The sequence below is a fragment of the Desulfoluna sp. genome, from assembly GCF_030145185.1.
In the GTDB taxonomy this organism is placed as follows: Bacteria; Desulfobacterota; Desulfobacteria; order Desulfobacterales; family Desulfolunaceae; genus Desulfoluna.
In genome coordinates this window covers 1-57,671 of the sequence record NZ_JAQYWB010000004.1, presented here as the reverse complement: position 1 = coordinate 57,671, position 57,671 = coordinate 1, and the positions used below count along the sequence as shown (strand labels likewise).

Genomic DNA, 57,671 nt, shown 5'->3' with positions numbered 1-57,671 from the left:
TGAAAAGACGTGACATGTTGGCATTTGAATCTTTCTGTCATTTGCCTCGAACCGATCTGACGAAGGCAAGCTGAATGGTTACAACTTTTTAAAAGTTTAGCCCCCGGCAGGGCCGCCGGAGGCATAAGCTGAATAGTTCCCCCCCTTTGCCGCCGGCACGTTCTTTTGAAAAACTAAATTGGGGAAGGCAACACCTGGGCAGGTGCTTAAGGAACGGACGTTCAAACGGGCACACAGAAAGGGCTAAGAACCGAGCGGTTTTTCAACCGCACGGCCCCGCTTGGGTGACATCAGACAATGGAGACGAGAAAATCGATACCGTCGGTGGTTTCAAGGCGATAATTGAACATGACAATGGTCGTGGAAAGTGGACGCCCGAAGAGAAAATCGAGAATCACCGGCTTAACCCGGCCACTTTCGATCAGGGTCTCCCGAAGGCTTCGGTCGTAAGCGATCATCTCGCACACCTTATCCATGGCGTCCCGGTCGCTGCTGGCGTCAACCTTTCGGATCAGCTCACCTAACAGCGCGTAACTGCAACGCTCATGATGATCGGTCACCAGATCCCACAGCCCCTTGATGCCCCCGATAATATCCTCACGGCACAAGGGGACATCAGAGGCGTAAACCGCTTGAATCTCCCGTTCGTCCCAGCACTTGAAAGACCGGCACTCAAAGGGCCTGTGAGCGTAGATTTCGCAACGATTTTCCGGGCTCAGAAACTGGCAGCGCAGGGTCTCGGGCTCGACCTTTAGCTTCACATGATCCGTGTCAAGGGACTCCATTTTCAAGGAGTCCTTATTAAACATCAGCTCTCCGGCTCTCTGGGTATAAAGTTGAGAGAGATCCAGCTTGCCCGTCTTAATCAGACGCTCATCCTGGGTTCTCAAAACAGGGCCACCCCCTATACAGCAGGCCCCACAATGGTTGCAAGATGTCTGGGGAGCGCCGCACTCGCTGCAGCCTTCATTCCCACCGGTTATGAACTCCATAAATCCCTTCCTTTATGTCCTGTTGCGTCCGCCTATGCATCGCCAAAAAAAGCCATCCTTAGAAAGGCCTTCACCGGGTGACGCCTTTTAAGCTTGTGGAGCACCCCATTTGCGAAATCATCTGCGCACGAAATCAACTAAAAAATCAAAATCACCCAACACATCAAAAGACCTGGCATGCCAACACAGCCCAAGCCCTAACTTTTTTACGAACGTTATCAAACACCAAACCCAAAAAAAAGGCAAGGGCCAACTGCGCATCGCGCAAGAGACCCCTGCCTGTTTTTTACACTTATTTTTCAGGATGTTTCATCCAGAAAAAGGGTGTCATCCACCCCTTGCCCAATCGGACTATTCAGAGAGCCGCGTGTAATGTTCGTGACGCTTGGCGAACTCCATCTCAATCTGCCCGCGCAACCTCTTGGACTCTTCGGGAAACATCTTTTCCAGGCTGGCAAAACGGTTCTCACCGGCCAGGAATTCCTGAAGGGTGCCGTCAGGCTCTTTGGATTCGAAGACAAAGGGGTTCTTGCCCTCTTCAGCCAATGCCGGATTGTAACGATACAGGGGCCAGTACCCGGAAGCCACGGCCAACTTCATCTCTTCCTGGGTCTTGCCCATCCCTTTCTTGATCCCCTGGTTGATACAGGGAGCGTAGCAGATCACCACGGAGGGTCCCGGATGACTCTCCGCCTCGACAAAAGCTTTTATCAGCTGCTGCTTGTTGGCCCCCATGGAGACAGATGCCACGTAAACATACCCATAACTCATGGCGATCAGGCCCAGATCCTTTTTGCCGATCTTCTTGCCAGAGGCCGCAAATTTCGCGACCGCACCGGTGGGGGTGGCCTTGGAGGCCTGCCCGCCGGTGTTGGAATACACCTCGGTATCCATCACCAGGATGTTCACGTCTTCGCCGGAAGCGATCACGTGGTCCAGCCCCCCGAAACCAATGTCGTAGGCCCACCCGTCACCACCGAAAATCCAGTGGGACTTCTTGGTGAACAGATCATTCATGGCATCGATCTCATCGAGGATGGAATCCCCCATCTCCGTCATCAAACGTGCCTTGATCTCATCTCCATACTGCCGTGAAAGCCCGGCGTCGTTCATGTTCTCACACCAGCTCTTCATGGCCGCTTTCATCTCAATAGACAGGTCCCGATTCTGAGCCTCTCCCATGAGATCGGCAAGCTTTTTCCGGCGCTGACTCGTGGCCAGGGCCATGCCGTACCCGAACTCGGCGGCATCCTCAAAAAGAGAGTTGCCCCAGGCAGGACCGAAGCCATCACTGTTCGTGCAATAGGGAAATGACGGGGCGGAACCGGCCCAGATCGAAGAACACCCGGTGGCGTTGGCAATGGTCATGCGCTCCCCGAAGAGCTGCGTCAGGACCTTTACATACGGCGTCTCACCACATCCGGCACAGGCGCCCGAGAACTCCAGCAGAGGCTGCATGAGCTGGCTGCCCTTAACGGACTCACGCTTCAGCAACCCTTCCTTGAACTCGATGGACTGCGCAAATTCATAATTATCGGCCTGCAGATCCACCTGGGTCTCAATGGGCTTCATCACCAGGGCCGGAGTCTTGGCCGGGCAAATGTCAGCACAGTTCCCGCAACCCAGGCAATCCATGACATTCACCTGGATGCGGAAATGATACTCCTTGAGCTCTTTTCCGGTGGCGGGCAGGGCCGTGAACCCTTCGGGCGCATTGGCCATCTCCGCCTCACTTGCGATGATGGGAATAATCGCGGCATGGGGACAGACAAAGGCGCACTGGTTGCACTGGATACAGTTCTCAGGCACCCATTCAGGCACCTCGATGGCCACCCCACGCTTCTCGTAGCGAGAGGTCTCCACGGGATAAATCCCGTCCACAGGAAAGGTCGAGACCGGCAGCAAATCCCCTTTCTGAGCGCTCATGGGACGAAGCACGTCGGAAATAAATTCCGGCACCGCATCGGCCACGGTGGCCGCATCACGACCTCCGGCCCACGCTTCTGGCACGGGAATTTCGATGAGCCCTTCAAGGGCCTGGTCCACGGCGGCGATGTTCATCTCCACAATGGCATCGCCCTTTTTCATGTAGGTCTTCTGGATATCTTTTTTAAGAAGGGCGATGGCCTCCTCAAAGGGCATGACATTGGCCAACTTGAAAAAGGCGGTCTGCATGATCATGTTGATTCGGCCGCCCAGCCCCACGTTGGAAGCAACCTTCACCGCATCAATGGCATAAAACCGAATCTTCTTTTGAGCCAGGGTATTCTTAAGGGACGCGGGAAGCTCGGTTTCCATCTCATCAGCAGTCCAATGGGAGTTGAGGAGAAAGTTCCCCCCCTCTTTAATCCCGGCCACCACGTCATAGAGATGGACATAATTGGACTTATGGCACGCGACGAAATCGGGCTTGTCCACCAGATAGGTACTCTTAATGGGCTGATCGCCGAAGCGCAGGTGAGACACGGTGACACCACCCGACTTCTTGGAGTCATACGCGAAATACCCCTGGGCGTACAGATCGGTGTTGTCACCGATAATTTTAATGGCGCTCTTGTTGGCCCCCACGGTTCCGTCGGAGCCCAGGCCCCAGAACTTACAATTCACGGTGCCGTCAATACTGGCATCAAAGCTGTCGTCCACGTCCAGGGAGCTGTACGAGACGTCATCCTTGATTCCCACGGTGAAGTGGTTTTTGGGCTTGGCCACCTTCATGTTATCAAACACGGCCTTGGCCATGGCTGGAGTAAACTCCTTGGACCCTAAGCCATAACGCCCGGAGACGATCTGGGGCATCTCCCCCATCTCCATATACGAAGCCATCACATCCAGGTAGAGAGGTTCGCCCATGCTGCCGGGCTCTTTGGTACGATCCAGAACCGTCACAGACCCCGCAGTGGCCGGAATGGCCTGCAAGAAATGTTCGGCGCTGAAGGGTCGGTAGAGGCGCACCTTGATCAGACCCACTTTTTCGCCCATATCGTTCAATTTAACGACGGCTTCTTCCAGGGCTTCACACCCGGACCCCATGGCAATGACCACCCGCTCGGCCTCGGGATGTCCCACGTAATCAAAGAGACGATAAGGACGCCCGGTGAGCTTGGTCACCTTCTCCATATACTCGGCCACGACGTTGGGCACATCTTCATAATAAAGATTGGCGGCCTCACACCCCTGAAAATAAATATCAGGGTTCTGGGCGGTGCCACGGATATCGGGATGCTCGGGGTTCATGGCGCAGGAACGGAACTCTTCCAGTGCGTCCATGTTCACAAGCTCTTTCATATCCTCGTAATCGATCATCTCAATCTTCTGAATCTCGCTGGAGGTCCGGAACCCGTCAAAAAAGTGCACAAAGGGGACGCGGCTCTCAATAGTCGCCAGATGCGCGACCAGAGCCATATCCTGAACTTCCTGCACGTTCCCGGAACAGAGCTGGGCAAAACCGGTCTGACGAACAGCCATGACGTCCTGATGATCTCCAAAGATCGAGAGGGCATGGGCGGCGATGGCCCGGGCTGACACGTGAAAAACGCAAGGCAGAAGCTCGCCTGCGATTTTATACATGTTCGGAATCATCAGCAGGAGGCCCTGGGAGGCCGTGAACGTGGTGGTTAAAGCCCCCGCAGCCAGAGACCCGTGGACGGCACCTGCGGCACCGGCCTCGGACTGAAGCTGTCGGACCAGCACTTCCTGGCCAAAGATGTTTTTGCGGGATCCAGCAGCCCACGCATCGGCGGTTTCGCCCATGGACGTTGAAGGCGTAATCGGATACAGCGCCGCCACGTCACTGAAGGCGTAGGCGACATGGACGGCAGCGGTGTTGCCATCGATGGTCTTCATTGTCTTCCCCATAGTTCACTCCTTTAAATCGTTAGGAAGGATCTCACGCGCCCGCCGATTCTGCTGCAGGAATTCCCCATGGCCGCCTGTTCGACGGTTCCTGCAGTGTGAAAGGGGGACTTTGCTATGGTTACGGCGCACAAGGGTGAAATCCGAACCGGAAATGGTGAGGGCCCGCAGGTCGGCGTTGACACAAGCCATGACCGAACATCACTGCGGACACGGATTCCTTTATACTCTTCCGCCTGACGAGGCGGTTTGTCTCACGTAATGAAAGTTGTAAATAAAATTAAATACATGAATAATTTTTTAAAGTAAAGCAGAATAATCCTCATTTCTCCAGGGGAATACACCCTGTTGATAGCTTTCTTCGCACCGACTCGAACCATGAAAAAATAAAATAAAAAAAGGGCCAAAGCCATGAGATTTGCCTCACCGCCCTGACCCTTTCCTGTTTTACAAATCCCTTTATAGAGGAACGTTCTCTTTGCTATATTGACTTCGCCCCAATCCGAAAAACAAGGGCACCCGCGTCTTCATCCACCTCAATGATATCCCCGTCGACGAACCGCCCTTTCAAAATATCCATAGCCAGAGGATTCTCCACCTCACGCTGAACAGCTCGTTTTAAAGGCCTCGCCCCAAACCCCGGGTCATACCCCACCTCCGCCAGGTGAGCCACCGCGGCTTTTGAGACCGTGAACCCAAGCCCCCGATCGGCAAGCCGAGCCGCCACTCGCTTGACCTGAAGCGTCACAATCCGGGCCAGCTCTTCTTGGGTCAGACGATCAAAAATCACCGTCTCGTCAATCCGGTTAAGAAATTCAGGCCGGAACGAAGCCCGCAGCAGCGCGTCCACCTTCGCCTCCATCTCAAGGCGGTTTTCCGCCCCGTACTCCTGAATGACCTGGCTGCCGATGTTTGACGTCATGATAATCAGGGTGTTCCTGAAATCAACGGTTCTCCCCTGGCTATCCGTCATCCTCCCGTCGTCGAGGACCTGAAGCAGCAGGTTAAACACATCGGGATGGGCCTTTTCAATCTCATCAAAAAGCACCACCGCATAGGGCCTTCGCCGAATCGCCTCGGTAAGATAGCCCCCCTCGTCATACCCCACATACCCCGGAGGTGCGCCAATCAGCCGCGCCACGGCGTGCCTCTCCATGTATTCACTCATGTCGATACGCACCAGCGCCCTCTCATCGTCGAAAAGAAACTCGGCCAATGCCTTGGCAAGCTCCGTCTTGCCCACCCCGGTCGGCCCCATGAAGATAAAGGAACCCATGGGCCGGTTGGGGTCCTGAAGACCCGACCGCGCCCGCCTGACCGCATCGGAGATGGCGGTAACGGCCTTCTTCTGACCGATGACGCGTTCTCCCAGCCCCGCTTCCATGGTCAAAAGTCGCTCCATCTCCCCGCCCATCATCTTCACCACCGGGATCCCGGTCCAGTGAGAGATCACTTCGGCCACATCCTCGTCGCCCACCTCCTCCTTGAGCATTTTTCGGTCTTTCTGGAGTTCAGCAAGGGTCTCTTTGGCATCCTTCACCCCTTTTTTGAGCTCATCACTTCGCCCGTAACGAATCTCCGCGACCCTGGCCAGATCACCTTCCCGCTCGGCCCGCGCCTCATCGATACCCAACTGCTCCTGGGCTTCCTTGAGCTTGCGGATCTCATCAATAATGGATTTTTCATTGACCCAGTGGGCTTTCTTGCTATTGGCCTCCTCGCGAAGTTGACCCAGCTCCCGCTCCAGAAGGTCCAGGCGATCCATGGAGCCCCGATCGTTCTCCTTCGCCAGTGCCTGTTTCTCCACCTCCATCTGGGTGATACGCCGCATCATCTCATCAATCTCAGCCGGCATGCTGTCAATCTCGATACGCAGCCGTGAGGCACACTCATCGATCAGGTCGATGGCTTTATCGGGAAGAAAACGCCCGGATATGTAACGATTGGAGAGCGTGGCCGCCGCCACAATGGCCGAATCCTTGATGCGCACCCCGTGGTGCACTTCGTATTTTTCCTTCAGACCCCGCAAAATGGAGATGGTATCCTCCACGCTGGGCTCGGCCGTAAAGACAGGCTGAAACCGGCGCTCCAGGGCGGCGTCTTTTTCAATGGACTTGCGGTACTCATCCAGGGTTGTGGCCCCCACACAGCGAAGCACTCCCCGGGCCAGGGCGGGTTTCAAGAGGTTGGAGGCGTCCATGGCCCCTTCAGCAGCCCCGGCGCCCACCACCGTATGCAATTCGTCAATAAACAGAACAATCTCGCCGTCTGCGTCTTCCACCTCTTTAAGGACGGCTTTCAGCCGCTCCTCAAACTCCCCCCGAAACTTCGCCCCTGCCACCAAAGCCCCCATGTCAAGGGCTGCCAGACGCCGGTTTTTCAAGTTCTCCGGGACATCGCCTTCCACAATACGGATAGCCAACCCTTCCACAATGGCGGTCTTGCCCACGCCGGGCTCTCCGATAAGAACCGGGTTGTTCTTGCGACGCCTGGCGAGCACCTGCACCACCCGACGAATCTCCTCATCCCGCCCGATCACCGGATCCAATTTTCCAGCTCGGGCCAGGGCCGTCAAATCCCGAGAATATTTTTCCAGGGCCTGGTAGGTTGCCTCCGGGTTCGGATCGGTCACCCGCTGACTGCCCCGGATCTCCATAAACACCTTTAAAAGGGCCTCACGGGTAAGACCAAGCCGAGAAAAAAGGCCCTTTACCCCCGTTCTTCCGCAAGCGGCCAGAGACAAGAGGAGATGCTCCACGCTGACGTATTCGTCCTTCATGGCCTCTGCCTCTTGAAAGGCCTTATTTAATATCTGCTTGGATTCTGTAGAGAGGTACACATCACTGACGGTCCCGCTCACCTGGGGCAAACGCCCGATCAAATCGGTCAACTGCTGGGCAGCCCCCTCAAGAGAAACACCCAACTTACGAAAAATGGAGAGAACAATCCCCTCCCGATCCCCTAACATGGCCCCTAAAAAATGCTCCGGTTCAATCTGAGGGTTGCCTTTCTGTGAGGCCAGCTCATGGGCCTCTTGAATCATCTCCTGGGACTTTACCGTCAATCGGTCAAATCGCATCATCGACTCCTTTTACGTCTTCAAAAGCCATTCCCCCACGGTCAGGCCTTCACAGCTTATCATCACGCTCATCGCAGAAGCTCTGTCATCATTGCCGATGCGTTTAACGAAAAGTTAACCACCCCAGCGAAGGTGTCAAGCAGGCGGAAAAGGCAAAAGCCTGCCTCCGGCGGCAAGGTGAGCCACCTTGAAAGCGGGTTGGCGAATGCGCATCGGATGTCGTCACTCCAGGCTGAAATGCGTCCGCATTCGCGTGAAGCGCAAGGAAAGGCACAGTGCGTCGCAAGTGCATAAGCTGCAGATGGGCAGAATCAAACTCAGCCGTTGACGTTAACCGGAATAACTCCGGAGGCGAGGATATTACAACAATTTTTCAGCCAGAAATTCGATGGATTCAAAGCAGGGGGCAGCCTTAAAGACTTCCAGGGAGAGGGTATGGGTGTAGGTGGAGAGGAAGGGGAGGAGCCGCGAGAAGAGGGCCGGGTCCATGAGAGGAAGGGCGCGATGATCTTTTCCACCGGCCACGCCGTGGAGGTGAACCATGCGGCAAGCGGGGGCAAAGCGTTCAATGGTCTCTTCGATGGGCAGGTTGAAATGAATGAGATGACCCAGGTCGAGGCAAATTTTAAAGCCCAGGGTGTCCAGGAGATCGGCCAGGGGAAGAAGAGAGATATCGAGGGTTTCCACGGTGATGAGGGCGGGATCCATCGTCTTTGAAAGGGCCACCAGGCTCTCTTCGGCGGCCTGCATCCAGAGCGCGGGAGCGACCCCCTCGGGATATTCCAGGTGGATGGTGTGGGTGACGGGAGCCAAGGGCGCCGCAAGATCAAAGAGGCGTTTGTGGGCTTCCAGAGCCCGATGTCGCTCTCCGCGATGTTCAGAGGCGAGGTTCTCGTCCGTGGGCATATGAATATTGTAAGACAAAAGATAGCGCTCCTGCAATGCCAGCAGCGAATGCCAGACCTCCTTGTCCGGGAGACAGGAGGGTTTCCCTTCGAAAAAAAGCAGCTCCACGCCGTCGACAAAAGGAGCCACCCGCTCCACATTTTCAGCGTACCCCGCCGGATAGAGCCAGGAGGGCACCGACAGCGAGAAAGGAAATCGATCTTTGTAACTCATCTTCAACAAAGGCTCCATACGGTTCAAACTCTTTCTTCCAGGCAGTCGGTCGAGGTCTCTTGCCCTCCACGCTTTGCCAGATACATGGCGCTGTCCGCCACCCGAATCAAATCATTGGCCGTCACAGCGTCCTCGGGAAAACTCGCCACACCCACGCTGCCCGAGACATAATCCACGATGCGGTCGCCCACCTGATAGGGTTGAGCGAGCATGGACACGACTTTGCGAAACACGACATCCACCTCACAACCCCCGGCATTGTCAAGGACCACGGCAAATTCGTCGCCCCCGACCCGTGCCACGCAATCACACTGACGCAGGTTCTCGACTAGCCGGCGGGTAATCTCCTGAAGAACCTCATCTCCGGCCTCGTGCCCCAGGGTGTCGTTCACTTTTTTAAACCGGTCTATGTCAATATAAAATAGAACCACCTGCCCGCCATAACGCTTGGCCCTCAGGATATCGTGCTCCAGGCGTTCATAGAATGCTTTGCGATTTTTCAGTCCTGTCAGGGGATCGTGATAAGCCATGTAGATCAGCTCTTCCTCGTAGCGCTTTCGCGCTTCCACATCCCGGACAATGGTCCGATAACCGACGCGTTCCCAGGAGGCATCTCGAATCAGGGACACCGACACCCCAATATGACGTCTGCGCCCGTCCTTTCGAAGAATGGGATAATCAAACTCCGCCACATCCTCTCCCCCGTCGAACAACCTCTCAAAAGCCAGAAGGACCTGTTCACGACTCTCTTCAAGAATAAAGTGCCCCCGGTGCATCCCCTTCATCTCATCAAGGCCATACCCGGTAATTTCACACATGGCTTTGTTCACAAAGGTGACATGCCCCTCCCGATCCACCTCACAATAGCCTTCCTTCATGTTCTCCACGATGGTCCGGTACTTCTCTTCACTGGACCGTAAGGCTTCTTCAGCCTGACGTCGCTGAACCACCTCATGCTCCAGTTCATAGCTGCGAATTTCCGCCTCGGAGGTCATCTGATTGGCCTGAAAAATGGCGCGTTCGAGTTCCCGGTTGGAAGCCCCCAGTTCTTTGCCCTTATCCACCAGCGCCTGGTTCTGAAATTCGGACTCGCGAAGCGTCTCAGCAATGGACCGCCGCATCCGATTGATGCTGTGAGACAAAGAGACAAATTCTGCACTGCCACTGAACTGGACCCCTTCATCAAGATTGCCTTCGGCGATCTTCTCCGAGACATCCCGCAGCAACTCAATGGGCCGAATCAAATACCAGGAATAGAGGAAGCCCCCCGCCATGACGACCAGAAAAAGGCAGATCACCGCCAGCGCAAAACGTACGCTTAGCTCCTCGGTCCCCTGGGGATGCGCACTCACTGGCGCAAAGACCATGGAGCCTGTCCCACCTGTACCCAACGGGGGCAAAGCCATGAGGCGGAACGTACCGCTGCCCAGCACCACTGTCTCAGCGACAGGCCGCCCCTTGCGCCGAGCCACGCCCAGAAGATCCCGGTGCGCCCTCAACTCTGCCTCCAAAGCACCCGAGGCTGCCCAGAAGCGATCGGCTCCTGAAGCCCCCCCCGCCCCTTCCAGAAAAAGCCCCAAAGAGAGGTGTGGCACCCCTGAAAACCGGGAGGAAGCATCAACGCCTTGATGTAAAGAGAGCCCCCCTGCCCCCACCGCCTCCTGGGTCACCTGCTCTCCCCATGTAACAAGGGCAGCGTCCAGACATCCGAGATAAACGGACCGGGATTGATGATGAACAAAGGCATAAAAGAAAAGGGACATGACCACAAGCACGCCCGTAATCCATGCAGTAATACGAGAACGTAACCCCATGATTTTAATCCCTTTATATCCCATCAACTGCTCCTGCTTCGCGTAATCAAAATAGACCACTCAACTTATAGCCCGGATGGCTGACATGAAGCAACCCCACTCTCCCCTGATCACTCCATACGCCGACAAGAAAAAACAAAAAAAAGGGTCGCCCTCCGTTCACCCGGTGGCCGACCCTTGCATAACACACGTGTTCAATCAAGATGGGATTAAAACGTCAACACAACGCCAAATGCCGTCTCATTGATGTATCTCGTCCATGTCGACCCGGTATCGAATTTTGCTTCGATATAGGTCTGGGTTAATTCTAAGTAAGCATTTTCCAGCAAATAGAATCGCAGCCCTGCCGAGAAATCAAGATACCCTTCGGTCTCGTCAAAGGTGATAGACTCTGGAGCAAGGGTCGTATTGAGTACAAGCTCAATGGGAATGCTGAGAGGATTAATCGTTGCCGGAAATTCATACCCCAGACCAAAATTGAAGCCAAGGGCGCTGAGGTCCCCTCGCTGACTCTGGTCCTTGTTTTTTATTGTTCCCATCAGGTACTTAAACCCCAACCCATAGCGAAGTCCCGGGCTTAAATCGTCGCTCTTAACGCTGAGAAGGGCATTGCCGATGGTATACCGGTCTTTATTGTATGTCATCCCCCCGCCCACTTCCACCGTGCCATAAGGGCTGGAGGTCAAAAGGGAGAGGTTGGCGCCCACAACACGGTTATTCGCAGAGATCCCAACACTGAGCCCCTCAGCATAAACCGAGGCGGAGGTGAGCAGAAAAAAGGAGGCAACGAGGATCGATAATCTTTTCATCATGGAGATTTCCTGTTCGAATTGAATTTGGTTGGCGACGCCGCCCGGCCCCACCGGAGCAGGGAGAGAGAAAATTCCCTGTCTCGCAGAAAAGCCAAGCAGGACTTCGGACATTTCCGGCACCGGCTTTTCCAGTCCCCCTCCAATGTGGTACACTTCTTCCAGGTGGAAAAACACCACACGTGCGGTCACCCAAAGCAATGGGGCAGCAGAATGCTCACTAAATGCCTTAATGTCAACTGGAAAACACCCTGCCACACTTAGGGCAAAAGATCAACAATCCCGCGCAGCGATAAAGGCAGGATGCCCACGCTGACGGGCCACTTTCAAAGGGATAAAATCAATGCTTAAAGTTTACAGTGCCTTCTGGTGCCCCCATTGCATCAAAACAGAAACCTACCTTAAAGAGAAAAAAATTCCCTTCGAATCCATCAACATTGAAACCGCCCCCCAAAAAATCGTCGATGAGGTTTCGCAGATTAACGGCGGTGAGTGGGTGGTCCCCACCCTCGAATTTAAAGGCACCTGGCGAAAAGGAAAGGTGTTTATCGAATCCGAACTCGAAGCCGACCTCAAAAAGATGGGGGTCCTGTAAAAAAGGAACGGCCCCCGAAGGAGCCGTATTTTTTTATCACAGATCGAACGTCTCTCGAGGGATTAGAAAGAGAAACCCACCTCGGCAAAGGGTCCGGCAAAGGTGATGTCGACGTCGAAGTCGTCCTCATCCACAGCCACCTCTTCATGACGGTAACCGGCCGCCACAAACAAGGGCCCCAGGGTGTTGTACTTAACGCGACCGATGGCGCTGATCACACGGGCGTAGCCCACATCCAGACCACGAACCTCCGCCTCAAGGGCAAAGCCCCCGAGCAAATTCAACTGAGCCGCCACAAAGAGCAGGGGAACAGGCACGGTGGTGCTCTCGCGGTGTGAATCGCTGTCGCTTGTCATCTCGGCGGCCAGATCAATCATCCGCAGGTTAAGGCCAACGTCTATGCCCACGCGTCCCAGGGTCGCCAGGCCAAGCAAGGGCACGCCGTAGAAGAGGGCGGCGTCATACTGGTTGATGGTCAACTTGGTATCGGCACCGGCGCCAAATGAATGATCCGGACCAAAGTCAAAGTCACCGGAAAGATTCCCTTCAAACTTCATGGGGGTGGCCATGAGGTAGACATTGGGAATCACCAGGGGCAGCTCCACCCGAAGACGGGCCGCTGGGAAAACCTCCCGATCCAGACCGAGAAGGGAGTCCACATCCCCCGTCGTTTTCCCATCGTACTGAAAATCTCCTGACGGAGTCGGCACAAACCCTCCCACAGCGCCTTCCACACTGATAAGGCCAAGAAGCGCATAGGACCGTCCAGGGGCCATGACTGCGACCACTGCGAGCAAAATAAAAATCCATCGTTTCATACGTATTTTTCCTCCATCGTTCAGGCTGATCATTAATAACGGGGCATACCCGGTGTCCCTCTTATCGTCCAGCCACGACATTCCTTAAGATATTTTGTTTATAAAACAATGAGATGACACTATTAACACTGGTCAAAATATCTGAATATATCATAAATAACAAGCTTTCATCCCACCCAACTCTCAAGGTAAAAAAAGAGCTGAAGTCATAGGTTCATCGCTTGAAGCCCTTGACCCCGAAGGATGAATCAGATATTTTAGACCGTTGACCTCACTCTGACAGGCTCATTCGCTAATGATCAACAGAACGAAATGATACGGATCCCTGCCCCCCGCAAAGGCACCTCACCGGGACGAACCCAAGGGCAGAAAATCTGAGCAGACATGCGCTGCCATCACACGTATGCCGGGGCGTCACCCACACTCTATGGGGATAGTGGCTGTGGAGGAATGATCCGGCATTGAAACCTATCGATACGGTGTCTTGACCTGAATAGTGCAGACACCCCGAACAATGCCACCCCGCAATCTCTGTCAGAGCGTCATAAGTGAACCATCGCCTGAGACTGTATCTGCCTGCAAACCGTGCCGATAAGGCCGGTATCTTTCCGAAGCTGTATCCAGACAGCCCCGCAGGGCAACCGCAAAAAGGAGGAATACCATGTCCGAAGTGGTAAAAGTAATCATTGAGGGAAAGACCTACGAATGTCCCGTCATTGTCGGGTCTGAAGGCGAAAAAGCCTTCGACATTACAACATTGCGTCAGAAAACCGGTTACATCACCATGGACCCGGGATTTGGAAATACCGGCAGCTGCACATCCGCCATCACCTTTATGGATGGCGAAAAAGGAATCCTTCGCTATCGGGGCATTCCGGTGGAACAGCTGGCCGACCACTCCAGCTTTGTCGAGACCTCCTACCTTCTGATCAACGGCAGGCTGCCCAACAGGCAGGAGCTGACCCGGACCAGTGTCCAGCTCAACGACGACTCCCTCATTCACGAAGACATGCAGATCTTCTACCAGAATTTCCCCCGACGAGCGCACCCCATGGGGATCCTTTCGGCCATGCTCAACGCCCTGAAAAGTTTCTACCCGGAACTTGAGGACACCGAAGAGGGGATCAACCGCACCTTCCTGCGGCTGCTGTCTAAAATCCGTACCATGGCGGCCATGAGTTATCGAATCTCTCGGGGCCACAAAGTCGTCTATCCCAGAGCCGATTATTCCTACTGCGCCAACTTTTTAAACATGATGTTTGACTCTCCGGTCAGGCCCTATGAACTTGACCCCGACCTTGTGGAAGCGCTCAACGTCTTTTGGATCCTCCACGCCGACCACGAGCAGAACTGCTCCACAGCCGCTGTTCGCGTGGTGGGCAGCGGACGCGTTAACCTGTATGCGGCCATCTCCGCCGGAATCGCAGCCCTCTGGGGGCCTCTGCATGGCGGTGCCAACCAGGCGGTGATCGAAATGCTCACCAACATTCATCAGAGCGGTGCCGACATAGGCGATGTGGTCAAACGCGCCAAAGACAAGGACGATCCCTTCCGCCTCATGGGCTTCGGTCACAGGGTTTACAAGACGTACGACCCCCGGGCCAGAATCATGAAGAAGATGTGCGACACCGTCCTGCCCAAACTCAGGGTGGAGGACCCCCTCCTGGAGATCGCACGACGACTCGAAGAGGTCGCCCTGACCGATCCCTATTTCGTCGATAAAAACCTCTACCCCAATGTCGACTTCTACAGCGGCATCGTCTTAAGGGCCATGGGCATCCCCACCGAAATGTTCACCGTCATGTTCGCCATCGGTCGCCTGCCCGGCTGGATCTCCCAATGGAAAGAGGGGGCCGACGACCCCAACTGGAAAATCAGCAGACCCCGTCAGGTTTACACAGGCAACACCTCCACTGACTACGTTCCCATGAACCAGCGATAAAAAAAGGCCCCTGCCGTCGCGGCAGGGGCCTTTTTTCTCTCATCCCCGACCGCTCTGCCAACCCTGTACCTCAATTAAAAATGCTGCGGCATGTTCCCATTAAGGGGTTGACCCCTCCCCTGACAATCCGATATACAGCCGTCTTGATTCAATTTTTACAGTTTCATTCCTGAGAAGCCGTGCCACGCCTGCCTAAACCCAGGCCACCTTTTTTAACGCCGGCGGATAGACAGGCTTTATTTCATATTGACCCGACCAAGGAAGCCCCCGTGTACTTTAAAAACTACAGCGCCACCACCCACTTTGAGCTCATGGTCCGCCTCATCCGGGCCTTTGATTCCACTGATTTTTCAAAGGGAGTCGACCGCATTCCCGTGGAGATGCGGCCCCGGGGAGGCAGCCACACCCGCTGTTGCGTTTACCGGGATCGAGCCATCTTGAAATACCGTCTCATGGCCCTTTTGGGCTTCGGCATTGAAGAAGAAGAGGACGAGTTGGTTCCCCTCTCCCACTATGCCGAGATGAGCCTGAAACGAGAGAGCGCCCCCAACCCGGTGCTCACCGTCATTGATGAGGCCTGCAACGGCTGCGTACGCACCCGATATGAAGCCACCAACGCCTGCAGAGGATGCCTGACCCATGCCTGTGTGGAAGTCTGTCCGAAGGATGCCGTAACACTGATCAACGGAAAATCCGTCATCGACCCGGACCGATGCATCCAGTGCGGCAAATGCATGGAGGTCTGCCCCTACCACGCCATTGTGCACATCCCCATCCCCTGTGAGGAGTCCTGCCCCACGGGGGCCATCTCCAAGATGAGCAACAGCAAGGAGACCATCGACTACGAAAAGTGCATCTTTTGTGGAAAATGCCTGGCCGCCTGCCCGTTTAATGCCATCCTTGAACGCTCCCAGCTGGTGGAGGTCATCCAGGAGATGGCCAGAGGCAAACGCGTAACAGCCCTGGTGGCCCCCGCCATTGTGGGAGAGACCCCTTCCACCATGGGACAGCTGGTGGGAGCCTTGAAAACCGCTGGATTCTCCCATGTCTTTGAGGTGGCCTCCGGGGCCGACAAAACCGCGGCCATCGAAGCCGATGAGTTCGTAGAACGTATGGAAGAAGGCGCCCCCTTCATGACCTCCTCCTGCTGCCCCGCCTACACCGAATTTGTGGAAAAGCACCTGCCGGAGATGAAACGCTTTGTCTCAGACACCCGAACCCCCATGCACTACACGGCAAAGGCTGCCAAAGAAGAGACCCCGGATGCCATCACCGTGTTCATCGGCCCCTGCGTGGCCAAACGCAAAGAGGCCTCCGACGATCCCTTCGTAGACCACGTCCTCACCTTTCGCGAGCTGCGAGCTCTCCTGGCGGCACGCAACATTGAAATCCTTCAGTGCGACGAGACCGCCTTTGATCTCGCCGGGCGGGCCGAAGGACGGGGGTTCCCTGTGTCCGGTGGAGTCACCGAGGGCGTCAAGGCTTATATCGGTGAGCGCGCACCGATAGAGCCCGTCACCATCGATGGTCTCGACAAGCGATCGGTCAAAAAACTGCGCGCCTATGTCAAACGATGTCCCGGAAACTTTGTGGAGATCATGGGGTGTGAGGGGGGCTGCATCGCCGGCCCCTCAGGCGTGGAACCGGGCAAAAAAGCGGGGAGAAAGCTTCAGGCGTTTTTAAAAGAGAGCCCCAGGGGGATTGAGGGATAATCACAACGCAAAGCGCCTCCGGCGGCCCTGCCGGGGGCTAAACTTTTGAAAAGTTTAACAAACAGGTTTCAAGGTGACTCACCTTGCCGCCGGAGGCGTTTTTTTTAGAGCTGAATAGTGACCGATTTAAAAAGATAAAACTGGCAGGAGCCCCCTGGCGATGAACCAGAGCAGGGGGAGAAAGATGGCGGGGAGCATGTTGCCCACGCGGATTTTGGTGACGTTCAGCATGTTGAGGCCGATGGTGAGGATGAGAAGCCCGCCGACGGAGGTCATCTGGGCCACCACCTCGGGGGTGAGGAACTGCTTCATCACCGTGGCGGTGAGGGTAATGCTCCCCTGATAGAGAAAAACGGCCACAGCGGAAAAAATCACGCCGATCCCCATGGTGGAGGTAAAAATCACAGAGATAATCCCATCCAAAACGGCTTTTGCGTAAAGGGTCTGGTGGTTTCCGGTGAGCCCGCTCTCCAGGGAACCCACAATGGCCATGGACCCCACACAAAAGACAAGGCTCGCGGTCACAAACCCTTTGGCCAGCGACCCCTCCCCTCCGGGGATTTTCGTCTCCAGCCACTCCCCCATCCTTTGGAGCGCCCCTTCTATATTCAACCACTCCCCCAGAAGCGCGCCGGCCACGATGGAAAGAATCACCACAAGAAGGGCTTCCGAGGCAAAGGCGGCCTTGAGCCCCACCAGGATCACGGCCAGGGCAACAGCATGAATCACCGTCTCTTTGTATTTTTCAGCAATGCCACCCTTAAATACAAGCCCGGTCAGGCTTCCGGCAATAATTGCGCATGCATTGACCACAGTTCCCAGCATCGTCACGTCCCCTTCATTCCATGGAATTTAAAAAACCCGTCTCTCATACCACAGAAGGAAGGGGACGCCCAAGGGCCAATTGATGCGAAATCCGATTGTGTCCTTATTCCGCACGACACGCGGCCAACCTGAGGCCTTCACGATAAAAGCGTTGACATCCCTGCGGGAACTCCATTAACTATACTGTGTTACTATGAAACACAGAGGCAAGGAACCCCATGAAACTCTCCACCAAAAGCCGATACGGTGCCCGCATTCTTGTTGAGCTGGCCAAAAATCACCCCACGGGAATCCCCATTCAAGTCAGTGAGATCTCCCGCCGTCAGGGTATTCCCATGAAGTATCTTGAGCAGCTGGTCCGGTTGTTGCGACTGGCGGGTATCGTCAGAAGCGTCCGGGGCCCCAAAGGGGGGCATGTCCTCAACGTCCCCCCGGATGACATCTCCCTCGGACGCGTGGTACGCCTCTTCGAGGGGCAGAGTGAGCTGGTGGAATGTATCAGCTCACCGGACACCTGCATCAAAGCGACGGGGTGTCGATTTCGGCAGGCATGGAAAGAGGCCACAGACGCCCTTTATGCCAACCTTGACAAGGTCAAAATAGCCGACCTCATGGAACCCCTCGACCACTCGGATTAAAAAAAGGGCGGTCCCCACAGCCCCCACCACTTAAACATCCTCTTGCCCCAATCGTTTATGTGGAAGTCCCCAGGTCAAAGGATCCCAGGGCCGGGAAGGGATCATGGGCTCGGTTTCTTGACGAACCCGTCACCTTTCAGTACATTGTCATAAATTGATTTGGGGATGGAGTTCCCCTGACCCCGGCAAGCCCAATGCCGGAACAAACCGCCTTTGAGCTGATGACTCCTGCCAGCGGCGACCCTATTGCGTCCTGTGGCGGGGAGCCACAAGACAAACCCGCCGTGCAGCGGGTTTTTTTATGTGTTTGAAAACCGGCACCCGCCGGTCATCATCGGAGATTTCACCTTATGTTCCTTTACCAGAAACTGCTCTGCATCGCGGGGGCAGGCGCCCTCGGCACCCTGTCCCGATACGGCCTGGCAGGCTTTGTTCAGCGACTGGCCGGAAGCGGTTTTCCCTGGGGCACCGCCACCGTCAACGCCATCGGCTGTTTTCTTTTCGGCCTGGTCTGGACTCTGGGGGCCGAACGCATGGCCATCAGCGCAGAAGCACGCACCATCCTCCTCACCGGCTTCATGGGTGCCTTCACCACCTTTTCCACCTTTATCTCAGAAACCGGTCAACTGGCGGGGGGAGCCCAGTGGTGGATGGCCTTGGGAAACGTCACCCTTCAAGTCACAGCAGGACTCGCCCTCTTTTTTGTGGGAGCCAGCCTGGCCCGCTGCCTGTAAGAGAGCCACCGCGGTTTATCGTTCTTCAGTAAGGAAGAGACATGCCCATTAAAAATGAAGCACAACGGCTGAGAATTTACATTGGCGACCAGTCCCGTCACAAAGGATCGCCCCTGTACCAATGGATTGTCGAAAAAGCAAAAAAGAGAAAAATGGCCGGCGCCACGGTATTCCGGGGTCACATGGGATTTGGGGCCAGCAGCTGCATCCACACCGACAAAATTCTCCGGCTTTCGGAGGACCTCCCCGTGGTGGTGGAGATCGTGGATCGCCCAGAACGCATTGAGGCCCTCCTCTTAGAACTCGATGCCGTTCTGACCAAGGGAATGATCACCCTGGAGACCGTTCAAGTCAGAGCCTATCGGGACGGCACCACCCCATAAAAGGGGCGCCTGCCATAAGGACAACACGGATCAAAGCGAGGCGTCATCACCTCGACTCACCGCGATAAATCACCCCGATCCCCTTTGCGGCGGGCAAGATCCAGGTCCGCCTCCCGAATCAGAATCTCCGATGTCACCCCCTGGCCTGGAAACAGACTCACCCCCACATAGGCATCCAGGGACACCGGGTTGTTTGCCCCCAGGGAATAGGGTTTCACCAGGGCCTGGACCATCTCTTCTGCCCTTGCCTCGGCCTCCTCCCGCTCCTGGACGGTCTCAAGGACCACCACAAACTCATCCCCCGCCATACGGCACACCTGGGCCCTCTCTGGAACCACGGCCGCCAGACGCTTGGCCGCATCACTTAAAACCCGGTCGCCTGCTTTGTGGCCAAACACCTCATTGATGGATTTAAAACGATCCAGGCCGACATAAATCAAGGCAAAGGGTTCGTCTTTATACAGTTTCACCGTAATCAACTGCTTAATATACGCCTCAAAATAACGAATATTGGGAAGCTCTGTGATGGGATCGTGAAGGGCGAGATAACGAATCCGACGCAGGGAACCCAAAAGGGCAAAGAGCATACCACTGATCACCACGGCGAGCCCAAATCCCGCCGCTCGCAAGATCGCCACCGATTTATTAAAGGCCATGCGTCTGTGTGATTTTGCCGCAAGAACCCAGGAGCCCACCGGCAGGGTAATGGGAAGCCGCACCGCCGCCTCGTCGGAGAAGAGAGTGGGATCTCCATAGAAGACCTCTCCTTGCGTCCCCGCGCCATCCTTCCCCTTCAAAGCGTAACGAAGAGAGCCGGCATCCATCAACCCGCTGGCCGCGTAGAGGGAGTCCACATCCATAACCATGCTGGCAAGTCCCCAGTAGGAACGGCCCCCCTCACTGAAAAAAATGGGGCTCCGGCTGATAAAACCCCGGCCTCCCTGAACCAGGTCCACCGGTCCGGCCACCACGGTCCGCCGGGTTTCAATGGCGCGATACACCATGGGCCATTGAAGCGGATTCTCCTGATACCGAAGTCCCAGGGCGGCTTCGTTGCCTTCAAGGGGATACATGTGGGTAATCACGTTGTCTTTTGCCAGGGCGATATTACGAATATGCGGGGTTCGCCGAATCAGCAGTTGGGCAATGGATTCAAAGGCGTCACGGTCCACATCCGGCTTGGAGGCCACATAAATCACCAACCCGAGGATCAGGTTAAGCGTCGTGTTGACCTCAGACTCCAGCAGGTTTCGCACCCGTCCGGCCTCCTTGATCACCGCCTCTTTTTCACGCGCCTGCAACCGCCCTTTATCCAGGCTGACCAGATACTCCGTACCACCGACCAACATCAGAAAAAAAAGGATCGAAACGCCCGCGATAAAAATACGACTATCGGTGATTTGTTTCACAGCATCTCCCATGACGATGGGTGGGAAGAAGGGATCCTGATGCCATCCATTAAAAGGATCATGGAGACAAAGCATCGGGGACGAGGCATCCGGAGTGGGGGGCCGCCTCGAAAAAAACGCGGCAAATCGTAAGGCGAGATCACCCGCGCCATATGGGCTTGATTTCTTAATATATCTTTTTGGCAGGGACATGACAAGGAAAGGAGATAGGGACAGGAGATGAAGATCCCTTTGCGGAAGCCGGATCTGTCCGGGGAAGAAGGGACAGCGGCTCGAAATCAACGCCAGGGGCAAAAAAAAGCCTGGCGTAACTATGGCTACGTCAGGAACTCGCCTGATAAAACGCCTCCCTCTACCGGGAAGGCAAAAGCTGAAAAACCGAAATAAACCACCTGCTGAATGCCCCTGGCATTCACGACAAGAGGCCTGTTACTTAGGCACTTGCCCTACACCGCTTCGGCACAAAGACATGCGGAACGGATGTAAGAAGCCAGAGCATCGATCGCCATGACCTCCGCATGGCAATAAAGTGTCCGACTGTCCCGCTCCTGCCGGAGAAGCCCGGCCGAAACAAGGCGGGAGATGTGGTGGGACAACGTCGACGGTGGAACGCCCAGGGCTTTCTGAACCTGCCCCACGGGAACCCCTTCGGGGCCTTCATTCACGAGGTAACGAATAATGGCAAGGCGTGTTCCATTACCCAACTCAGCCAACCGTTTCACCGCCACGTCATGATCTGTACTCACGTTGTATATCATACCAGTCCCCTCAAAATTTTCTTCCTCGAATAGTCATGCAATTTAGCCCGGCTATGGTCTTTTTCACCGGTAGAAATGATGAAACATCCAACCCGGAAAATGCCTCATATCCAGCCCCCCTCACTCCGTCATCAACGGCACCAAAGGGATTTGTTCGTCAATGGCAAACAGCGTTCATAACCATGTTACCAGCAAGCGACCAATGTTCACATACGATCCCAAAAAAAACTACAGAATGAAAAATACAGTAGGTTAGGCAATAAATGGTAAAGCAGTAAGCACTGCTTCAGGCAGTCTTCGGTGGCTGGCAACACGGCCCATAAAGTTTTTTTACCACTCAGTCAATTATAGATCAATGAACTTTTTATTCAACAATTCATTTAAAAAATAACCCGGACGGCGACGATTTGCTCTGAACCACAGAGGAAAATCGCCGCGCAACCTGTCATTAAACGCTTCCATCTCGCTTTTCAACCATGGACCGCCAGGCATGCCCTGCCGAGTTTGATTTGTTTGACCTTCGCGATATGGGCGGCAATACCGGCGGATGCGGCCAGATCGTCCATGACGGATCGGCTGGGATCATCCAGAGAAACCCCGGCGTCTTCCAGGGATGCCACAAGCAGCCGACAGGTTCCGACCACCTGCCTGAAATGAAGCAGAAGAGCCGTCGATTCATCCACGGCCCCGGCAGAATCATCTGCGATCAAACACGCACTCTCTTTCGCCACCCATTCAAGGGCCGTAATATGGGAGGACAGCGCCCCCAGAATCTCGCACACCGAATCATCAGGAGCCCCCGCCGACGCACCCAGCGCTGTTAGAACAAAACGCAGAGCGCCGGTGACGCACCCCATCATCATTGCATCCTCGAAGCGCCGAAAAGGCAGCACAAGCTCGGTGTAGGCCGCTCCCGGTCGCCCCAGAACCGAGTCGGCGTCCAGAGTCACCCCGTCAAACAGCATATTGCCATGAAGGGCGGGCCTAAAAAAAGGCAGCGCGATGGCATCCGACCGATCCAACCCTTCTGTCTCTCCGTCCAGGAGAAATGCACTGAACTGTTTGAATCCATCGACTTCCCCGACCACAGCCACCGCCACCACAATGCCTGCCTGGGGGCCATTGGAGATGTAGGCCTTCTTGCCGTTGAGTTGCCAGCGACCTTGAATTTGTTCTGCACGTGTACGCAGCTTTTTGGGATGCGCTCCCACCTTGGGCTCCGAAACGGCAAAGGCCGAAGGAGATCGTCCCTCGGCCATCCGGGGAAGCCACTTCGCCTTCTGGTCTTCGCTTCCCAAGACTCCCACCATAAAATGAGCCACCATCTGAGAAAGCATCAGCGCCAGAGGAAGTCCCAGGTTGCCGGTATTCAGGGCAAGAAGCCGCATCATCTCTGAGATTTCCGGCCCGCCCCCGCCCACGCCCCCGTAAATTTCAGGAATCCCCAGGCGGCAGAGTCCCGTCTCTCCGGCCAGGGCCCAGAGACGACCAAACAGGATCTCGTCCTCCCATGTTTCTGACCCAGCCCACACCCCCGCCGCTTTTTCTGAAAAACACAGAACTCTCTCATTCATCCATCGATCCATGGTTCCCCCTAACCTGAGATGGTGGCTCCCCTCCCAATCCGAAAGCCATCATTTGCGATTGCACAGCACATTCATTCCACACCATTCATTCCACATATGAAGCAAATACAGAGTAACCACAATCGCCTGGCCTTAGCAAGGCTCATCCCCGGCAGAGGTTCTCCGAATTCTCATAAAAAAACACCCCTCACACTCCCCTTCCACACCCGGCACAAGAGGCCAGGCTCAATATGAGAAACCCTTCAGCCCCCCACGAGCTTTCTCTTTGACGTAAAGTTCTGTTCAGGATAGAATTAGGGGCATTTCATTGAGTGATTTAGCTTTAAATTAAGCTATTTTCAGCCCTATCCTTATTTTCAATCCGTGCATTGTGTCCCACCCGTCTTTGAAACCGTCATCTTCTTGTCATCCCATCTCACGGCCTCCTGAGTATCCCGGTCGACCGTGAAGCATGGCTTCAAACCGCGCTCTCCGGCCATGGCCGAAATCATGAAGTTCAAGGGCAACCCATGGGTATCCGTACAAAAACAAGCCTTTCCATTTTAACGGCCGTGGCGATCTCCATCGGTCTCTTTTATCAGGTCGCCAATCAGACCCTCAACACACGCTTCACTGCCCTTGAAAAGGACCAGGCGCAAAGCCGCCTGATCTTTACCCTTCGCCTTCTGGACCATGGACGAAACGGACTGAATCTGCTCGTTAAAGACTGGAGCGTCTGGAATGACGTCTACGCATTCATCAACAAACCGAACCCGGATTTTATTGAAAGCAATCTGGTGGATGCCACCTTTTCAGACGCAAACCTGACCTACATCGGGTTCTATCCCCTCGAAGGCCAAGCGGTGTGGGAAGGCTTCTACGACCCCTCCACACAGAAAATGGGCCGCCCCCTGCCTGAGCTCACCCGGACCTTAAATAAGTGGGTGGCCCGTTTCAGAAAAGGCGACGCCGAACAGGAAATAGAGCCTGGTTTTTTTGTCAGCGAAGGCGCCCTCCATTTCATGGCCGCAAATCCCATTTTAAAAAGCGATGAATCAGGCCCTTCCCGGGGATGGCTCATCATGGTCCAACACCTTGAACAAAATTTTTTCCATGAACTGTTCAAGGACCCCGAGACCCGAATCACCGTATGCACCCACGCCCTGCCCGCCCAGACAGATATCATTCACTTTCAATTCACCGACGACCGGAAACACTACACCTGCACCGAAACCCTCTCAAATATCATGGGAGACGCCAGCATTGAGATCAACCTCAGTGGCCCCTCGCGTATTTCCCAGGCCGGCAAACGCCTGCTGGCCCTCACCGGTGCCGGCATCAGCCTCACAGGCCTCCTGCTTGCCTTGATAACTTACCTCCTGATTCAACGCACCCTGCTCAAACGGATTCTCCACCTGAGGCATCAGGTGGCCCCTGTGGCAACGCCGGGAGCACCCGTTGAAAACGTTCGCATCCAGGGCAGGGACGAACTTTCGGAGCTGGCTGCTGATATCAACCTTGTTTTTACACGAATTTTTGAAGAGGAGTGCCTCAACCACAGCATCCTCACGGCCCTTAATGTCGGGATTCTCATGATCGATGCTCAATCGGGAAGGATTCAGGAAACAAACGTCTGCATGGAAGAAATGATGGGGATCAAACGAGAGGAGCTGGTGGGGCAACCGGCAGGCGACCTGTTTCACCCCGTGGAAACGAGTCGGGAAACCCACCACACACCGCATCAGGAGAAAGGCACGCTTCGAGGAAACACGTCACGGCACGTCATCCGAATCACCACGACAACGCGTTACCACGACACCCCCATTCGAATTGAAACCTTCACCGATGTGCAGGCACTGGAAGCCGCGGTGGAAGATGCCAAGCGCTCCGAATCCCACTATCGCACCCTGTTTAAAAACTCGGCCACCCCCAGCGTAATCTTTGACAAGAGGGGAACCATCGTCAAACTCAACCGCGAATTCCTGCGCTACGCTGGCACCCAGGATCCCAAAGACCTTTTGGGGCGTAACTGGATCTCTTTTCTCAACAATGAAGATGAGGCAAAACTGAGGACCTGCCTGAGACATAAAAAAAGCGCGGCCATCTCTTTTGACGACAACATGGAGATCAAATTCCACGACCTTCTGGGGGCGATCCACACAGCGAAAATTCATGTGGCGCGGCTGCCGGGGACCCAAAAACGGGTTGTCTCCATGCTCGATATGACCCGCCAGAAAAAGGCGGAAGAGCTGCTCAGACACCAGGCCTTCTATGACAGCCTCACCGGCCTCGCCAATCGGCGTCTCTTCATGGAGACCTTGGATCATGCCATGGATATGGCCCGACGCAGAAAAGCCGGGATCACTCTGCTGCTCATCGATCTTGACGGATTTAAACACGTCAACGATACCCTGGGGCATCAAAGCGGCGACCGGCTCCTCACCATGGTCGCCAACCGCTTCACCAACACCCTGCGAAAAAGTGACACCACAGCCCGTCTGGGCGGAGATGAGTTCACCATTCTCGCGGAGGAAAACTACAACGCCCGGGAGCTGGTACTGCTTATCCAGCGCATTCAGGAGGCATTCAAACCGGCCTTTAAAATCGGCACCACCCAGCTCCACATCACCCTGAGCATCGGCGTGGCACGTTTCCCGGATGATGCCAGGGACCCGGAGACACTGATCCGTAATGCAGACCTGGCCATGTATCGCGCAAAAAAGACCGGGAACACCTACAGCTTTTTCACCCACAGCCTCGACAAGGAGGCCAGGGTCCGGTTTGAGATGGAACAAGACCTTCGGCAGGCCATGGAAAAGACCCAGTTTCTCATGTACCTGCAACCCCGCATCGGCATCCATGGCCATCGTCTGTTGGGCATGGAAGGGCTCATACGATGGGTCCACCCCATCAAAGGACTCTGCTCGCCATCGGAGTTTATCCCCTGTGCTGAATCAAATGGCCTCATCGTTCCCATGGACCTCTGGATCATGGAAACAGGCTGCCGCCTCATCACCGAATGGAACCAGGGCAGAGGCACACCCCTGATGATTTCCCTCAATATTTCAGCCTGGCATTTCCGAAATCATCTTCTTCCGGAGCGGGTGGCCAACGTCCTGAAAGAAACAGGCTGCCACCCCCAATGGCTGGAGCTGGAGGTGACGGAAACCGCCCTCATGGAAAACCTGGCCGCGGCAGCGCCCCACCTGAAAAAACTGAGACAAATGGGCGTATCCATCGCCCTGGACGATTTTGGGACCGGCTACTCCTCCCTCAACTATCTGAGGTCGATGCCCCTGGACACCCTGAAAATTGACCGCTCCTTTATATCGACCCTGAACGAAGAGGATGAAAAAGGGCTTTTCCTCATAAAAACCATTATAAACCTGGGAAACGAATTTGGCATCCAGGTGGTGGCCGAAGGGGTGGAAACACCGGAACAAATGCGACTTCTTCAAGCCATGGGCTGCCCTGTCGCCCAGGGTTTCCTCTGGGCGCCGCCGGTGCCCCCGGCAGACTTTCCCCACCACCTCACCGTGTATCCGCCCTCAAAAACATAAGGTTTGAATCCCGACGCACACCCCGACAGGTAAGAAATTTTTGTATGCGCTGCCAACCCATCAGGCAATCTTTCTCACCATGTCCCGAATTCTCCCCGAGGCCACGGCCTCAAGGAACTGATCTCCCAGTCTGCGCCCCATCACCACGCTCTTCTCCCAAAACGCCACACGTTCGTCGTCCCGCCCGACAAGCCGATCAAAATCCCGGCGGTCGGGGATCCGCCCCAGGGGCAGCTCTGCCACAAAGGAAGGGGAGGGGGCCAAAAGAAGCACATCGGACAAAAGCGAGCCATTGGCAATACGCCCCGGCCTCTTTTTGTCAAACCATCCCAGAGTCACCTCACTGTAGAAGTGTGGATAAAGAACAATGCCCTCCTCCCCTTTCAAAAAATCAAAAGCGGGGTGATAATGAAACAGCCCGCCGTCGCGATAAACCCCGTCCGGTGCACCGGGAATATCCTGCCTGCCTTCCATGACATAGGGAATCGACCCGCTGGCCAGAAGCGCTGGCCTCAGGTTCTCACCCGTTAAGGGGACCCTGCCCCCCGGGAACTCGCCATTTTTTGAAAAAGGGGGCACCTTTCTGGGGTCATAAAAAAGGGTGGGCTGGCACTGCCTTCGAAAGAGCTCCCGAGAAATCAAATTGGCACCCCAGGCCCCTATAAGACCGGCCGCCAGGGCCACGGGCTTGTCCGAGGCTAAGGGCCCTTTGCACCGCACCGTCGACAGGTGCAGTCGGCAGTAGGGATGCGTTAAAATCTCCTCGACTTTTCCCGGTTCAAGGCAGGTGTCCATAATCCGGTGGGCCTCGTCGGTCACCTGCCGGGGCGTGGCCTTGCCCTTATAATACTGATGAATATACGCATGAGCCAGGCGGTCAAAGGCCGCCTCTGGATCCTTCTGGGCCGCAGCCGCAGACTTCCAGGCCCCGATGGAGGTTCCGAACAGATGAAGGGGCTTCTCCCGTCCCACAAACCACCGGCCGAACAGCGCCGAATCCAACCCGTGCAGCACCAGCCACTTGGCCGCCCCGGAGGCCCCCACCACCATGGAGACATCATCGGGAGCAAGCCCCCCGGATTGAATCCGCTCATACGCCCTGTGACCCGCCAGAAACATCAAATCCCCTGACATGGAAACTCCTTATACGTGATTATCCGTTGAAAAAATCGCCTCCGGCGGCCCTGCCGGGGGCCAAACTTTTGAAACGTTTGACATTTGCTACCGTGGCTTCGCCACCTTGTTAACCCATGGCCGAAGCCATCACCGTGAGTTCCTCTTCCGACATAATCCCCATGGAGCCGAACTCTTCCAGCGTAAAGAGGATAAATTCCCCTTCCGATGCAGCGCAGATCTCCCCGTCCTCGTCGCGAATTTCAGCCACCACGCGGGCTTTTCGCTCGCTGATCCGCTCCTTGATGATGCCGGTCATGGAAAGAGTGGTCCCCACGCGCACCGGCTTTTTAAAGGACACGGTCATCCCCTTGGTCAGGATAAACCGCTCCGTCAAATGAATGGCCGTCCAGCTCATGGTCTCATCCAGCATGGTGGAGAGAATCCCGCCATGCACCAGATTGCTCCACCCACGAAATCGGGGTTTCACGATCAGGGTGGAGCGAAGCTGCTCCCCGTTGGATTCAAAGGTCATCTGAAGCCCGTGGGAATTCTCCGTCCCGCAGGCAAAACAGTCCCGATCGACGCTGGGAAGGGGTTTCCATTTTGGTTCTGTCATTGGTATTACCTCTGTCATTGTCTCTCTCCCATCACATGTGCAGAATAATCAATAATTCATCGTTCCAGCCGCTTTACAGGGGAAATACCCCTGGCTGCCAGATGCATTTTTTTTTAACGGTTCAGTTCACTCAGTGGCTCACTCCGAGAACCTGACGGGCCGCCTGGATCATATGGCGGCAGTGGGCATCAAAGGTCCCGGCCTCAATGTGGTAACGGCAGAAGTAGTGTGACCCTTCGGACAGTGAGATCAAGGCTTCTGCCGCGGCCTCGGGGTCCTCCACATGAATCACCCCGGCCTCTGAGAGGAGCACCATCTGTTCACGGAGGTACCGCCGATAATGCCCGTACAGGTTTCTCACACGAGCCATGACCTCGGCATCACGCGCGCTCAAGGCCAGAAAAGAAAAAACCACCGAAAAACCAGAGGCATCGTACCACTCCCGGCTCCAGATCATGGCCAGCAGTCCCTCCAGCCGCTCATGGGGCTCCCCCCCTTCGGGGAGTTTCCGGAACATGTCGGCATAAGTCTGAAGCACATCGTCCACCAGGGCCATCACCATCGTCTCCTTGGAGCCGAAATAATGAATGATCAGACTTGCGTGAACCCCTGCCTGCTTCGCCACTTTGGCCACCGAGGCGTGTTCAAAACCTTCGGCCTCGATCACCTGATAAAACGCTTTTAAGATGGCCGGTTTTCTCTCTTCTGCGCTCTGTCTTTTTCGCCCTGCCATACCCATCCTTTATGGTAAATGACCCATACGTGCCGCACGCTATTAATTGAACATTCATTTAATAAGAACAACAAAACCGTCTGTCAAGTTGAATCAACAGACGGTTTTCATGGAATTTGAGGCGACATCCTGTGTCACCAATCAGCCGTCAATACCTAATCCATTGCTGGTATTGTTTTCAAAATGAACAAAATCAATTAAAAAAACCGCCCCCAGAAGCACGGCTTTCTGATCCGCGGGGAGATCCTTTTCGAGCTTCAGGCCGAAATTGTCCGCATCTGTCATGGCCTCTTTAAACAGGCCACTCCATTTCTTGGTGATCACCCCCACGTTCCCCAGGGCATTTTCAATGCGAAAGGTCCAGGGCTTGAAAAGAGGCCCCTTCAGCTCAAACAAGGTACGATCATCGGCGTCTTTGACATCGTAGAGACGATTAAGAAAGGTAAACCTTTTCACCACCCGACCCAGAACCATACCATGGCTGTTCGATACCGTAATCTCGTGAAACATGAACCGGAAGTGCCGATTCACCCGCAGGCGAATATTCCGCTGTTCGTCTGCGATCACCAGCTCAAAAGGCCTGAGCTGCTTAAGAAAATTCCGGGATAGAAACCCGGTGTTCACCTCAGCTGCGTAAAGGGTCTGCCCGTTTTGAAGTCGTACCACATAATTATTCTGGGTTTCAAACCCGGTAAACGCCTCAAACATCTCTTTTTTCTGGGTGACCAGAACCTCTCTGGACGACTCAAGCTCTTTCACGTCTTCATTCCCCTTCTCATCCGGCGGTATGCTCACCGCTCAAGCGTTCTTAGCCAGCTGACCACCGCCCAGATGACGGACGAATCCGCGTCTCTTTCCAGGCGGGCATGCTTCCCTGCCCCTCTTCAATCATCCATGCAAACTCCCCGTCATTATGGATCGTTCCCATGGCGATGAGATCCGGCGGGGCAGGCTCCAGGCCGATCCCTGCGGGCCCGCTCCCGCGGGCCACTGCCCATGGCAGCTGGCACAATAGGTTCGATAGACAAGGCGCCCCTCGGTCATCAGGGCCACACAGGGGGCGTTGGGATTCACCCGTGTCTGTTGCACCTTCGGTGCATGGAAATGAGTGGGTCCCTCCCCGGCAACCACGGGTCCTGAGACTGAAAAAACACCCATCATCATAAAATAGAGCCAGGCGCACCCTCTAAAATAGGCCATGCCATCCCCCATAGAGATCCAACAGGCAACCGTTATCCGGCAATTTCCCTGGCACACCCCGAAGTCCGACCCGCCACAGAGACAACCAGAACAACATAAAATCATCTATTTATAACATTTTCCTTCGACCTTTTCCACAGACCCTTCAACCAAAATGAACGGCCACCCAGATCGTCTCACGGTCATCCGGAGTCCAAACCACCCGATGCCTTGCATGGGCCGGAATCAGGAGATGATCCCCCTCCCGCAAGGGGCGTTCCTCCTCTCCTTCGAATTGAAGGCGGGCCTCCCCCTTGACCACCAGCACCCACTCATGGGTCTCCTGATCGTACCAGTCTCCCTCGGCTGAGGCATGCCCCATCGAGATGATCCGTTCGATGGTGACCCCCCGGCCTTTGGCAAGGATCGTAAAGAGCTCTTCGGGAAGCTCGGTGGGAATGCTCTCAAACAATGAGGACGTTTTCATAGCCTCTCTTCCTCTCGTTTCCGGTAAACTGTTTTCAGTAACGACGCCCTGTGTTATGACCCCATCGGATATGATATCATGCCCGGCGGTTCTTCACAGGATCGCGGGCCTTTACAACACCTTTTGACATTGAGTAGGCGAGTGACACAAACCAGACGCAACACCCAAACCGACATGCTCTTTCTCTACCCCCCCGCAGCCAAGATCAGCGAGCCCCCGGCGGGTATCGCCCGGCTTGCCGGGGCACTGCGCCACCACGGCATCACCACGAAATCCGTGGACATGAGCCTGGAAGGGTTCACATACCTTTTTGAAAAAGAGGTGACGGCCGAAGACCGCTGGAGCACTCGGGCGATCCATCGAAAAGCGCACAACCTCGACCTGCTCACCACCTCGGCCGGATACGGAAACATCGACCGGTACCGCAACGCCGTACTGGACACCAACCGGGTGTTGAAAGTGGCCTCCGAAGGGTACAGCGCCATCGCCTCCATTGCCAACTACAAAAGCGATGCCCTCTCGTCGGTAAAAAGCGCAGACCTCATGGAGGCCGCGAACACCCCGGAAGCCAACGTCTACTTTCCGTATTTTAAATCGCGACTCAAAGAACTGGAGACAGAGTGCGGAGGCCTCACCACCGTGGGCCTCTCCATGAACTACCTCAACCAGGCCCTCAGCACCTTTGCCCTCATCGGCCACCTGAAAGCCAGCTATCCCCATGTCCGCATTGTCCTGGGAGGGGGGCTCGTCACCTCGTGGATGCGCATGCCGGAATGGGAAAACCCCTTTACAGGCCTTGTGGACCACATGATCCCCGGAGAAGGGGAGCACGCACTCCTGAGCCTCTTTCACGTAGAACCGGACCGGAAACATTACCTCCCGGACTACGATGATTTCAAGGATCTCCCCTACCTGTCACCGGGCTTTATTCTCCCTTTCTGTGCCGCCGGGGGCTGCTGGTGGCGCAAGTGCACCTTCTGCCCGGAACGGGCGGAGAAAAACCCCTACACCCCGGTACAGACCGACACCGCCGTGGAACAGCTATGCACCCTGGTGGAAACCTTGAAGCCCACTCTGGTCCACATCGTAGACAACTCCGTGGGACCGGCCTTCTTACGAAAACTCTTTGCCAGCGGATTCAACACCCCCTGGTACGCCTTTGCCCGAGTAACACCCCACCTCACCGATGAAAACTTCTGCCGGGCCTTGAAAGCGTCGGGATGCCGGATGCTCAAACTCGGCATCGAATCCGGGGACGCCGACGTCCTGACCGAGATGAACAAAGGGGTCGAGTTAAGCCTCGTGTCCCGCGCCCTTGAGGCCCTGCACAGGGTGGGCATCCAGACCTACGTTTACCTCCTCTTCGGCACCCCGTCCGAGACCGAAGCCGCCGCCCGGAAAACCATGGACTTCGTGGTGACCCACCACGAGAAGATCGGTTTCTTGAACCTCTCCGTCTTCAACCTCCCCTACTTCGCCCCCGAGGCCAAGACCCTGGACACCAGCTCCTTCTATGACGGAGACCTCACCCTCTACAGCGAATTCAAACACCCCCTGGGGTGGAACCGCTCTCTTATCCGCCACTTTCTGGAAAAAGAGTTCAAGAAACACCCCCTCATCGCCCCCATCGTCCACGGAGACCCCCCGGTCTTCAACTCCAACCACGCGGCTTTTTTTCAAATAAACGCGTCGTAACAACTCCATGTGTGCCTCCGGCGGCAAGGTGGTGCCACCTTGAAAGCGGGTTTGCGAATGCTCTACGGCTGGCGGTACTCTGGGCACCTCGCGTCCGCATTCGCGTGACGGGTGAGGGGGGACAACGGATGTCGCAAGTGCATGACCTGTCGGTGCTTCCGTGTCAATTCACGGGTTGACTTTAACCGGAATAACTCCGGGGGCCAAAGCTTTGAAAAGTTGTAACTATTCAGCTTGCCTTCGCCAGGTCGTTCGAGGCAAATGACAGAAAGATTCAAATGCCAATACGTCACGTCTTTTCATCACCGCGTAGGGTGCGGCTCCCGCACCTTCTACCGTAGAGAGGACCATCGGCCTCCCAAATTAACGATGACCACGAGTCTTATTTCAAAATGCGGTGTTTCCGGTTTACGATACGCCTGACGGTGCGCACGGCGCACCCTACGCATCCACCCGGTACGTCATTACAAAAATGAGGGCCATACGGATTTTCATACATGGATTCCCGCCTGCGCGGGAAAGACGAAAAGCGTAGGGTGCTGTCAGACCGGAGCCATAAATGGATAGCTGAATAGTTACGAAACGTTTAACAAACAGGTTTTACAAAATAACCTTGATTAAATTTCATCTTAAAAGCGGATGTGATTTGACCCTTCGCCTCCGGCTACGCCGTGACAAGGGGGCAAAACGCATTCGCAACCTGCTTTCAAGGTGTTTTGCCTAAGTGGCTTCGCCACCCTTGCCGCCAGAGGCTTTTTAGGAGCCGAATAGTTATACTTTTTTAAGCATTGCCCTCGGCCCTGGGTTTTCAATAAGCGAATAAAAAACAGCCGGTGAAAAGCAGCCCACTGTGGTATGCATAGACCTCAACCCGGTAACATAGGAGACCCCATGCCGCAAAATGACCACGCCCCTTCAAGCCTTCTTAAGACCCGGCGTTTCGCCCCCTTTTTCTGGACCCAGTTCGCAGGGGCCTTTAACGACAACATCTTTAAAAACGTCCTCATGCTGCTCCTGGCCTTTCGGGCCACCCAGCCCGGCCAGACCGATATCCTGATGAACCTGGCCGCCGGGCTCTTTATCCTCCCCTTCTTTCTTTTTTCCTCCCTGGCCGGTCAGATCGCCGACAAATACGAAAAGGGATTCCTGATCCGCCGGATCAAGCTGGCGGAGATCGGTATCATGAGCGCTGGAGCCGCCGCCCTGATGATGGGCAGCACCCCCGCGCTTCTATCCCTGCTCTTCCTGATGGGGACCCAGTCCGCCTTTTTCGGCCCGGTGAAGTACAGCATCATGCCCCAGCACCTGGACAGCACTGAAATCATCGGCGGCAACGCCCTCGTGGAGATGGGCACCTTTGTGGCCATCCTCGCCGGCACCATCGCCGGAGGCATCCTGATCCAATTGCCCACCCTGTGTTCCGCCACGGCCGTCGTCGTCACCGCCCTGGCCGGGTGGCTGATCAGCCGCAAAATTCCTGTGGCTCCGGCCGCCAGCCCGGACCTTGTCATCGGCTGGAACATCTTCAGCCAGACCCTGCGCACCCTGGGCTACGCAAAAAAAGAAAAGACCGTCTTCCTCTCCGTCCTCGGCATCTCCTGGTTCTGGTTTCTGGGTGCCTGCTATGTGACCCAGATCCCCGCCTACACAAAAAATGTCCTGCACAGCACCGAAGGGGTGGCCACCCTGCTCCTGGCGATGTTCTCCATCGGCATCGGCGCTGGCTCCATGCTCTGCGAGTATCTCTCCGGCAAAAAAGTGGAGTACGGCCTCGTCCCCATCGGTTCCATCGGCCTCAGCCTCTTCGGCATTCACCTGGCCCTCATGGGCAGCCTGCCCGTCCCGGAAGTACCCCACACGCTCCTGTCATTTCTGGGCACCCGGGGCAGCCTCCCGATTCTCGTGGATCTTGTGCTCATCGGGATCTTCGGTGGTCTTTACATCGTCCCCCTCTTTGCCATCGTTCAGACCCGCAGCGAAGCGAGCCACCGATCCCGGGTCATCGCGGCCAACAACATCTTAAACGCCCTCTTCATGGTCGGCGCGGCCATCCTGGGAGCCCTCTTTCTCGGTCCCTTCGGCCTCTCCATTCCGACCCTGTTTCTTACCATCACCCTCATGAACATCGCTGTGGCCGTGTACATCTACACCCTCGTCCCTGAATTCACCATGCGCTGCCTCGTCTGGGTCATCACCCACCTTTTTTATCGCATCCACCACGAAAACCTGGAAAAAATCCCCAGCGAAGGGGCGGCTGTCATCGTCTGCAACCACGTCAGCTACATGGACGCCCTGATCATCGGGAGCTGCTGCAGACGACCCGTCCGGTTCGTCATGGACAAGGGCATCTTCGGCATCCCCGTCCTCAACTTTATCTTCCGCACGGGCAAAACCATCCCCATCACCTCCCGACGCAAGGACCCGGAGACGTATGAAAATGCCTTTCACCGCATCGCAGAAGAGCTGGAAGCCGGCGAGGTAATCTGCATCTTCCCCGAAGGCAAACTAACCCGCACCGGAGAGATCGACGTCTTTAAGAGCGGCATCGAAAAAATCATCGAGCGCACCCCGGTCCCTGTCGTTCCCACGGCTTTGAAAGGACTTTGGGGGAGTTTTTTCAGTCACAAGGACGGAACAGCCCTTGCGAAACGCCCCCGACGTCTCTACTCAAAAATCCACTTTACCGTGGGCGATCCCGTCGCCCCGGAGCAGGCCACCGCCGAGGGCTTGCACAATCGGGTCCTCAGCCTGAGGGGCGATCACGCATAAATGTTAAATCCTCTGGAAGAAACGGTTAAAATATGATTATCTTGTAAGGTCGGGCCGATGAAGACCTCGGTCCGACGCTTCCTGGCAGGCACTTTTTCCGCCTGCTTAACCCATCACCCCACAAAAGTAACCTCACATGATAGATGGTATAATTTGGGCGGGCATCGCGTTCTGTATCACGCAGTCCGCCGTCTTTTCAGGGCTCAATCTGGCCTTTTTCAGTATCAGCAAACTCCGTCTGGAAATCGAAGCATCCCAGGGCAACAAGCACGCCCTGCGAGTCTTGAAACTTCGCAAAGATTCCAATTTTCTTCTCACCACCATCCTCTGGGGCAACGTGGGCATCAACGTGCTGCTGGCCCTTCTGGCCAACTCCGTGATGGCGGGCCTCACAGCCTTTCTCTTCTCAACGGTGCTTATCACCTTTCTGGGCGAGATTATCCCCCAGGCTTATTTCTCCAGGCACGCCCTCAAGATGGCCTACTGGTTCTCCCCCCTCCTGCGTGTCTACCAATGCCTCCTCTTTCTGGTGGCCAAGCCCTGCGCCTTACTCCTGGACCAGTGGCTCGGCAAAGAATCCATCCATTATCTGGGTGAGCGTGACATGCAGAAGCTCATCACCATGCACATGAAATCGGACCAGTCCGACATCGACCCCGTCGAAGGCAAAGGCGCCTTGAATTTTCTGGCCTTAGACGATATCCCCCTCGCCCAGGAGGGAGAACTCATCGACCCCAAGAGCATCATTCCACTGCCTTTTCAAGACGGCATGCCCGTTTTCCCGGCCTCCGGGACCCCGGCATTCGAGGATTTTATTGATCAGATCGAGTCTTCAGGGAAAAAATGGATCATCCTCATTGATGACAGCGGGTATCCCAAGCTGGCCCTTAATTCCGACAGCTTTCTCCGGAGCGCCCTGTTTCACACGAGACCCATTCAACCCATGGTCCACTGCCACCGTCCTATCCTCACCTCAGACGGCACCACGGCCCTGGGATCGGTACTCACCAAACTGAAAGTCCACCCCGAACGATCCGACGACGATGTCATTGACGATGATCTCATCCTTTTATGGGGCGAGACAAAAAAGGTCATCACCGGTGCGGACATTCTCGGACGGCTTCTGCGCGGCATCGCGGATCGGCCCACCACATAGCCCCAACGCCGTGACCCTCTGCATAAAACAGGTCAAACACCTTTCACATGAGCCTAAAATTTGGAGCCGCCATCCATGCAAATATACGGATTTCACGATGCAAAGCGAGTCATCAACGCCATTGTCCCCCTGGCTCGATATATCATCGGTTTCATCGCCCTCACCCTCTTTCTCGACATCTTCTTTGCCGGCATGAGACGCGGAGAGGAGATGCAGAATTTACTGATCGCGCAGTTTGCCGTCTCCACCGGTCTGAGCTATGTGGTCATGTCCTTTTTTCTGGGACGCATCATCGAGGGGATCTTTGGGACCCGCCCCCTGTCCGCACCAGAGCTCATCAAAAAGCATCTGCCCGTTTACCTCCTGACCACCCTGATCCTCATCATCATTGTCACCCCGATATTTGTCATCCTCTCCGCCCTCTTCTTCCCCCAGAACAACCAGGCCCTTTTTTTTACCATCATGATCACCTTAAAAATTCTTCCCATCTATATCTTCCCCCTGGCCTTTATCACCGGCCAGCCCAAACATGCGGTCTTCACCGGCATCAAATGTCTTTTTGGAAATGTCTCCGATTCCCTCTTTCTTATTTTCTTAAGCGTCCTGGTCTTTCTCTTTGAGGGAACCATTCTGCCGGCGCTTCTCCCCGCCATCGGAAACAACACCGTGGCCACGGCAGTCACCGTCATCTGCAACATCTTTTTCAGTCTCTATATTTTCACCGCCGCCGCCTGGGTGACGAAAGAAAAAATATACAGCGATGAGGGGCCGGAAGGAGACAGAACACTGCATTGATTGGGATCAGGGAAGAGAGAAGGTGTCAGCCCGAAAAAGAACCTGACAGGGTGCCATGGGGGGGGGAAAGACGGGTGGCAATAGATGCCCTCCCCCACAAAGAAAATGGGGGAGGGCAGTCGGCTACACTTTAAATCGTCCCACCAGGGACGTCAGTTGATCTGCAAGGCCTTGAAGCTCTGCGGCGTTGGTATTTACCTGGGTACTGACCTCAGACATCTCCCCTGCCGTGGCGTTGACGTCAGAGATCTCTCGGGCCATATCCCGGGAGACACCGGTACTTTCCAGAATCTTTTCGGTAACCGTTTGAATTCCCGACGAGGCCTGGTTGATATTGCCTGATATTTCAGCCGTGGTGACAGATTGCTCTTCGATGGCGGCGGCAATGGTGATGACGATCTGATTCACCTTGTCAATCACGTCTGCAATGGCGTCAATCTCCGAGACGGTATCGCCAGTGGTGGCCTGCACCTCACCAATCCGCTCCCGGATCTCCTGGTTCGACACCGCCGTCTGCTTGGCCAGCTCTTTGATCTCATCGGCCACCACGGCAAACCCTTTGCCGGCGTCCCCGGCCCGGGCCGCCTCAATGGTCGCGTTTAAAGCCAGAAGATTAATCTGCTCGGAAATTTCTCCGATGGTCTCGGTCACTTTCCCGATCTCCATGGCGGCATCCCCTAAATCACCCACCTTCTCTTTCGCTCGCCGAGCCTGTGTGACGGCCTCCCCGGTGATGGTGCGCGCCGATTCAGAATTCTGGGCAATCTCACCGATGGTCGAGGTCATCTCCTCCGTGGCCGAGGCCATGGAGTTGATATTGCCTGCTGACAACTCCGTCTCCCTCGCCACATCGTCCATGTTGCAGCTCATCTGCTCGGAGGCAGCGGCCACGGTATGGGCCTTGGCCGATGAAGCCTCCGACCCCTGAGCCATCTGACCCGCCAGCTGCGTCAGCCCGTTTGAAGACCCCGAGAGCGTTTCAGAGTTTCCGGCAATTTCTTTGATCATCAGCTGAAGTTTTTCTACGAAGAGGTTGAACCAGTGAGCCATGTCGCCCAATTCATCCCGACTTGCCACCGTAAGACGCTGGGTCAAGTCGCCATCCCCTTCCGCAATATCCTGCAGCATGGAACTGGCCTGTTTCAAGGGCGTCGTTATAGAGACAATAAGGGCCATGGCCGCTCCCAGCGCAAGGAGTCCCCCCACAAGAATAAAGATCACAATGACGGTTTTCCCCGAAGCCGCCGATTCACCGAAGGCTTTATTGGCCTTCACCGCCATGTCATGCATGAGCACCGAAGCTTTCCCAAGAACCCCTCTGGCCTCTTTACCGGTACTCACCTCATCTTCATCCTGAGAGACATAGTCGGTCCAGGTGGCCAGATACTCACCGGCTGACACCTTCACGGTTTCGGTGGCTGCCTCCATGTCCATCAGCGTTGTCAGGGCCGCATTGACCTTTCCGGGATCGGTGTGGAATGCCAGGTAATACAGGGCTCCCAGGCGGGCATCCAGAAGGGATTCCTCCACCTCGCCAAGGGCCTGCAGCCGCCTGAAACCGTTTTCAATCACCCCATTGAGCTCTTGACCGGCGGTTTCGATGTCATCCAGGTAGACCCCAGCGCAGATCACAAGATCCCAGGGCTTATAATAGCGGGCCACCGTTACCTTGGGGAAGGCCGACTCCCCCATGCCCGGCTTGGTCCAGTAGTACTCTGTCACGGAGGAGCCATCTCTAACGGCATCTTTGACCACATCCACCATAAAGGTCTTCCCGGTTTTCTTGTCACGAATTTTGGAAAAATCCATGCCCTCGAGTTTGCGGTTGGCACCGTGCGCCACAAGGGTAAAATCGGGCTGCATCACAAAAAAGTAGTTTCCCCCGGCAAAGTGCATCTTTCGCACCACAGACAGGGCTACGTCTCGGGATTGAGAGGCACCATGCATGGCCATCACCGCATCGTGTGCGGAATCCACAAGATTACGCACGGCGGAAAATGCGTTCTTTTTCAAATAGTGCGTGCTGTTTTCAAGCACCTCCTGCCGGGTGGCCTCCTCAACACGTGCCGCCTCCGCAGTCATCATCTCCTTCACCTGGGCTGCGGTTTTCAACAAATCGCCACGCAGCACCTCTTTCTTCGCCTTGGCCGCTTTCAAGGAATCCAGATGCTTCGCATACAGCGCCCTGCCAGTGATGAGCTCTTTCACCTCTCCGGTATCGCCCAAAACCTGCTGAAGGCCTTCCACCTTTCCTTTTACCGTCTCCAGCCTGACGTTCAAGGCCTCAAACTGCTCTGACTTGCCATCCCTGGCATAGCCCATCTGCTCACCGGCCAGGGCATTAAGCTCCGCATCCAGTTCCAGGGTCATGTACCCCTGATTGGCCTGTTGGATGACGCGATTCAAGCTAAAAAAACCGGTCAAGCCCACCACAAGCAGGACCCCCACCATTAAAGAAAATCCTGCAATCAACTTTTTTCTGAGACTTACAGACGCAAACATCGTTTCATCCTCCATTTCAAATTGCCGGATCCGGCACCATTCAAACTGCGATGCTGGAAGGTCCCCCCCCAACGTAGGTGTTTCTGCCTATTTCTCATGTCTCAGGGTCCCTGAAAAAGTATCACTGATCGTGATGTGGAGGCGTCTCACCGAACGACATAAAACCCGAAACAGAGGTTATGACGCCCAACTTAGCCATCCAACACACACCACCAATCAAAAACGAAACATCTTTTACCGGCCCTGGTGTATCAGTCATCGGCACAGTGGACAGGGAACTTTATACGCGCCTGAAAAAAACAGTCGGCTTCGCATAAACAGGCAGCCTCCTCCCTTCGTTCAGAGGGTCGACATCTCCCCTCCATGAGCGTATAAATGCCAACGGAAGAGACACGATCAATCATCACCCCGGATTTTTTATGAATTAAAATGGCCTGAGAATCGAACCCGAACAAAAACATGAAGGGAGACACAGATGTTGCAGTTCACTCAAGACGCCAGGCGTACCCTTCAAACACGGGGTGACGCCATCACCATTCGAATGGTCATCAAAAAGGGCTGCAGCGGCTGAGGCCCCGCCCGCCAAGCATCCAAGCTCACCCCGGCGGTTCGTCGAGGCACACCTCTCAGCAAAAAAGGCTACCAGGAAACTGAAATCGACGGCATCACCGTCTGGTATACACCGGAGGTCAAGGCGCATCGATGCCCCATCCTCATCTCCTGGAAACGACGATTTCTGTTTAAAACCCTATGTATAGAAGAAATATGGCTGTAGGCAAAAGGCGGGATCACGGATAGGGAGCGGGCAAGGAGAAGCATTCCAGCGAAGGCCAGCACGAAAGAACCGCCGATTCGGCATCACTCTTTTTTTTTACCCTGCATCGCCTTGAACGCGTCCGGATAATTTATCTTCATGCAGTCCGGACAGATGCCATGGGATATCTCGGCGTTCAAGTGTTGGTGTATATAGACATCCACCTGTTCCCAGTACCCTTCATCATCGCGTATTTTTTTACAGAAGGAACACAGAGGGAGGATCCCCCTCAGGGTTTTGATTTCATTCAAGGAATTTTGTAACTCTCCGACCAGTTTTTCTTTTCTGGCTTCGGCTTTCTTCCGTTCTTCAATTTCACACTCCAGCTCCTGGGTTCGCTGTTTAACCAACGAATCAAGCCCCTGAGAAAAAAGGGCATTTTTAAAAATCAAGCCAATCACACCGGATAAACTTTGCAGGACCTGAACCACGCCTTCGACCCCCTCCATCGCCAAAAGATCGAGGAGCAACAGGGTGCCCACGTGTTCGTCGCCCGCCCGTAAGGGGACGATAAAGGAGTCGCTAAGCCCCAAGGCGGCCAGTTCACGAAACCCTTCCCGATGAATGGTATCCGGGCTCAGGTGCGTTGCGGTCAGCATATTCTCACTTAATCGGCACAGCTCAAAGATCTCTTTACGCATCATCTTATCAGCATGCCGCTGGGGGCAAACGGATGCCAGTTCAAAATGCCCGTCTCGGCTTAACGAAGCCTGCATCAGGACAACCATTTTTACCCCCACCAGCTCTCGTATCTGCGTCGTGATATAGTCCGCGCACTGAACGGCATTTCCGGCATGGGAAAGGATGCGTTCGAGCATGTCGGTCACCAGGAGCAAAGAGGCCTGTTTTTTACCGTCAGAATCTGAAATCATGATTGGCCCCCATAGATGTCCCTATCGCGTCACGCATTAACCGAATGATTCCACGGCCTCGACCAGGGTGGTGATATTTTCTAACGGCGTGTCGTAAGCCACGTCCGCACCGGCTGTGGCGATGACAAACCGATCGTCGTCGGCTCTGTCGTCAAGAAGCGCCCTGCAGGCGGTTCGAATCTCTTCCGGAGTGAGTCGCCACAGGTTCGGCCCGTTGATATTGCCCATCAGCAATTTTTCCCGCCCAATCTGTTCCCGGACGTCCGCAAAACTGTCCCGGTCATCCAGCGCAAAGGCCGCCACATTCGGTAAATCGTCATAGAGACCCATACATGTCGAAAGGGGGTTTCCCCCGTGATGAAAGACCAGGGGCGCGTTCACCTCTTGAAAGGCTTCAGTCAGGGCCGGCATCACCGTCGTTTCCAATATGTTGGGGGTCAGGATCTTCGGGTGGGAGAACATGGAGGGAATCACCAGTAAATCGGCCCCCTCGGCGACCAGGGTATTGGCCCAGCGCACAAAAAATCGGGTGGTTTTTTCCAGGGTCCGTCGGGTGTTTTCCGGATCAAACAAAAGGGTTTCCAGCCAGCCGTCGATCCCCATGATCAGGGCCGGTAAGTCCACGGGAGAAAGCAGGAGCCCTGCAACCGGACGTGTCCCCTGGCTGGCTTCCGCCAGAAGCCGGGTGGATTCGCGCAGATACCTCAGCCTTGGATGTGTCTCCATATCCGGATCAGGCAGGGAGGCCATCTCTCTGCCATGACGAATCACCGGTTTTCTCAGGTTGGGAGGACTCTTGGCAAGATAGACGATCTCACTGCCGAAGGCTTCCGCCTCAGCGGTCAGGACAAACGGGGTAAAAAGGATGTCCGGCCGGCAATGCTCGATGACCGCCTGTTGCCCTTTCAGGTACGCCTGGGGAGAGGTATAATACTCTTTCAGGGGGCAACCCGTCAGTTTCGCCCCATACAAGCTCAAAGTCAAAGTGACGGCCCGTCTATCCCTTTTCCTGCCCTGCAATGCGGCCAGAACCCGTTCCATGCTGTTCATCGTCACCCCACCCTTGCTTTCGCCCACAACCGCTCAAAAAATTCGGGTGCGTTCATGGCGGCATCGATGGTTCCGTCGCCCCCCACCTCGTGGACAAGTTCCGGCTGAAGCTTAAACACGGCCCCCCCCACCGCAAGCAGCACTTTCCCCTGCAACCCTCGGGCCTCAATTTCTTCACGCACCCTTTTAATATGGTCTGCCGTGGAATACATCATGGCCGAGACACCGATAATCCGAGCCCCCACCTCCACAGCCTTGGCCACAAACTCCTCTGCAGTCACATCTGAGCCCAGGTCATAGACCTTCCAGCCGGCCGTCCGCAAAAAAGTGCCCACCATTTTTTTGCCCAGCTCATGGTAATCGTCTTCAATATTCCCGATGACCACAGGCCCCTTGCTGTTGGGCCGCCCCTTGGGCGATTCACCGGAGTGGACCATTTTCTCCAAAAGGTCTTCCGCGATTTTCCCCGCGACATACCCTTGGGCCAGGGACAGTTCTTCTTCCACCCACATCTCTCCGATCTCTTTAAGGACCGGTTCCAAAAGCGAAAGAAACACCTCCCGATAGCTGCTTTGGGCGGTCAATGCATCAAGAAACGCGTTGGCTTCATCCCGCTCGGCATGAACAATCAACGCCTTCAATGTCTGCCTGTTCTCATCCACAGGACTCGGTTGAATCATAACTCACCTACATTAAACTCTGTGCCGGTGGGGATGACAACACACTGAAGTGTGTTCCCATCCATCCAGAGCCCTGTTTTTGAGAGTTGCTTACCTTTTCCATAGAAAAGTCCCCCCTTGAAAACAGAATCATCCTGCCTCCTGAACATAAAGAGGCACCCCACCCTATCTGGGGGAATGGCTCCATCTCGATGGTTCTCATTTGTTCATAAATGTGTACAGTTTGTCTGATTTACAGGTGAAAAGCAAGAGAGAGCGACTGAAAAAAAAGGGTCTGCATTGAAATGCAGTTCCTGCTGAGGCCCTAAAAAACACGAAAAAAGCGCTTGCCACGCCCGAAAAAACCGAGCCCAACAAACGCTTTATTACTGTTTAAAAAGGAAATGAGCGGAACCGTTCCCTCCCTTTTTACTGTTGCTCGGTCCCCGGGGTCTGCGCGGCATCCGCGAGCCCGCCCCCCAGAACCTTATACAGACTGACCCTGTTGGACAGCTCCTGGCGCTGCAGATCTATCCGGGCGGTCCGGGAAGCAAACAGCGACCTCTGGGCATCGAGCACACTTAAAAAGGAATCAATGCCCTCGGTATACCGCTTCAGAGACAGATCGTAGGCCTCCTGACTGGCCTGAACCAGCATCTGCTGGGCCTCAAGCTCTTGCCCCAGGGTCTCTCGAGCGGCCAGGGCATCGGCCACCTCTTTAAAAGCCTGTTGCAGCGTTTTTTCATAGTGAACCACGGCGATTTGCTGGTCAATCTTGGCGGCTTTCAGCATAGCCTTGTTTCGTCCGCCATTGAAAATGGGGATGGAGAGGGAGGGGCCGAGTCCCCAGGCGCCAGCACCCGATGAAGAGAAAAGATTGCCAAGATCGGTGCTGGAGTACCCCAGGCTGCCGGTCAGCGCAATGCGCGGGTAAAAAGCCGCGCGGGCTGCACCGATATTTGCCCCGGCCCCTTTGAGTGCATACTCGGCCTGGAGAATATCCGGTCGTTTCAGCAGCACCTCTGACGAGAGTCCCACGGGGATATCTCCCAGAACGGCCGACTCATCAAGCGCGGTTGAAATGGGAATGCCCGACAGCCCCCGGACCCCTAAAATAGCCACCAGGGCGTTTTTATCCAGTTGAACCCTGCGGGTAAATAAAACCGTGTTTACCCGGGCAGATTCCAGAGCAATACGGGCCTGGGCCAGATCCTGCCGGGTGGCCACCCCGTTCTGGTAGCTTTTATCGACCAGCCCATAGGTCTGCTGGCGCGTTTCAAGGGACTCCCGGGAGAGTTCCAGGGTTTGAAGATCACTGGTCAGCTGCAAATAGGCATTGGCTGACTGAGCGATCAAGGCAATGGTGACGCTCATCTGGGCCTGCTCGGTGGCCAGATACGTGTTGAGGGCGACCTGGCTCAAGCTGCCGATGCGACCAAAAAAATCGATCTCATAAAACGGCATGGCAAGACCGGCCTGGTACTTTTCTGCGGAGTTGCCACGAAAATCCTTTTGGTAACTGCCCGTACCGGCTGCATTCAGCTCCGGCAGCAGCTTGGAGCGTTCAATGTTATAGATCGCCTGGGTTTTCTGAACACTGAGCACCGCGGTTTTCAAATCCCGGTTGTTGTCCAGGGCCATCTGGACCACGGACTGCAAAGCCTCAGACTGGAAAAAGGTTTTCCATGGGATATCGGTGGCAAGCCCCTGCTCAGATGCAGGCTTCTGAGTGGCGGTGCCCCCTTGAATCAATGTCCAGTCAGCGGCGGTCACATTTTCAGGCCGCTGATATGTTGGGGCCAGCGAGCACCCTGACAGCATCAGGGCACTTGCCAGCACGACACGTGCAATTTTTTTCATCTATTCCACCTCACCCCTGCCGGATTCCAGCACGGGACTCTTTTTACCTTTAAACGAAGCGATACGCTCAATGAGAACAAAAAACAGGGGCACAAAATAGATGGCCAGAAAGGTCGCCCCGAGCATCCCGCCGATAATGGCGATGCCGATGGCATTCTGACTGGCCGCACCGGCACCGGTGGATCGGGCCAGGGGCAGCACTCCGAGCACAAAGGCCATGGAGGTCATGATGATGGGACGAAACCGCAGCTTAAACGAGACCAGCGCGGCCTCCAAAAGAGGCGTTCCCGACTCATAAAGTTCTTTGGCAAACTCCACAATCAAGATGGCGTTTTTTGCGCACAACCCCACGGTGGTCAGCAAGGCCACCTGAAAGTAAACATCATTGCTCATGCCAAAGGCCAAGTTGGCAAGCACCGATCCCAAAACGCCCAGGGGCAACGCCAGCAGGACTGAAAAAGGAATGGACCAGCTTTCGTACAAGGCCGCCAGACTCAGGAAGACAATGATAATGGAGATGGCATAGAGCGCCGGGCCCTGGGAGCCGGCCATTTTTTCTTCATAGGAGGTGGTTGACCAGGCATACCCGATGCCATCGGGCAGCTCTTCGGCCAGCTTTTCCATTTCAGCCATGGCTTCACCCGTGCTGACGCCGGGGGCATTGCCCCCCTGGATATTAATTGAGGAGTACCCGTTAAAGCGCTCCAAGCGAGGAGACCCGAAGGTCCAGTATCCTTTGGAAAACGAGGTAAACGGGACCATTTTCCCCCGGTTGTTTTTCACGTACCACTTTTCTATATCAGACGGCCCCATCCGATCTTTGGCCTGCCCCTGGACATAGACTTTTTTCACCCGCCCGTTGTCCATAAAATCATTCACATAGGCGGACCCCCAACCCGTCTGCAGGGTGGCGTTGATCTCCCCAATGGAAAGACCTAAGGCGCGGGCTTTTTCCATGTCAATATCCACTTTATACTGGGGCACATCGTCCAATCCGTTGGGCCGAACCCCGACCAGTTTGGGGCTCTGACGGGCCAGGGACAACAACTGATTTCGGGCTTCCATCAGCTTTCCATGCCCCAGACCTTCGTAGTCAATGAGCTGGAGATCAAAGCCGGAGGCCGTTCCAAGGTCGATGATGGGTGGCGGATAAAAAGCAAAAATCATGGCGTCTTTCACCTGGGACATGGCCCGGTTGATCTTCCCTGCCATGGTCATCACCGTCTCTTCCCTTTGATCCCAATCCTTGAGGTTAACAAAAGAGACGGCGGTGTTCTGGCCGTAACCGGAGAAACTGAACCCCACCACAGTCATGTATTCACGAATCTGGTCGGCCAGATTGTTATCGAGATAATCCGTATAGTGTTTAAGGGCTACGGCTGTTCTGGCCGCCGTCGCAGAAGCGGGCGTGGTGACCTGAACCATCAGGACGCCCTGGTCCTCATCCGGCAAAAAGCCCGTGGGAATGCGAACAAACAAAACACCCAGCCCCACAAAAATCATCAGGTACACCGCAATGGAACGTTTCCAGTTGCGCGCGATTTTACCCGAGGCGAGATGGCTGACGTCTCTGGCCTGGTTAAAGACCCGGTTAAACCAGCCAAAAAAACCGGTCTTTTTTTCGTGGTGACCGGGGGCGATGGGTTTGAGAAGGGTGGCACACAGAACCGGGGTTAAAATCAAAGCCACAAGCACCGAAAAGGTCATGGCGGAGACAATGGTGATGGAAAACTGCCGGTAAATGGCACCGGCTGACCCGGAGAAGAACGCCATGGGAATAAACACAGCGGAGAGAACCATCCCGATGCCGATGAGGGCACCGGTGATCTGGTCCATGGATTTCCGAGTCGCTTCCAGGGGGGACAAGCCCTCTTCCGCCATCACGCGTTCCACGTTTTCCACCACAACAATGGCATCATCCACCAGCAGACCAATGGCCAGAACCATGGCGAACATGGTCAAGGTGTTGATGGTAAACCCGAACACATGCAGGGTCGCAAAGGTTCCCAGCAAAACAACCGGGACGGCCAGGGTGGGAATCAGGGTGGCCCTGAAGTTCTGCAGAAACAAAAGCATGACAAAAAAGACGAGAACAACGGCCTCAAGGAGGGTATGAACCACCGACTCAATGGAAATCTCCACAAAGGGCGTCGTATCGTAGGGGAAGGAATAGCCCACCCCGTCCGGCAGGTATGCGGCCAGCTCTTCGAGTTTATCCTTCACCCGTTTTGCCGTATCCAGGGCGTTGGCCCCGGTGGCAAGGCTGACACCAAAGGCGGCCGCCGGAGACCCGTTGCGTTCAACCAGGGTCCCATAGGTCTCTTGTCCCAGGGAGATGGAGGCCACATCATGAAGACGCAGCTGAGAACCATCTTCATTGACGCGCAGAATAATATCCCGGAACTCATCGACGGTTTTCAACCGGGATTGCGCCAGTATCGTGGCATTGATCTGCTGGCCTTCAACAGCGGGCAAGGCACCGAACTGCCCGGCAGACACATCGATGTTCTGTTCGGAGATGGCATGCAGCACTTCATTGGTTGAAATATTATAAGAGTACAGTTTCTCAGGATTGAGCCACACCCGCATGGCATAAGGAGAGCCAAAGGCGTTGACTGAACCGACCCCCTTGATGCGTGTGATGGGCTCCTGAATACGGGAAGCCACCAGGTCTGCCAGATAGGTTTGCCCGATCTCCGGATTGGTGGAGTGAAAACTGGTGACAAACAAAAAAGCTGTCGAGGCTTTCGCCACCACCACCCCCTGGGCCTGGACAGCCGCAGGCAGCAAAGGCATGGCCGTTTGCACCTTGTTTTGTACCTGAACCTGGGCAATGTCCGGATCGGTCCCCGGTTCCAGGGTGACCTTAATCTCCACTTTGCCGGTGGCATCGGAGGTGGAGCTGAAATAACGCATATTGTCGATACCGGTCAGCTGCTGTTCGATGACCTGGGTGACCGAGTTTTGAACCGTATCCGCCGAGGCTCCCGGATAAAACGTATTCACGGAGATCTGGGGCGGGGCAAGGGTCGGGTACTGTTCTACAGGCATCTGCGGGATCGACAGGACCCCTGCCAGCATAATAAGTAGCGCGATCACCCAGGCAAAAACCGGGCGATCTAAAAAAAATCGTGACATAAATCGTCTTCCTTACTTCGTTATAGCATGATGCTGAATGGCTAATTGGCCAGGGCCAATGTGACGGGAGAGACATCGACCGCACTGCCGGGTCGAAGCCTTTGAAAACCCTCGGTGACAATGGAGTCCCCGGCTTCAACGCCTGAGGTCACGATCCATTGGTTCCCATGGGCGCCATCCACCTCGATGGTTTGGGGATGGACCGTGCTGTCCGTGCCCACCACCCAGGCCACCATTTTTCCATTGGGCTGCAAAATAGCCGCTCTCTGGGGGATTAAAACCACCTGTGCGTTATCTAAGAACAAGGTGGCGCTGGCAAAAAAGCCAGGATACAGGTCTTCATCCGGGTTGGGGAACAAGGCCCTGAGCACCACGGAAGAGGTGGTGGGATCTACGGTCACCTCGGAGAACTGAAGCTCCCCGGTATGGCCATACACGCCCTCGTTGTCCCCATAGTCCAACGTCACCCGAATCTTGTCGGTATGGATGCTTTTCTTCTTCAGTTCAGACAATTTCTCCCGGGCCTGCTGCATATCCAGATAAATGGGATCCAGCTGAGTGATCTGGGCCATCACCTGGGGTTGATTGGCCGTGACAAGCGCCCCTTCAGTCACCGTTGATTTGCCGATACGGCCTGTAATCGGGGCATACACCCGGGTATAATCCACATTGATTTTTGCCTGAGCCACCGAGGCCTTGGCCACGGCGATACTGGCACGCGCCTGAAGCAATGCGGCATAGGCATCATCGTAATCCTGTCGGCTGACCGCCTTATCTTTTACCAGCCGACCATAGCGGGCTTCACGGGCCTGGGTTGTTTCAAGCTGGGCCTTGGCCTTCAGCAGATTTGCCAGGGTCGAATCGTAGACAGCCTGGTAGGAGGAGGCATCAATCTGATAGAGCGGCTGCCCCTTCTTTACCATTCCGCCTTCCACAAAAAATCGTTTGACCACAATCCCAGTCACCTGGGGCCTTATTTCCGCCACTTTAAAGGCGTTGACCCGACCCGGAACGGTCTGGGTATACTGAATGGTTGTTTTTTCCAAGGTCACGACGGACACCGGGGCTTTGTACACGGCAGCCGCCCCTTTTCCGGGTTCCTGCGCCAGGGCAAAGGCCGGAATCGCAATGAGTCCAAGGGCTATGACGGCGATCAGTCGTGTGATGCCAGAGGCGTGACTTAAATGAAACAAAGGCAATTTTATTTTTCCAAAAATCATGATTTTTCTCCAAATCATAAATATTTTTTTACGTCCTCCCCAGCTCAAACCGGGGCTTAAATGATAAACCGCTCAAAGTGATGTTTAGACAACGCCCGTCAGCGCATGTTCGCCTTGCGTCCTCCTTATTAAAACTCTAAAAAAAGACATATATTAATTTTTACTATAATTAGTCATCGATTCTGCAACAGCTGTCCATTCCCCATGAAATCTCACCGGGTCCAACGAGACTCAAACAGCCCCGCCTCCTTCAAAATAGGCTGAAGTGTTGTGCACGGGTACGATCAAACATAAAGCATGGAAGGTGGAAACCGCCGAGGCCCCGGTTCCATTCTGATGGCACGCAAAAAAACACTGGATGCGCTTTAGCTTATGCCTCCGGCGGCCCTGCCGGGGGCTATACTTTTGAAAAGTTTAATAAACGAGTTTTAAAAATCTATTTGTCACCCATGGCGAAAAGTCCGGCTGGGTGGAGCACCCAAATAAATGCTCCATCGATACGCAAACCCTTAAAATTCAAATCCCAAATTGGATAAAATCCGAAGATGGGTCTGTTGCATCGTCTGAAGATCCTCCTCGGGTATGCCGTTGAACACTTCGGCCGAGAAAGCCGCCACGATGGGTGCATACTTTTCCAGAACCGCCCGTCCCTGATCCGTCAGAAAAACAAGCAACCGCCGTTTATCCCCGCCATCGGAACGACGCTCCACATAGCCTTTTTGTTCAATGGCAGTGATAATGCGGGTCATGTTGTGCCGATTTTTATGGATGAGTCTTGCCAGTTGACTCTGGTGAGCCCCCTCATTTTTCACGAGCATGGCAAGCACCATAAAGTTTTCCGGTGTGATGTCCGCTCCTGCAGCCTCAAACCGACGCCGGATACCCGCGCCGATTCCCAGGTCGAGAATATGGATAATTAAACCCTTTAAATCCCGATCCGGAAAAATAGAGGGGTCAAAAATATCAAACTCTTTGGGCAATGTAATTTTTGTTGTCATAGTAACGTTGTCATAGCAACATTATTTTTACAGGGCAATAGTCTCCATCCAAGTGACTCATTTTCAACGCCCACCAGCACAAAGATAAAGTATTTTTAGCCTATGAAACAAGCCCTTTAAAGAGATGATATTTTTTTTAAGGGCACCCCCGAAAATCGGACGGGACCCCTCTTTCACGGCCATATGCTCCTTTACAGGCCACATGAGTGCCACCCATGCAAACGCACCCGTAAGAAAATTCAGGCGCGGGTGCCCCGCAAAACAAAAAAAACACCGTCCGTTCTCCGCCCAATACTTTTGTCGTGCCTCCTCCCTTGTCAGATTCCGAAATAACGGACACCTCTATAAACACAGTTTTATACCCGGATTCATTAATCATCCCGGACAAAGGAACAGGTATCGTCCCATTTTAAGGAACAGCCCGACTCAAAAACAAGTGTTCTCAACCGCCCGGCCCACGTCACCCTCCTCGTCATCCCCTTCCGAAAACTCCATGCCACCGAGATCTCTGCTCCACATCCCCCACCACAACCCCGTGGCATCAATTTTGCTTTGAATTGATTCGTTCGAATAAAACAAAAAGGCATTTTACTACCTGAGACACGACACCCTTTTGATTTGAATCCGCACCGGCCCCGATCACTGCGGACAGGGAGACACAAATGCACCGCTTGACCCGCACACTCATCCTCTTTACTCCCCTTATTTTAGGGCTCTTAGCACTCACCCCCCCCTCCGCAGGGTCAGAAACACGACCCAAAGTCATGCTTCTCCACAGCTATCATGCATCCAATGTATGGGATATCTCGGTGGCGCAAGGCGTAAAGGACGCCTTGGCCGATGAGTTCTATTTTCCGGACAAAAACCTCACCCTTAAGTCATTCTACATGGACACCAAACGGCGTACCTCCCGTGAATGGAAGGAGGATGCGGGCAACATGGCCCGTGAAGCCATCCACCGTTTCCAGCCAGCCGTGGTCATTGCCCTGGATGACAACTGCCAGGAATACGTGGTCCGACGGATGAATAAAGCGAATTGTGCCTTTGTCTTTGCAGGGGTTAACCGAGACCCCGAGGCGTATGGGATCATTTCCGACCGAGACAACCCGGGAAGTAACATCACCGGTGCACTGGAGAGAGAACGATTTCCAGAGAGCCTGGCCTTCCTGAGACGCATCGTCCCCAAGGTCAGACGCCTGGCCCTCATTTCCGACGCATCCCCCACTGGAGCCCCTGTGGTTCAAAGGATCAACGCCCAGGCACCCGCCTGTGGAGCGGAGGTGGTCGCCACCCTTCAAACCGACAGCTTCACCGCCTGGAAAGCCTTTGTCACCCAGGTTCAATCCCAGGCGGATGCCCTGGCCGTGGTCGTCTACCATACTTTGAAGGACGACAGCGGAAACTATGTCCCGGCCGAAGAGGTCCTTGCCTGGACCACAGCCCACAGCACACTTCCCGACATGGGGTTCTGGCCCTGGGCCGTCTCACAGGGGCTCCTCTGTTCGGACGCCATCTCCGGCTATGACCAGGGATACTATGTGGGCACCCTCACCTCTTACATTCTGGGTGGACAGTCCCCCGGCGACTTTCCTGTGGCCGCCCCCCGAACAGGGCAACCCTGCATCAACAAGGCCCGAGCCGACGAACTCGGCCTCACAGTGCCCATACACCTGACCAAAACATCCCAACTCTTCCCCAAAATGACAGCCCGGGCCCTCCCCTCTTCCCCGCCAGACTGACACGCACGTGAGCGACCTATTCGACGATTTACGGAACCTGTAGCGGTTTATTCGAATACTGCCATCAAACAAGGAACCCCCCATGATCATTACATGCAATCACTGCGGCAAAACATACAGTATAAAGGAAAGCAAGCTATCCGTGGACCGTTCCAAGGCCAGATGTCTGACCTGTGGCGAATGGTTCATCATCGCCAGGGAGACGGAGCCGGCCTCACCCGAGCCTGTGCATCCCACGGCCAAAAAGGATCGCATGGCATCGGACACAGCCTCTCCTGCACCCGAACCAGAAACGGTCCCTATTTCCATCGAAATCCCGGAGCCCCAGCAGGCCAGCGCCTCTCAGGTGGCCACGAACAGCAGCCCTTCCCGAAGGGGGATCGGGCTCACCGGAAAATTCATCCTGTTTTCCATCCTCCCCTTTCTCGTCGTCTGCACAGCCAGCCTCTGGTACTACACACAATGGGTGATGCCCCGCATGGACACCCAGGTTGCCGAGACCATGTCTGATGCCATCTGGAGCATTGAACAAAAACACCTCAGGGAGCAGAGCCACGCCAACGCCCGGCAGGTTCGTCAATATCTCTTCAGCCACCCGGACCTCATCAACCGGAACTTTAACCGAGACATCTATTTTAAAAAAATAGCCATCAAAAAAATCGGTGACTCTGGCTTCACCTTTCTCTACGAACAGCCCAACCCCGGAGGGGTCTGGCGCAGTTGGGCCCACGTGGACCCCAAAATCGTGGGACGTGACCTCTCAGAATTGAAATCAAACCAGCCCGACTTCGATACCTTCTGGAACATCCTCACCGCGGTGGAAACCGCCCCCTCTGCTGCGGGTTTCTACCACTGGCAGGACAAAGGAGAGACCCGTCGATGGTACATGACCGTCGCCAAAGTACGCGGCACCCCGTATGTAACGGGAACCGCTTTTAAAGCCGAAGAGATTGAAAAAAGCGTCACCCTGATTCGACAGCAAACCCGACGTATCACCACAGAGGCCCTGCAGGGAACACTCCTGGCGATGGGGCTTGGAGCCCTTCTGGCCGCTTCTATCTTTATATTCTATGGCCGCCGCACAACCCGCCGGATCATCCACCTCTCCGACGTGGCCGACCGCATCAGCCTGGGAGAACTGACAATACCTGTCCATGTAGACGCAGGCGATGAGATCGGCGAGCTGGCCGAAGCCATCAGCCGCATGCGAGACAGCATCAGCGTGGCGATTAAACGGCTGAGGAAGAAAAGCAATCGGTAACGGCCAAGGCAACACACCGGATGCCAACCCATGACAGCCCCCATCAACCCACCCGGTGCGTCTTTAGAAGACGCCCCGGTTTTCTGGAGAATCGATCATGATAACAAAGCTTCGATTTTACGCCCTGATGACCCTGCTTTTTCTCACCATCGGGACCCCGGCTTCTGCCGACTCAAAACGTGTGCTGATCCTCCAGAGCTATCATGCGGAATACACCTGGGTTAAAGACGTCACCCAGGGCATTCGTGAAGCCCTTGAAGAAGAACGGTTCATGGAAGGCGTTAACCTGTCCCTCACCACCTTCTACATGGACACCAAGCGCCACACTGAGACCGACTGGAAACAGAAGAAAGGACAGGAGGCCCTGGCCCTTATCAACACCCTGAAGCCGGATGTGATCATCGCAAGCGATGACAATGCCCTGCACCACGTGGTAAGCCACCTCAAAGATACCGCCTGGCCCATCGTATTCACCGGAGTCAACGGAGACCCGACAGAAAACGGGATGATCGACACCCTTCTGGCCCCCGGACACAATATCTCCGGCTGCCTGGAACGGGAACGGTTTAAAGGCTCCATCTGCCTTCTCAAACGCGTGGTCCCAGGCGCCTCACGCATTGCCGTCATCAGCGATAAGGGCCCCACCTCCCTGCCGATCCTGGAGCGTATCAAGCAACAAGCCGATCAGAACGGCGTCACCATCGCAGGCATCAAGGCGGCAACAACCTTTGAGGAATGGCAACAATTTGTCCTGAAGATGCAAAATCAGGCGGATGCCCTGGTGGTCATCACCTACCATGTGGTGAAAAATGACAAAGGAGACAAAGTGGCCCCGGAGGATGTGCTGCGCTGGACCGTGGAAAACAACCGCTTGCCCGAGGTCGGCTTCTGGAAATGGGCCGTAGAAGATGGCCTGCTCCTCTCCGAGGCGATCTCCGGCTTCCAGCAGGGCTATCACGCAGGCACCCTGGCCGCCTTTATCCTGGAGGGACAGGCCCCCGCGGAGTTTGCCGTCACCACCCCCCGACGCGGTGAACGCTGCATCAACCTGTCACGGGCCACCTCATTGGGCCTCACCATCCCCGCAGAGCTCCAATCCTTCACCACCCTCTTCACAACCCAGCGGGTTCTCAAATAGGGTACCCACCAGCGTAACGCATGACCGCCGGTGCCGGGGGATTTAAGGTAGGGTGTGCTTGCGCACCGCCGAAGCGCCGCACCGATCATCGACGCCGACAAGCCTGGAGTCCCCCTTACCCCGATCAGGCAGAGAGATGAAAATCGGTTTTGCAGGCAAATACGGCTCCCATTTTCTGCCGTGGAACGATTACCAGCAAAAAGCCGTTTAACCTCGAACCACACAAAAAGCAAAAACAGGGCAAGCATTCAGCCACCACAAAAAAAATTCCATTTCGATCTCTGGCTTTTTTTCGTGTCTTTCGTGCTTTTCGTGGTTCAAAAATTTATTAAGCTCTTTTCTATAGAAGCAGAATCGCAAGGACACCCTTTAGCCCGGATATTTCACGAGTTGGGTGCGCTCATATGCAAGGCATCAGAGCTGAAGATGTAGTGGTTTACCTCAAGGCTCTGATAACGCGGCAGATGAGTGCACCCGGCTCGCCCAAAGGGTGAGAAAATCAAACAGAATACCGTGGATTACATTTTGCATTTTTGAAACGGCTGAAAATATGGCTGCAAAGAACTGTCATTACGAATTATTCCTTAGTCCTGATTGTTTTCTCATGAAATATCCGGGTTAGCGTAACGCATGACCACCGGTGCCGGGGGCTCTAAGGTAGGGTGTGCTTGCGCACCGCCGAAGCACCGCACCGATCATCGACGCCGACAAGCCTGGAGCCCCCTTCCACCGATCAGATAGAGAGAAGAAAATCCGTTTTCCTGGCAAATACGGCTTCCAGTGTCTGCCGAGGACTCGATTGCCAGCAAAAAACTGTTTAACCTCGAACCACACAAAAAGCAAAAACAGGGCAAGCATTCAGCCACCACAAAAAAAATCCCATTTCGATCTCTGGCTTTTTTTCATGTCTTTCGTGCTTTTCGTGGTTCAAAAATAATTTACGCTCTTTTCTATAGAAGCAAAATCGCAAGGACCGCCCTACAGGGTTACGCATGACCACCGGTGCTGGGGGGTCTAAGGTAGGGTGTGCTTGCGCACCGCTGAAGCGCCGCACCGCTCATCGAAGCCGACAAGCCTGGAGTCCCCTTCCACTTATAAGGCAGAGAGAAGAAAATCCGTTTTACAGGCAAATCCGGCGTCCAGTGTCTGCCGTGGAACGATTGCCAGCAAAAAACCGTTTAACCACAACAGATTACTGAAACCCACGTCGTCTTCGATTGGGGCCGTGAAGAGCAAAAACGGATGACGCTTCCAATAGATGAGTTCATCGAACGATTTCTCTATCACGTTCCACCGCCACGCTCCATTCTGGTTCGATCTTACGGGCTCTACTCTCAGGTTAAAAAGTAGACCCATCTAAAACTATCTGCCCGACCTGCGGAAAGCCTCTGATTGTTACCCGAGTCATCCCCCCATTCGGCAGAGAATCAAGAATAAACAGCCCACCGGGAACCCACGGCATGATCATTTGCGGGTGGCACTAACTGTTTATGTTTTCACATTTTTCATGCATTGACAGCACGGGTGAGTTCTGCTTTAAATCAGCTGGGCATAGGAAGTATTTCACTAAACCTACATCACAATGGAAAAGTTTTTTGGAAATTCACTCTTTGATCGCGCAAAACAGAGAGTTGCATTACATAATTTGACGCTTCGTGACGTGGATTTTGTGTTGAAACTCCATAGAGACTGGCCAATTCGAGCGCTGTCGTGGCGCGGGTCTGTTCAACAATTCGTTGAAGGGATCAGCTTCGCATTACGGGGTGCTGTCTGTGCTTCAAGCACTGTCCCTTAACTATTCGTTAGCTTCATGGAGAAACCTCAATGAATGAAGTAGATGAAAAATATCATGACCTTGCTCTAAAGGCTCTTTTCAAGGGGCTTTATGATTGTAGAATTCAAGACGATATTTCTTTGAATATAGAGAAATCAGAGATATTGAAAGCATTTGATTATTCCGGAAATATTCTTAGAAGTAACTCAGGTGACGATCATTATCGGATGATGGCCGAAGCTGTGTTTGAGACCTGTATAAGGCTGGCGAGATGCCTATTTTTCCCAATGGAGGCGAGAACCATAGTCCTGCAAGACAAGCAATACCCAATCTCTGCGGAGCAGCAGATAGATGTTTTGAGGCGGAACCTGAAAGAATTAGAGCAATATAAAAGCTAACAAAATGTTCCTGTTGAAATTTTATCCGTTGCTTTTTTTTGTGTTTGATAAAAAAAAGTATCCACTCCAAAAATTCAACAGAACACGGCGTTAGCGTGATTCAAAGGTCCCAAAGTGGAAATATTAGAGATCGAAATTTGGCAAATTGAACCACCTCATAAACCACGTGACTGCAGTAGAGTAAAGAAGCTGGAGCAGAATCTGAAAGGTGGTTGGATTGGCAGACCTCTCTTGGTTGAGCAACTCAAACTAATAGGGGAACTATCGCAACGATATGCAGCGTGGACAGGAAGCCACCGAATCGCGGCAGCAAAAAACCTTGGTTTTAAAAGTGTTCCCTGTCTGATGATCACCTTGGAAGAAGCAAATATAGCGATTGATCGTGGTGGATACAATCGAAAGGTGGGCTATAGTTCGTTGAGGAATGCAATTTCAGGTCACGACGGTTTGGGTGACACACACAAACTCACTGCTTTGGTAGAGGTTGGTCTATCTGATGCTGCTGAAATCATGCGCACTGAGATTGTTGAGAATGATAGAGACTGTGAAATATAAATGAGTTAACAAGAGCTCAGCTAACAATGCAAATGCACTCGGACGGCAAAAGCCGCGCCGCTTCGCTCTGCAACTTTTGCCGCCGGTGATTTGCGACGTAAGCCTTATCGGAACTTGGAAAAACGTAAGGGGTTGTGGTTTTTCCCTTCGCTCAATAGCTTCTTTCTTTGAACTTTTCCACTGTTTGTCACAGGAGTATCCTCGTGTAAAACAGTGCCAACAAGGGTCACAAAACCAGCTTTCTGGGTTTTAGGGTGGCTCGTTTAACGGTTTTGTTCATAGGCTGTCGTGTTCGTGAGAGATGGCCGCAACTCAAAGGTTATCGGTTTCCTTTCTTTCAGTTCGAGAGGTCTTCTCCATTCAGTTGTCCCCAAGGCCTTGGGTTTTAGGGGCATCTTTAATTGAAGCACGGCTTACATCGGGATAGGACCCCTCATCACTGAAGGGCCCTCCCACACCACCTGGCATACGGATCGCGTACCTCGGCGATTCGGCTGATCAAAGGAATTAAACTCCCGGAAGAAACAATCCGCGAGAGAGGAA

At 54.5% G+C, this 57,671-nt stretch carries 41 protein-coding genes and 1 riboswitch; of the genes, 17 read left to right on the top strand and 24 right to left on the bottom strand.

Annotation, left to right across the window (positions count from 1 at the left end; genetic code table 11):
* Positions 1–290: 290 nt before the first annotated feature.
* The 6 genes from Q1Q75_RS01835 to Q1Q75_RS01810 form a co-directional block, all read right to left on the bottom strand.
* A complete protein-coding gene (locus Q1Q75_RS01835; RefSeq protein ID WP_300667306.1) occupies positions 291–992 on the bottom strand; it encodes a YkgJ family cysteine cluster protein in 702 nt (233 codons plus the stop codon).
* A 351-nt stretch (positions 993–1,343) separates the two neighbouring features.
* Positions 1,344–4,847, bottom strand: coding sequence for a pyruvate:ferredoxin (flavodoxin) oxidoreductase (gene nifJ / locus Q1Q75_RS01830; RefSeq protein WP_300667305.1), 3,504 nt, complete (start codon positions 4,845–4,847; stop codon positions 1,344–1,346).
* 478 nt (positions 4,848–5,325) lie between these two features.
* A complete protein-coding gene (gene clpB / locus Q1Q75_RS01825; protein ID WP_300667356.1) occupies positions 5,326–7,923 on the bottom strand; it encodes an ATP-dependent chaperone ClpB in 2,598 nt (865 codons plus the stop codon).
* 360 nt (positions 7,924–8,283) lie between these two features.
* Positions 8,284–9,042: a cobamide remodeling phosphodiesterase CbiR gene (gene cbiR / locus Q1Q75_RS01820; protein ID WP_300667304.1), complete on the bottom strand. Its 759-nt coding sequence runs from the start codon at positions 9,040–9,042 to the stop codon at positions 8,284–8,286.
* A gap of 23 nt (positions 9,043–9,065) precedes the next feature.
* Complete coding sequence (locus Q1Q75_RS01815; RefSeq protein WP_300667303.1) at positions 9,066–10,856, bottom strand: diguanylate cyclase; 1,791 nt, start codon at positions 10,854–10,856, stop codon at positions 9,066–9,068.
* A gap of 209 nt (positions 10,857–11,065) precedes the next feature.
* Complete coding sequence (locus Q1Q75_RS01810) at positions 11,066–11,668, bottom strand: hypothetical protein (RefSeq protein WP_300667302.1); 603 nt, start codon at positions 11,666–11,668, stop codon at positions 11,066–11,068.
* 340 nt (positions 11,669–12,008) lie between these two features.
* On the opposite strand from Q1Q75_RS01810, the gene Q1Q75_RS01805 reads away from it, so the two are divergent.
* Positions 12,009–12,260, top strand: a complete 252-nt coding sequence (locus Q1Q75_RS01805) for a glutaredoxin family protein (RefSeq protein ID WP_300667301.1) — start codon at positions 12,009–12,011, stop codon at positions 12,258–12,260.
* Between the two features lie 62 nt (positions 12,261–12,322).
* On the opposite strand, the gene Q1Q75_RS01800 is transcribed toward Q1Q75_RS01805, so the two are convergent.
* On the bottom strand, positions 12,323–13,078 hold the full coding sequence (locus tag Q1Q75_RS01800; protein ID WP_300667300.1) for a TIGR04219 family outer membrane beta-barrel protein: 756 nt from the start codon (positions 13,076–13,078) through the stop codon (positions 12,323–12,325).
* 661 nt (positions 13,079–13,739) lie between these two features.
* Between Q1Q75_RS01800 and Q1Q75_RS01795 the strand changes: the two genes are divergently transcribed.
* Together Q1Q75_RS01795 and Q1Q75_RS01790 are read left to right on the top strand one after the other, a co-directional pair.
* Positions 13,740–15,020, top strand: coding sequence for a citrate synthase (locus Q1Q75_RS01795; RefSeq protein WP_300667299.1), 1,281 nt, complete (start codon positions 13,740–13,742; stop codon positions 15,018–15,020).
* A 269-nt stretch (positions 15,021–15,289) separates the two neighbouring features.
* Positions 15,290–16,732, top strand: coding sequence for a monomeric [FeFe] hydrogenase (locus tag Q1Q75_RS01790; protein ID WP_300667298.1), 1,443 nt, complete (start codon positions 15,290–15,292; stop codon positions 16,730–16,732).
* A 126-nt stretch (positions 16,733–16,858) separates the two neighbouring features.
* Here the strand turns inward: Q1Q75_RS01790 and Q1Q75_RS01785 are convergent, their stop codons facing one another.
* Positions 16,859–17,557 (bottom strand): DUF554 domain-containing protein, encoded by a 699-nt coding sequence (locus Q1Q75_RS01785; protein ID WP_300667297.1) that lies wholly within the window; start codon positions 17,555–17,557, stop codon positions 16,859–16,861.
* Between the two features lie 218 nt (positions 17,558–17,775).
* Between Q1Q75_RS01785 and Q1Q75_RS01780 the strand changes: the two genes are divergently transcribed.
* The 3 genes from Q1Q75_RS01780 (at position 17,776) to Q1Q75_RS01770 (ending at position 19,312) form a co-directional block, all read left to right on the top strand.
* Complete coding sequence (locus Q1Q75_RS01780; protein WP_300667296.1) at positions 17,776–18,195, top strand: Rrf2 family transcriptional regulator; 420 nt, start codon at positions 17,776–17,778, stop codon at positions 18,193–18,195.
* A 152-nt stretch (positions 18,196–18,347) separates the two neighbouring features.
* Positions 18,348–18,433, top strand: a riboswitch (Fluoride riboswitch).
* A 112-nt stretch (positions 18,434–18,545) separates the two neighbouring features.
* Positions 18,546–18,929 carry a CrcB family protein gene (locus Q1Q75_RS01775; RefSeq protein ID WP_300667295.1) on the top strand — a complete coding sequence of 128 codons (384 nt, stop codon included), beginning with the start codon at positions 18,546–18,548 and terminating at the stop codon, positions 18,927–18,929.
* 41 nt (positions 18,930–18,970) lie between these two features.
* A complete protein-coding gene (locus Q1Q75_RS01770; protein WP_300667294.1) occupies positions 18,971–19,312 on the top strand; it encodes a DUF190 domain-containing protein in 342 nt (113 codons plus the stop codon).
* Positions 19,313–19,368: 56 nt separating this feature from the next.
* On the opposite strand, the gene Q1Q75_RS01765 is transcribed toward Q1Q75_RS01770, so the two are convergent.
* The 3 genes from Q1Q75_RS01765 to Q1Q75_RS01755 all read right to left on the bottom strand — a co-directional run bounded on the left by Q1Q75_RS01765 (position 19,369) and on the right by Q1Q75_RS01755 (position 23,065).
* Positions 19,369–20,721: a diguanylate cyclase gene (locus Q1Q75_RS01765; RefSeq protein ID WP_300667293.1), complete on the bottom strand. Its 1,353-nt coding sequence runs from the start codon at positions 20,719–20,721 to the stop codon at positions 19,369–19,371.
* 446 nt (positions 20,722–21,167) lie between these two features.
* A complete protein-coding gene (locus Q1Q75_RS01760) occupies positions 21,168–21,479 on the bottom strand; it encodes a helix-turn-helix domain-containing protein (RefSeq protein ID WP_300667292.1) in 312 nt (103 codons plus the stop codon).
* A 470-nt stretch (positions 21,480–21,949) separates the two neighbouring features.
* Positions 21,950–23,065: an acyl-CoA dehydrogenase family protein gene (locus Q1Q75_RS01755; RefSeq protein WP_300667291.1), complete on the bottom strand. Its 1,116-nt coding sequence runs from the start codon at positions 23,063–23,065 to the stop codon at positions 21,950–21,952.
* Positions 23,066–23,574: 509 nt separating this feature from the next.
* Here Q1Q75_RS01755 and Q1Q75_RS01750 point away from each other — a divergent pair.
* Entirely contained in the window at positions 23,575–26,604 is a 3,030-nt protein-coding gene (locus Q1Q75_RS01750; RefSeq protein ID WP_300667290.1) for an EAL domain-containing protein, read from the top strand.
* Between the two features lie 60 nt (positions 26,605–26,664).
* On the opposite strand, the gene Q1Q75_RS01745 is transcribed toward Q1Q75_RS01750, so the two are convergent.
* From Q1Q75_RS01745 to Q1Q75_RS01725, 5 genes are all read right to left on the bottom strand, one after another.
* Positions 26,665–27,738: a patatin-like phospholipase family protein gene (locus tag Q1Q75_RS01745; RefSeq protein ID WP_300667289.1), complete on the bottom strand. Its 1,074-nt coding sequence runs from the start codon at positions 27,736–27,738 to the stop codon at positions 26,665–26,667.
* Positions 27,739–27,847: 109 nt separating this feature from the next.
* Positions 27,848–28,336, bottom strand: coding sequence for a PaaI family thioesterase (locus Q1Q75_RS01740; protein WP_300667288.1), 489 nt, complete (start codon positions 28,334–28,336; stop codon positions 27,848–27,850).
* Positions 28,337–28,466: 130 nt separating this feature from the next.
* Positions 28,467–29,069: a TetR/AcrR family transcriptional regulator gene (locus tag Q1Q75_RS01735; RefSeq protein ID WP_300667287.1), complete on the bottom strand. Its 603-nt coding sequence runs from the start codon at positions 29,067–29,069 to the stop codon at positions 28,467–28,469.
* 141 nt (positions 29,070–29,210) lie between these two features.
* Complete coding sequence (locus Q1Q75_RS01730) at positions 29,211–29,828, bottom strand: phospholipid scramblase-related protein (RefSeq protein ID WP_300667286.1); 618 nt, start codon at positions 29,826–29,828, stop codon at positions 29,211–29,213.
* Positions 29,829–30,414: 586 nt separating this feature from the next.
* The gene (locus Q1Q75_RS01725; RefSeq protein WP_300667285.1) at positions 30,415–30,735 is read right to left on the bottom strand and encodes a cupin domain-containing protein; all 321 of its coding nucleotides are present in this window, start codon (positions 30,733–30,735) and stop codon (positions 30,415–30,417) included.
* A 141-nt stretch (positions 30,736–30,876) separates the two neighbouring features.
* Between Q1Q75_RS01725 and Q1Q75_RS01720 the strand changes: the two genes are divergently transcribed.
* From Q1Q75_RS01720 to Q1Q75_RS01705, 4 genes are all read left to right on the top strand, one after another.
* Positions 30,877–32,430 carry a radical SAM protein gene (locus tag Q1Q75_RS01720; RefSeq protein ID WP_300667284.1) on the top strand — a complete coding sequence of 518 codons (1,554 nt, stop codon included), beginning with the start codon at positions 30,877–30,879 and terminating at the stop codon, positions 32,428–32,430.
* A gap of 891 nt (positions 32,431–33,321) precedes the next feature.
* Positions 33,322–35,199, top strand: a complete 1,878-nt coding sequence (locus tag Q1Q75_RS01715) for an MFS transporter (protein WP_300667283.1) — start codon at positions 33,322–33,324, stop codon at positions 35,197–35,199.
* Between the two features lie 136 nt (positions 35,200–35,335).
* Positions 35,336–36,355, top strand: coding sequence for a DUF21 domain-containing protein (locus Q1Q75_RS01710; RefSeq protein WP_300667282.1), 1,020 nt, complete (start codon positions 35,336–35,338; stop codon positions 36,353–36,355).
* 75 nt (positions 36,356–36,430) lie between these two features.
* The gene (locus Q1Q75_RS01705; protein WP_300667281.1) at positions 36,431–37,150 is read left to right on the top strand and encodes a hypothetical protein; all 720 of its coding nucleotides are present in this window, start codon (positions 36,431–36,433) and stop codon (positions 37,148–37,150) included.
* Between the two features lie 123 nt (positions 37,151–37,273).
* Here the strand turns inward: Q1Q75_RS01705 and Q1Q75_RS01700 are convergent, their stop codons facing one another.
* From Q1Q75_RS01700 to Q1Q75_RS01665, 8 genes are all read right to left on the bottom strand, one after another.
* Positions 37,274–39,652: a methyl-accepting chemotaxis protein gene (locus Q1Q75_RS01700; protein WP_300667280.1), complete on the bottom strand. Its 2,379-nt coding sequence runs from the start codon at positions 39,650–39,652 to the stop codon at positions 37,274–37,276.
* Between the two features lie 858 nt (positions 39,653–40,510).
* Complete coding sequence (locus tag Q1Q75_RS01695; RefSeq protein WP_300667279.1) at positions 40,511–41,338, bottom strand: hypothetical protein; 828 nt, start codon at positions 41,336–41,338, stop codon at positions 40,511–40,513.
* A gap of 36 nt (positions 41,339–41,374) precedes the next feature.
* Positions 41,375–42,388 (bottom strand): uroporphyrinogen decarboxylase family protein, encoded by a 1,014-nt coding sequence (locus Q1Q75_RS01690; protein WP_300667278.1) that lies wholly within the window; start codon positions 42,386–42,388, stop codon positions 41,375–41,377.
* 2 nt (positions 42,389–42,390) lie between these two features.
* Positions 42,391–43,068, bottom strand: a complete 678-nt coding sequence (locus tag Q1Q75_RS01685) for a cobalamin-dependent protein (RefSeq protein ID WP_300667277.1) — start codon at positions 43,066–43,068, stop codon at positions 42,391–42,393.
* A 408-nt stretch (positions 43,069–43,476) separates the two neighbouring features.
* A complete protein-coding gene (locus Q1Q75_RS01680; RefSeq protein WP_300667276.1) occupies positions 43,477–44,907 on the bottom strand; it encodes an efflux transporter outer membrane subunit in 1,431 nt (476 codons plus the stop codon).
* Entirely contained in the window at positions 44,908–48,045 is a 3,138-nt protein-coding gene (locus tag Q1Q75_RS01675; protein WP_300667275.1) for an efflux RND transporter permease subunit, read from the bottom strand.
* Between the two features lie 41 nt (positions 48,046–48,086).
* Positions 48,087–49,265 (bottom strand): efflux RND transporter periplasmic adaptor subunit, encoded by a 1,179-nt coding sequence (locus Q1Q75_RS01670; protein ID WP_300667274.1) that lies wholly within the window; start codon positions 49,263–49,265, stop codon positions 48,087–48,089.
* Positions 49,266–49,774: 509 nt separating this feature from the next.
* On the bottom strand, positions 49,775–50,263 hold the full coding sequence (locus tag Q1Q75_RS01665) for a MarR family transcriptional regulator (RefSeq protein WP_300667273.1): 489 nt from the start codon (positions 50,261–50,263) through the stop codon (positions 49,775–49,777).
* A gap of 662 nt (positions 50,264–50,925) precedes the next feature.
* Between Q1Q75_RS01665 and Q1Q75_RS01660 the strand changes: the two genes are divergently transcribed.
* The 6 genes from Q1Q75_RS01660 (at position 50,926) to Q1Q75_RS01640 (ending at position 57,128) form a co-directional block, all read left to right on the top strand.
* Positions 50,926–52,002, top strand: a complete 1,077-nt coding sequence (locus Q1Q75_RS01660) for an ABC transporter substrate binding protein (RefSeq protein ID WP_300667272.1) — start codon at positions 50,926–50,928, stop codon at positions 52,000–52,002.
* 82 nt (positions 52,003–52,084) lie between these two features.
* Positions 52,085–53,263 carry a HAMP domain-containing protein gene (locus Q1Q75_RS01655; protein ID WP_300667271.1) on the top strand — a complete coding sequence of 393 codons (1,179 nt, stop codon included), beginning with the start codon at positions 52,085–52,087 and terminating at the stop codon, positions 53,261–53,263.
* A gap of 97 nt (positions 53,264–53,360) precedes the next feature.
* A complete protein-coding gene (locus Q1Q75_RS01650) occupies positions 53,361–54,401 on the top strand; it encodes an ABC transporter substrate binding protein (protein WP_300667270.1) in 1,041 nt (346 codons plus the stop codon).
* Positions 54,402–55,592: 1,191 nt separating this feature from the next.
* Entirely contained in the window at positions 55,593–55,751 is a 159-nt protein-coding gene (locus Q1Q75_RS22555; protein WP_366945133.1) for a transposase, read from the top strand.
* A 474-nt stretch (positions 55,752–56,225) separates the two neighbouring features.
* Entirely contained in the window at positions 56,226–56,573 is a 348-nt protein-coding gene (locus Q1Q75_RS01645; RefSeq protein ID WP_300667269.1) for a hypothetical protein, read from the top strand.
* A gap of 114 nt (positions 56,574–56,687) precedes the next feature.
* A complete protein-coding gene (locus tag Q1Q75_RS01640) occupies positions 56,688–57,128 on the top strand; it encodes a ParB N-terminal domain-containing protein (RefSeq protein ID WP_300667268.1) in 441 nt (146 codons plus the stop codon).
* Positions 57,129–57,671: the final 543 nt, after the last annotated feature.

Bases quoted from the DNA above. Each gene is read 5' to 3' on its own strand.
- Q1Q75_RS01835 (WP_300667306.1), bottom strand. From the start codon at position 992: ATGGAGTTCATAACCGGTGGGAATGAAGGCTGCAGCGAGTGCGGCGCT.
- nifJ (WP_300667305.1), bottom strand. From the start codon at position 4,847: ATGGGGAAGACAATGAAGACCATCGATGGCAACACCGCTGCCGTCCAT.
- clpB (WP_300667356.1), bottom strand. From the start codon at position 7,923: ATGCGATTTGACCGATTGACGGTAAAGTCCCAGGAGATGATTCAAGAG.
- cbiR (WP_300667304.1), bottom strand. From the start codon at position 9,042: ATGAGTTACAAAGATCGATTTCCTTTCTCGCTGTCGGTGCCCTCCTGG.
- Q1Q75_RS01815 (WP_300667303.1), bottom strand. From the start codon at position 10,856: ATGGGGTTACGTTCTCGTATTACTGCATGGATTACGGGCGTGCTTGTG.
- Q1Q75_RS01810 (WP_300667302.1), bottom strand. From the start codon at position 11,668: ATGATGAAAAGATTATCGATCCTCGTTGCCTCCTTTTTTCTGCTCACC.
- Q1Q75_RS01805 (WP_300667301.1), top strand. From the start codon at position 12,009: ATGCTTAAAGTTTACAGTGCCTTCTGGTGCCCCCATTGCATCAAAACA.
- Q1Q75_RS01800 (WP_300667300.1), bottom strand. From the start codon at position 13,078: ATGAAACGATGGATTTTTATTTTGCTCGCAGTGGTCGCAGTCATGGCC.
- Q1Q75_RS01795 (WP_300667299.1), top strand. From the start codon at position 13,740: ATGTCCGAAGTGGTAAAAGTAATCATTGAGGGAAAGACCTACGAATGT.
- Q1Q75_RS01785 (WP_300667297.1), bottom strand. From the start codon at position 17,557: ATGCTGGGAACTGTGGTCAATGCATGCGCAATTATTGCCGGAAGCCTG.
- Q1Q75_RS01780 (WP_300667296.1), top strand. From the start codon at position 17,776: ATGAAACTCTCCACCAAAAGCCGATACGGTGCCCGCATTCTTGTTGAG.
- Q1Q75_RS01775 (WP_300667295.1), top strand. From the start codon at position 18,546: ATGTTCCTTTACCAGAAACTGCTCTGCATCGCGGGGGCAGGCGCCCTC.
- Q1Q75_RS01770 (WP_300667294.1), top strand. From the start codon at position 18,971: ATGCCCATTAAAAATGAAGCACAACGGCTGAGAATTTACATTGGCGAC.
- Q1Q75_RS01760 (WP_300667292.1), bottom strand. From the start codon at position 21,479: ATGATATACAACGTGAGTACAGATCATGACGTGGCGGTGAAACGGTTG.
- Q1Q75_RS01755 (WP_300667291.1), bottom strand. From the start codon at position 23,065: ATGGATCGATGGATGAATGAGAGAGTTCTGTGTTTTTCAGAAAAAGCG.
- Q1Q75_RS01750 (WP_300667290.1), top strand. From the start codon at position 23,575: ATGGGTATCCGTACAAAAACAAGCCTTTCCATTTTAACGGCCGTGGCG.
- Q1Q75_RS01745 (WP_300667289.1), bottom strand. From the start codon at position 27,738: ATGTCAGGGGATTTGATGTTTCTGGCGGGTCACAGGGCGTATGAGCGG.
- Q1Q75_RS01740 (WP_300667288.1), bottom strand. From the start codon at position 28,336: ATGACAGAACCAAAATGGAAACCCCTTCCCAGCGTCGATCGGGACTGT.
- Q1Q75_RS01735 (WP_300667287.1), bottom strand. From the start codon at position 29,069: ATGGCAGGGCGAAAAAGACAGAGCGCAGAAGAGAGAAAACCGGCCATC.
- Q1Q75_RS01725 (WP_300667285.1), bottom strand. From the start codon at position 30,735: ATGAAAACGTCCTCATTGTTTGAGAGCATTCCCACCGAGCTTCCCGAA.
- Q1Q75_RS01715 (WP_300667283.1), top strand. From the start codon at position 33,322: ATGCCGCAAAATGACCACGCCCCTTCAAGCCTTCTTAAGACCCGGCGT.
- Q1Q75_RS01710 (WP_300667282.1), top strand. From the start codon at position 35,336: ATGATAGATGGTATAATTTGGGCGGGCATCGCGTTCTGTATCACGCAG.
- Q1Q75_RS01705 (WP_300667281.1), top strand. From the start codon at position 36,431: ATGCAAATATACGGATTTCACGATGCAAAGCGAGTCATCAACGCCATT.
- Q1Q75_RS01700 (WP_300667280.1), bottom strand. From the start codon at position 39,652: ATGTTTGCGTCTGTAAGTCTCAGAAAAAAGTTGATTGCAGGATTTTCT.
- Q1Q75_RS01695 (WP_300667279.1), bottom strand. From the start codon at position 41,338: ATGATTTCAGATTCTGACGGTAAAAAACAGGCCTCTTTGCTCCTGGTG.
- Q1Q75_RS01690 (WP_300667278.1), bottom strand. From the start codon at position 42,388: ATGAACAGCATGGAACGGGTTCTGGCCGCATTGCAGGGCAGGAAAAGG.
- Q1Q75_RS01685 (WP_300667277.1), bottom strand. From the start codon at position 43,068: ATGATTCAACCGAGTCCTGTGGATGAGAACAGGCAGACATTGAAGGCG.
- Q1Q75_RS01680 (WP_300667276.1), bottom strand. From the start codon at position 44,907: ATGAAAAAAATTGCACGTGTCGTGCTGGCAAGTGCCCTGATGCTGTCA.
- Q1Q75_RS01675 (WP_300667275.1), bottom strand. From the start codon at position 48,045: ATGTCACGATTTTTTTTAGATCGCCCGGTTTTTGCCTGGGTGATCGCG.
- Q1Q75_RS01670 (WP_300667274.1), bottom strand. From the start codon at position 49,265: ATGATTTTTGGAAAAATAAAATTGCCTTTGTTTCATTTAAGTCACGCC.
- Q1Q75_RS01665 (WP_300667273.1), bottom strand. From the start codon at position 50,263: ATGACAACAAAAATTACATTGCCCAAAGAGTTTGATATTTTTGACCCC.
- Q1Q75_RS01660 (WP_300667272.1), top strand. From the start codon at position 50,926: ATGCACCGCTTGACCCGCACACTCATCCTCTTTACTCCCCTTATTTTA.
- Q1Q75_RS01655 (WP_300667271.1), top strand. From the start codon at position 52,085: ATGATCATTACATGCAATCACTGCGGCAAAACATACAGTATAAAGGAA.
- Q1Q75_RS01650 (WP_300667270.1), top strand. From the start codon at position 53,361: ATGATAACAAAGCTTCGATTTTACGCCCTGATGACCCTGCTTTTTCTC.
- Q1Q75_RS01645 (WP_300667269.1), top strand. From the start codon at position 56,226: ATGAATGAAGTAGATGAAAAATATCATGACCTTGCTCTAAAGGCTCTT.